Source organism: Ktedonobacter robiniae (assembly GCF_016587375.1).
Classification (GTDB): domain Bacteria; phylum Chloroflexota; class Ktedonobacteria; order Ktedonobacterales; family Ktedonobacteraceae; genus Ktedonobacter; species Ktedonobacter robiniae.
Genome location: NZ_BNJG01000002.1, coordinates 2070574 through 2128024, shown reverse-complemented (window position 1 = coordinate 2128024; position 57451 = coordinate 2070574). Strand labels below are relative to the sequence as shown.

Below are 57451 nucleotides of genomic sequence, written 5' to 3'. Positions count from 1 at the left end.
CCGCTAAAAGGTATTCTCGATGACCTGCACGAGGGATGGCGCTTCGTCGTTCACTCCCCCTGGTTTTTCATTGGGCTTCCTCTCGCGACGTTAGGCAACATCTTTTTCTCAGGTCCTCTTGAGGTGGCGCTTCCTAAGCTCGTTCAGACGGCATACCATGCCGATATCTGGCTCTTTGGAGTCTTGGGCATGGCCTTGGCGCTCGGTTCCATTCTGGCTTCGCTTCTTCTGGGGCAGCTACGGCACATCCCCAAACGGGGGACAATGATGTATGGTGCAGTCGCACTGGCGAGTTGTGCTGAACTTCTCCTGGGTCTCTCCATTCCCCAAGCCTATGCGCCATGGCTTGCTATCTTTGCAAATACGACGGTCGGCTTTGGACTGGGAACGTTCGGTATCATTTGGGTCACACTCATGCAAGAGCTTGTGCCGAAGGAATTGCTTGGACGTGTTTCAAGCATTGATCAGCTTGGGGCCTGGAGCCTTCTCCCTTTGGGGTATGCCCTCACTGGCGTAGCAACTGATCGCTTTGGCCCCAGCATCGTCTTCCTTGTCGCTGGTTCAGGAAACATCTTGCTTGCGCTCATTGCCTTGATCATACCCGCCAACCGTCGTATGGAGTAGGGGAGAGTGAAAGATCCCTTTGAGTGAGATCGTTTGCTTCGCCAGGTGCAGCAACTCCTCACGGAAGCGCCAGGTACCGTTGAGCCTTGCTTGTACGCTTGATGTCTGCTACAACGTTCTCGGTATTCTGTGAATGTCGAGGACGTCTCTCTTGGAATGATTGCTCCACAAGCCTCACGTTATTTACAACAATTTTTGCTGATACCTCAGATGAGAAGCGGCTTCGCTAGATGCTCCTTGGTAAATTCCTACAATTCGCGCCGATTATTTCACGTTTACCTCAAAATTGTTGCGGATTTCGCCTTATTTACCCACGAGACGCTCATGTAGGGTTACACCACCCAGGAGAAAAAAGAGTAGAATAGAGATGGAGGCTTCGATCTAGAAATCGCGCGCAAATTGTGCCTATGAGCCAGACCACGAGACTGATCCGGGTGAGTGCAGGAACCACCCATTGTTGCGCTGGCGAGAAGACTGTTTTTGGCCAGCAGCACGCAGATACCGTCTTGTTTGTCAAGGGAGAGTGCCTCTAAAATGGGCAGCCAATCCGGAGACTGAAAGGTTGGGAAGAATTTCTCTCAAGCATTGGTACCCTCTCTTGCCCAAAAAAGGCACACCACGGCCTTGGTCAAAGAACACCTATTTTTTGGCTCATGAAGAGAAAATCGTTGAGCGTAGCGTATAAGGGCGTATTCGTCCCCGCAACCAACTTTTGCTAGACCGCTGCCGGAAACGCGAGGTGGGCATCATACTCGCTTGCATGTTTCCACACGCCGTAGATAATGTGGGCGAGTTTGCGCATGACTGCCACGAGTACAACCTTGTTTGGCTTGCCACGGGCTTTGAGTTGCTGCGCCCAGGTACGCATGTGGGGGTCCCACCGCATAGAGACCAAGGCACACATATATAGCAGTTGACGCAGGCCGCCTCGCCCATGGCGATCCATTTGTGCCCGTCCTCGTAAGGCCGCCACTTCTCCCATCCAGGAAGGAGTCGAGGGCGAGGGTTCTGGAGTAATCTGGATGGTTACCGAAGAACGCGTCATAATACGAGAGTATTCTCCTTGTGTCAATATGGGCAATCTGTAAGATATATGTATGGTTGGTTTGCTCCCAAGGCGCGCCAGAAGACTCGCGCGTACCGTGAACATCTTTCCTTATGAGAAAAAGAGATCCCTGCGAAGGAAACCTGGCAGGGATCTCTCGGCTTCCCATGCTCTCTTGCCGAATCTGCGTGTTCCCTTGAGGAACTCCAATCGCCACAGGTTCGAGAGGCAGTGCAAGAAGAAGCATGAGATCGCCTCCTCTCGGTACGGAGACCGACAGAAGTCGGCCACTGCGCGCTCGTTTGCTATTGTACCTGCAACAGCAATTTGCCAACATGGGAGCGTGCTTCGATGCGTCGATGTGCCTCTGCTGCTTGCTCCAGGGGGAGTGTCTCGGAAATGGCAAGTTTGAGAGCACCCTCTGCCATGAGTTGAAGGGTTTGCCCGGCCATTGTGGCGAGCAGATGCGGTGTGGTCTGACTCAGCGTGGTGATGCTGTAGCCAACCACCGCCTTGTTCGAGCGCCACAGTTCGTTGGGGGAAATCGGCTTTTCGGGATTTCCGCTGGCATCCCCAAAGACCACGAGACGACCAAGGGGAGCAAGCACGCTCAGACTCTGACTGCGTGTCGGCTCTCCGCGTGCATCGAGCACGATGTCGATTCCCTTGCCATCCGTCGCTTCCATCACGGCCTGCTCGAACCCATTGACCTGGAAGATCTGGTCGTATCCAAATGAGCGCGCGGAGGCGGCATGCTTTTCGTTACCGACAGTGCCCAGCACGAGCTGCGCTCCCAAGGCACGCGCAATTTGCCCTGCTGCCATGCCCACCCCACCTGAAGCCGAATGAATCAGTACGCTCTCTCCCTTACGCATCCTGGCCACTTGAGTAAGCATCCCATAGGCCGTGAGGGCTACGGTCGGGAAGACAGCGGCCTGTTGCAAATCGATCTTGCTTGCGAACGTATCCAAAGGGAAGGTGAGGGCGGCTTGTGCTAGCACAAACTCCGCGTAGCCACCGCCGACGGTGAGAGCTGAAACGTCCTGCCCCACATGAAATCCTTCCACCCCTTCTCCCAATGCTCGAATCGTCCCGGCAACCTCATAGCCAGGAATAAAGGGCAAGACTGGGCGATGACGTCCCTGGCGAGACCACAGATCGGTATTGTTCACCCCTGCATAGGCCACCTGGATCAAGATCTGTCCCGATCCTGGCTCTTGAATGGGCATATCGCGAGTTTCAAGCACCTCTGGCCCGCCGAAGCGAGGTACCACTACTGCTTTCATAAATGTCTCTCTCCTTTTCTTCCTCTTTCTTTGCCAGGCTCTTCAGCGAATTGCTGTTCAGAGCTAACGGGTCAGCACCTTCAAGGCAACTTGATCGCGTCCCTTGCCCTGGAGAAGTGCAAGAGTCACCCAGAGCCGTAAGACATCGTCTACCACTTCGACCTGATCCACATCACCCAGTCGCACCGGGCCCAGACCGACCTCGGTAATGAGCTGCTCAACTACAGTCTGTGTCTCACCTTCAGGACCGCAGTAGAACAAATCAGCCTGCACACCCTGATAGAATGGATCGGCAAACGGCTCCCACCCGTAGGAGTTGAAGGCCCGGTAGACCTGAGCATGAGGAGCATGAGCTTGAAGGGTGCTCAGACTGGTCAGCGGCTCATGATCAGCCCATTTTTTGGTGGACAACGTTTTTTGAATGTGTGGGAGTTTATTAGCTGCTTCAATGACAATTTTATGATCCAACAGGTGAGCATGGGTGATAATAAGTTCCTCGACCACCTCCCCTGGCACTGCAAGCACGGCAATATCACTCATTGCCAGAGCATCTGCTGGGGAGCCGATCAGCACATGCTCTCCTAAATGCGCTCGCAAGCTTTGTGCTCGCTCCGATGACGGATCTTTGACGCCAAAGGCAACGGTGTGTCCAGCTCTGGCCCATTTGTGGCCCAGAGTACTCCCCACAGGTCCTGCACCCAGGATAGCAATACGTCGTTCCGGCATAGTTCTCTTTTCTTTCTTCTCGCTCTTCTCCATCGCCTCAGACGCAGAAGAGTACCACTCTTTTCTCAAAGCTCTCCCCATTGGAGAGAGCTGTTACCCTCCAATGGTACAAAAAAGACTTTCTTCTTGTAAGGAGGAACAAAAAAGTGCTATAGTTACCCTATGGTAACCAAAACACAGAGAGTGGAACCCATTCCAACGGATTGCCGAACACGGCGTGGGCTTGAGTTAATCGCCGACCAATGGACATTGCTGGTCGTTGTGGCGCTGCAACAGGGCACAAAACGGTTTAGTCAGATACATGCTCAAATTGAGGGTATCTCGAAGAAGATGTTGACACAGACGTTACGTGCATTGGAACGCGATGGCCTGGTCAAACGCGTGGTTTACCCTGTCGTGCCCCCTATGGTAGAGTATTCTCTCACCACACTTGGCCAGACGCTCATCGAACCAATCTGGGCGCTACGGGATTGGTCGGAGAAATATATCGAAGAGGTTGAGCGGATACGTGCTGAGTATGATCAGACAGGGAAGAATTCACTCCAGGAGGAAATTCTAGCACTGGTTCAAAAACGAGCAAATGGAGCAGATTCCTCGGCAAAACCAGAGAAAGAATAGCAGCGGAGAACTCATTTTTCGACGGCTTTTTTCTTAGCTTGTAGGTAAGCGATCTCTTCCTTTTGCATACCGTTTGGCTTGGTCGCGTCTTTCGACGTACACATCAAGCTCTTGCCAAACTCTGCCATTACAGACGCCGAAATGCTATCGCAAGCCATCTACAATTGTAGGACTAGCCAGAAGCCCACTCACCGAATTATTCGAAATTTCGCTCGACATCATGCCCAAATTTACACTTCCTTGTCTCGAAATAGATCTCTTGACATATTCTCTCGGAAGCGAGACACGGTTTCCGCTCATGTGCCCGCCTCTTATTGTTCAGTTATGGTTCTCGTTGCACAACCCGTGGGATTTACAGAAAACGAGCTAGAAAGCCCCGTGATTTATCCGGGGGATAAATGGCTCTTCCTTAGTTTGGGGTGGATTGGGTGGAGTTGGACAGTAGGACGGATCATACCACAACAGGAATGCATCCACGGCACGTCGTACTAATTCTGCGGCAGGGACCCCCTCTTTCTCCGCTTGCTCATGTAATTTTTGGTGTTGCTTTTCATTCAGGTAAATGTTTGTACGTCTCACTCTTTCACCTCTTGTATACATCAGAATATTGATGTATAGTCATAGCATAACACAGAGGGAAGGAGCAAGGGGCGCAATGCTGATCTACGAATATAAGATTGATGGCACCAAGGCACAATACGCCGCCATTGATGAAGCTATTCGCATTGTGCAGTTCATTCGCAATACGTGCCTCCGCTTGTGGATGGATGACCACGCGACCAGGAATGACTTGCAAATGTATTGCGCCGTCCTTGCCAAAGAACACCCCTTCGTCTTTTCGCTCAATTCTCAGGCTCGACAAGCCAGTGCGGATCGGGCGTGATCTGCCATTGTACGCTTCTACGACAACTGCAAACAGAAGAAGCCAGGCAAGAAAGGCTATCCCCGTTTTCAGCACGATAACCGTTCTGTGGAGTATAAACAGACGGGCTGGAAACTGGACCCTGATGGCAGGCACATCACCTTCACCGATGGGTGTGGTATTGGCAGAGTGCGTTTGATCGGGAGTCGTGATCTTGCGACCCGCCCCATACCCGCTATCACTCGTATTCGTCTCATCCGACGTGTCGATGGGTATTATGCTCAGTTTTGTATCCAGGCACAGCGAAGGGTGGAACATGTTCCCACTGGCAAACAGGTCGGAATTGACGTTGGCTTAAAAGCCTTCTCTACCGATTCTGAAGGGAACACCGTCGAGAATCCCTGCCACTATCGTAAGGCAGAAAAGCGTCTCAAACGCTTGCAACGTCGCCTCTCACACAAACAAAAGAAGAGTAAAAACCGCAAAAAAGCCCGCCAAGCCGTGGCGTATGCGCATTTGAAAGTCCAAAGGCAGCGCGAAGATTTTGCCAGAAAGCAGGCAAACGCGCTCGTCACATCTCACGATTTGATTGCCTTTGAAGAGTTGCAGATTCGCAACATGGTACGCAACAGGCACCTTGCCAAGAGCATCCATGATGCTGGATGGGGGCAATTTCTGCTTTGGGTTAAGTATTATGCAGCAATGCATACAATCCCTGTCATAGTAGTATCCCCACACTATACGAGTCAAGAGTGTAGTACGTGTGGAACGCTTGTGAAGAAAACACTGAGTGTGCGCACGCATGTGTGTACGGCGTGTGGTGTGGTCTTAGACAGGGATCATAACGCAGCGCTCAACATTTTGCAGAAGGCTCTCAGTACCGTAGGGCATACGGGGTGCGCCGCTTCGGCGCTTGTGGAATCGCTACTCAGTAGCCGGGGTTAAGAGCAGATACCTCCGAATACATTGCCTTACTTGGAGGGGAAACCCGAAGAGGACAAGAGCATGGCAGAAGAAAGTGGGAAAGCCAGAAGGAAGGTATGGCAGTTTGACCCGCGAGTCTTGGATGCATGGTGAAGCTAAGTTTGCTGAACCCAAGTCCGTGTGGAGAAGCCCTCTCCCATCGTAGCCTTCATGACACGATGACTCTGAAATAGCGTCCAGTTCCCATAGGGACGCAAAAGCTCTTTTCAGGGGGCGACCCGAAATGATCGGGGTAAAGGACGAACGGGCACCTACCCATCCTCAACGTTTCACAAGCGTAAATGCGGGATCGCCTACAGGCGCGAGCCTACGGCGACGGAACCCCCATAGTACCCAAATGATCGGGGTAAGTGGTAATGCGTATGAGAGGTGGGAAGCAAATACCCGAAAAATGCTCTAACGTTCCCAATGTCTACGTAGCAGAGATAATCATCTTCACGAGGAGTGCTGAACAATCCGATTCTGTGGACCCTCCCTGCGGAGTGGGGAATAGTGCCCTGTCCGGTGACGTTGATGCAGTTCAGGGTCATACATGGTTGGAGGAGGAGGTTCAGTGCCAGGCGAAAGCTTGTTGAGGAGTTCGTAATCCTTCTTGAGGAGCGCAAAGATCAGTGTAATTAAGCGGCCAATGATATGGCCCAAAGCCTTCCCTTTTCCTTTGTAGGCTTGCATTCTCTCATCATAGAAACAGAGTCGAGGGACCAAACGTTTGTAGAGCTTTGCCCATTCGGTGTCCATCTGGATCGCTTTCCAGGCCACAAGGAACATCACTTTCTTCATTTCACGTGAGCCCGCCTTTGTGAGGCGCGTGCGATCAAAAGACACACCTGTTTGCGTTCTGATTGGTGCCCAGCCAAAATAGGATTTGAGATGAGCTGCGTCCTCAAAATTGCCAATAGAGCCGATAGTCGCGATGATCGACGCCGCAAAGAGCGGGCCAATGGGAGGGATGGAGGTCAGAATCTGGCCCTCACGACTTTTCTCAACGATTTGGCCAATTTTCTCTTCAAGTTGCTCCAGATGGTTTTGAAGGAGTCGAAGTTCCTGAATCAACAAGGTTTGTTCGACAATCAGGCTGTCTTGCCGGGCCGGGTTTTTCGTCCCAATACTTTGCCCGGCGAGCTGCTGGATCTGCATGAACTGGGCTTCGGAGGGATGATTTCTCCTTCGCACTGTTCGAAGTTCTATCGAAGTCGCGGCAGCAATAGCAGCAGGTGTAGGGAAATGCTCACGCAGATCTAAGGCAAGAGCAGCATTCGGGTCTTTGAAGACTTGGGTAAATTCGGGAAAGAGTTCATCGCAAATGGCTGTCAGCTTGTTTTTCCGCTGAGTGGCTTCGTTCACCAGTTCATAGCGGTGGCGCATCAATCCTTTGAGTTGGGCTGCGGCCTCAGAGGGAGGAAGCGCCCGACGAATTGCCTGAAGCGTGTTGGCAACCTGTGCACCGAGTTCAAGTTGGGTGTAGAGCTGATTTGCTAACCCTAACGCATCGCGTTTATCGGTTTTGACCATGCCCTCCTGGCGGCGTTGAATATGGATGACAAAAACCGGAAGATCCAGCTCTAACAAATACTGGAGGAGCGATCGATGATAATGGCCCGTTTGTTCCATGAGAATGAAACACTGCTCAAGAGGACAATAGGCTTGGATACGCTCTACAAAAGCCCGGAAACCTTCTCGTGATTGCTCAAAGATGAATGCAGGACAATGATCAAAATGTTTATGACGTTCTAAAAGTGTTTTCGAGAGGAAGCCAGCAACATGTTTGAATTTGCCGATATCAACACCAATGTAAAGAGCCTCATTCGGGAGAGTGGGCAAACCCTGGAATTCTGTGCGCCTCTGCTTGCTGCTGGTCATTGTCACACCTCCTGGTGGATGGAGAGGCTAGGGCTCGTGGGCGTGGCCTGCCCAGTTACATACGAAAAGTTGTACTGGCCTTCAAATGCGTATGAAGGATTTCGCGCACGCCCCCCAATTACCAGTGAAAGGTCATGCCTCAAAATGCCCTGAAGGTTCTCCGAGTCCTCTTCTGAGGGGAGCTACTCCTCAGTGCCTCTCCACTCACAAGAGTACCTGGAATCTGTGAAACAATCAACAAACGGGTAGTGATACCTCACCATCAGATGTCGTATGTAAATGCCCTACCAAGTGAGCAGATCTGGCCCTCAAACGTGGAACATTGCCCTCAATCTTGAGCACTGGGACAAACGAATCTGGGCAAACCGCTCCACATCTAGAATCGCATCAGAAAAAGTTGTAAATAACCCACACGCTCCGGGCAGTTACCGCGTCCTTGTCGCCTGGATATGATCCGATCATCGACCAGACATCTGGGTTGGCTGATACGCGAGGACGGGCGAGGACTACACCTCTTTGATACGTCAGAACTGCCATTCGACGGTCTGTCCTCTGTCACGGCCATCCGGCACCGGGTACCGATACCTGGCTGACCAACACCTGACCGGTCCGAGCTGCGACCGCCTCGTTCACCTGCTCGATGCCGCGCCACTGGGCCGCCAGCAGGAACAGCGTCGTGCGGTCCGGTCCACCGAGCATGGCGGCGAAGATCGCGCGGTCGTACTCGATCCGCTGTAGCACCTCGCCGCCCTCGCGGACCCGCACAACAGCGCCTTCTGGTGCATCGTCACGACCGGTGTGTGTACGGGTGTCCGCTGTCTGGACCCAGATGGCACCTTCGGCGTCCATGCAGATGCCGTCTGGGCCAAGGCCCTCGGCCCACACCCGCCGGTTGGACAGGCTGCCATCGGCTTCGATATCGAACGCGATGAGCCGCCCGGTGAAGGACTCGGAGATGATCAGCGCCTTGTTGTCCGGCGTCACCACCATGCCGTTGGGGAACGCCAGGTCGCCCACGACTTTGCGGGCCGAGCCGTCCGGGGTGACCAGCGCGATGATGCCGGATGTGGGCTGCTCGCCGGCGAGAAAACCGAAGTTGATGCTGTTGAGGTAGATGTTACCTCTACCGTCCACGACGATCTCGTTCCAACCGAAGCTAGAGATACTGCTGAGGTCGGTGTGCCGAACCATCGACCCGTTCGGCTCCCTGCGCAGCAGCTCCTTGCCCGTGACCAGCAGGCGGCCATCGGGCAGCCAGTCGATGGCCCAGCCCAGGCCAGCAGGTCCGTGGCCGGTGACTTCACTGTTGCCGAAAGGATCTACTGCGACGATCTCGCCCGTCCCCCAGTGGGCGAACCACAGTCGGCCCTCGTGCCAGCGAGGCGATTCGACATAGGCGAGTCCGTCCAGCAGGACGTTGGGTTCAGGCATGGATGGTGCGTTTTTTCCCCGATCTGCGTTGCTGTTCTCAAAGGTTGACATACGTTCCCTTCCTTTCATGCGCTTTCCGTGTCTAAGAACGTTCTTGGCCTGTTCGCGGCCTGTCATCATTCCCTGCCGACCACATCCCAGTTCTTTTCCCCTGTGGCCAACCAACGCAGGCCGAGGTGAAGGGCAAGCGTTGGTCTCCAACAGGAAAAACGGACTGGGACGTGGTTGGAAGATAAAGGATGAATGGCAAGAACCGATTCTGCCGTTTTCGTCTCGCTGCCACAGCTTTAAGCCGGTTCCAGCGGAGCGCCGCCGAATGCGATCTCGTTTCCGTCAGGATCGCGGTACGTGATCTTGCGCGTGCCGTTGGAGTAGGTTTCCCGCTCCGCAGGGTCGAGTCCCCGATCGGCTATCTGCGCCACGAGCGCATCGAGGTCATCGACGAAGCTCAAGTGCACGGCGTAGCCAGCGTGCTCCGGCCGCAGCACAATGTACATGTACCGATGCGGAGCGAGCTCCCACACGGCCTCTCTGTCGTTTGGATAGAATGCGGGCGCCTCACCCAGCAGCCGTTGGTACCACGAGAGCGCCACCGCGTAGTCGGTGACTGGAATTCCCGCGAACAGGTCGAGATTCGTCGTAGGAATCATGCTTCTTGCTCCTTTCTCTTCACAAACGGGTCATATCAGGCATCATGGTATGGCACCCTCCATCCCGAGACAACATCCTCCCCTTGGACACCTCGCCATATGATGCTTGAAAGAGGTGCGCACTCGAGTTGGGGAATGCGAAGGCGAACCAACTGGTAGACCACTCGCGCCTCCGCGCGCCTCAGAGGTCCACTTCACCCTTCGCTCGCGCGACCCAGTCGAGCGCCTCGTCCGGGATGCCGTGCTGTCCGAGAAAAAGGCTCAGTTGGGCCGCATGTTCCTGCACGTGACGCATGGTGTACAAGAGCAGCTCTAAATAGCTCACCTGCTTTCCCCTGGCCCAGGGGAAAGCGACCTGTTGGTGCGCTTTCTCGTCTGACAACTCAGCAATCGTTGTCTGGCACTTCTTGCGCAGATGCACCAGATAGGCGTGTAGCTCCTCCTTGGTGTAGGGCTGTTCGGGAAGGGCACCTGCCGGATCAAGCTCATCCAGGGTGAAGGGCGCAGGAGGAGCGAATCCTTCAAGTGAGCCTGTGAGATACAAGTCGAGCCAGAAGAGGGTGTGATGGGTGATCGACCAGAATGTCGGGTATTCTGGGGCTCTCGGGTCACTCCAGAGGAGTCCATTCCAATGCATGCTGGGACAGGCAAGCAAAGCGTTTTCGAGCGTGTCGATCGTCGCGCCGAACTGCTGCCACAGAGCGGTGCGCAACGTTGTCTCCATCAGTTGTTCCGCCATAACGTGTGTTCCTTTCTGCTTTTTTTCTCACAATGTAGCACAGAAAGCGGTGAAAAAATATCCTAATATCGAACGTTCTGCACTCGGTCGTGTCGTGCGTCAGTTTTCTCAAAAGAAGTGTACACCTTCCTAGCGCCGGAAGATCAAGTCGGTGATCAGGCGTGAAGTTTTTTGCCCAATTCGAGTGCGGACCCCTTTCAAGCATCTTATGGCGAGGTGTCCCCCTTGTTCTGGCAAAAGGCGTCATCTGCCTGTTTAAACAAACACCCTCTCTCTTTGAAATGGGTACTGTCTCACATCCGGGGTCCACTCCATGGACACTCCATTGAAAACAGTCTAACAGAGAAGAAAGGACAAAACTTCTCGGATCTTGCGCACCGGAGACGCGTGACGCGCGAGATGGACACCTTCCTTGACCTGATCAGACACTTGCCTTTCTTTCGAGCGAATGCGAACCTCTCTTCCTCTCCCTCTCATTTACAAGACATCGATGGAAGAAGCCTGATGCGGAGCGGTTTTCCAGAAAACGTATGTACCAGTGCTCAAGATTGAGGGCAATGTTCCACGTTCGAGGGCCAGATCTGCTCACTTGGTAGAGCATTTACCAACAGCGGAACGACTGGAAACTCATTGCGATCCAGGGAACACAGCAGAGTCAGCGCGGCGGCGTGTTAATGGCGATCGAGGGCAACCGCTGGATGGTGGTTCTTGCGGGAACGAAGAAAGATTATCCCTCAACTAGGGAGGACGAATTCCTCGCATTCGCGCGTAGTCTTCCTGACGCAACGCTTTACGAGACAATAAAGGAGGCCACTCCCATCTCGCCAATTTACGGGTATCGACGCACCGCCAATCGCATTCGACATTTTGAGCAATTAAAGCGGTACCCGGAACAATTTCTCGTTCTCGGCGATGCGGCCTGTTGCTTTAATCCAATCTACGGACAAGGCAGGACCGTTGCGGCCTTAGAAGCGCTCATGCTCGATGTCTGCTTAGGCAAATATAGGAGACAGCAAGGGTTCGCTCATCGTTTTCAGAGAAAAGTGGCCCATGCCATTGCCACGCCATGGCAATTAGCGACAGCCGCAGCCCTCCCGGAGACCAAAGAGAACCTGACTGGAAGGGTATCGCGCTGGTATCTAGAGCGCTTGATCTCACTTCTGCCGACAGACCAGGCCATATGGTTGATCTTCCTGGAGGTGATCCATATGCTTCGCTCTCCGCTCGCCCTCATGCATCCAAGGATAGTGGCAAGCGTCTTGACCGCTCAAAAGCATATTTCGTCACCGGAGAATGCGACGTAATGGTGCCGGAGCGTGTGATGCGTGTCCAAGGGTCACGTTCCCAGCTTCAGTACTTTTTTGCACCTATCTTCGAGTCACCCCTTGAGGAGCAAGGAATGCATGATGGAGACGTGACGCAGCCGTCGCTCAAGCCAGGGGGTCACACCAGCCCAAAGAGGCGGTAGATGAGGATCATCACGCTAATGGCCAGGATGGTTCCAGCCAGAGCCTGGAACCATGTATGCGCGTGCAGCCGCCAGCGTGCCCAGCCAACAAGCACTACCAGCGATGACAGGAATAAGCAGAGCGGTCCCCAGAGCAGGCAGCAGACCGTCACCGCGCCTGCTATCCCGACCAGATGCAGGCTAATTTTCCAGTACTGGGTGATGACCGCAGCAACGGCGACGGCGGCCAGTGTAGCCGTCACCGTTGCGAGAAGGGGTGACGATGCATGCACGAACAGCGGCAAGACGAAAGCAAGCATCATACACGCCAGGCCAAAGAGGAGTGGAGCCCGGCGTTGCTCGCGTTTGTTGACATGGTGATCGCTATAGCATCCTCGACGTACTCCCTGCCAGATAAAGAGGAGCGGAACGAGAGAAATACCGAGCACAGCAATACTCCACCAGAGCAGCGCGTGGAGGACATCCGGTGCCGTTGCGAGAGCGACAAGAAGAAAGGTGGGCAAGGCAACAATCTGAACGTCCTTGAACAACCATTCTCGCTCAATGCACATCACCAAGCAGGGTACTATAACATGTAAATGCTCATATACAGACTATATGCGTCAAAAAAATCGTCCTATAAAACGTACTGACTAAGTATCTTATTAAAATGAACGATGTTAAAATTTCCTTTGATTTCAAATTTCACTTTGCCAAGGGCACTAAAATACAATTCTATTTCGCAATCTCGATCCAGGACACCAGCAGTTTCAATTGAAAATGCCTGCACCTTACTATAAGGTAAAGAGGTATAAGCTGTCTTTTTTCCCGTTATCCCCTGCACATTAATAGCAATGATTCGTTTATCAGTAAAAACAACTGAATCACGAACTGTCCTGAACGCAGCAACAATACTCTCATTATCCACTATCATGGGTGAAAGAAGGGGCATAATTTGCTCTGGATTAATCGGAGCCAACTTTACAAATCCCTGCTGAAAATCGATCATGTCTCCTCCAAAATTTTTAGTTTCCCGTCTTCACATATTCTATCTCAAAAAAACGTCATGTTCTAGAGGACCGGTCGAGAAATGGAGGAGGCTCAGGATACCCATTAAAATAATCGCTTCTGAGCTCTAAGCAGAGATTAGTAGACGCAGCACATGCAAGGCTCTTTAGGGATCAGCGCATCCAAACCGGAAAACGGTATGCTCCTAGTTGGATGCGCTGGGTTCAATTCCATCTCTTTCAAACGACGAAAGTGAAGTAATCCATCTCCTATTCCTGTTCTGTTTCTTTCCCATTCTCCTGTCTGTTTTTAATGTCTCGGAGGATGCTCAGAAACAAGACAGGTTGGTCAACCATGGTCATATGTCCAGCATTCGGGATGATGTAGATCTTTTTTTCTGGAGCCTCGATTCTCTGAACATAGTCTTGGGTAAGAGCAACGGGCGTCTGCCAATCATGTTCGCCGACAATGTAATAGAGAGGAACTTTGTATTCTGCCGGATCTGCATTTACATCAAATCTTCCTAAAAAGTTCATCAGTTCTTTATTTGCTTTATTCCCTTTTATCAATGCAGAGAGGTCGGAGAATTGAAAAAGAGGACTGGTCAACAGTGTTTTCAACGGGGAGACATTCGACTTCATAGTCAGATGATATTTCCCTTGCAGTTTGCGGAGTTGGAGCGATTTCTTCAGCCATTGCGTATCGAATTGCTCTCCGGGATAGTCACCGAGAGCCTCAAGCTTTTTCAGAGCGCTCTGATCGTTTGCCTGGACAATGACCTCCTTCACTTTTGCATAGCTGAGGCGCTCGCTTGCCAGTTTATTCACCACTTGTCCTACACCAATATAATACGCGACCTCTTCTGGATGGCCTTTGATAAAAAGGCTCCCTAAAACACTTCCCCAGGAATGACCAAGGAGAACAATCTTCTGTTTGTGATATCTGCTCTTGAGATAGTGAATAATTTCCAAGACATCCTGGAAGAGCATATCAAGAGTCGGATAGTTCTCCGGATTCTTCGTCAGCGTTTTTCCCGTCCCCCGTTGGTCCCAATGGATCACGGTAAACAACTCTTCCCATTTGTCTTGAAAAGCGTGTGCAAACAGGGACGCTGCACTTCCAGGTCCACCGTGCAAAAACAGCAGGACTGGATTTTCATCGGTTGTCCCAGAATGAAACAGATACTGATGAATTCCGTTGATCAGGACGTATTCCTCAACACCCATAGCTTTTTTCGACTTCTTTTTCAGCATGATCATCCCCTATTGAACACCATCTTTGCTCGTTTCACAGCTCGCGATTACGTCGGAGCGCATCACGCCGTTTATCCCACTCTTGATGGAGGGCGGGTATTTGCTCGGCCAAGAATTCGGCCAATGCAGCGGCTTCTTCTAACAGAGAGATGCGCGGATCTGGCCCTTCGTCCTTCAAAGCATTCAGACCTTCTCGGAACAAAGCGGCCTGCTCTTGGTAAACGGTCACGTCAAATCCTTTCCCCTCAATACCAGTTGGATTGAGACTGATTGAATCGCTTCGTTGGCCAGCAGCGCGAGTTCGGTTGACAAGGTGGTAATTCTCCAGCGTTTGGACCGCACCCGCAATGGCACTGCGGCTCGCCATGAGCGCATCAGCAAGCTCGTTCATTGACTGCTTCTCGGGAACACAGACGAAGAGATAGCCGAGCAGCCGACCGACCATGGGAGGAAAACCGTACCGCAGGGTGTAAAAATGTCTGATGTGGTCTGCATACTGCAACTGCTCATCCTTATTCATACGAACGAAATACCTTTCCTCAATTTTTCTCTTTTCTTGGAGATACTTTTCTTCACCTCAAGCAGGTAGAGCCCACTTCTAGACGGAGCGTTCCAGTTCTCTGATCTGGAATAATCTCCCTCCTGCATATGATAACATAAATAACATAAATATTTGTTATTTATGGTCGTTATCAAGGAAACGGTAAGGAGCAAGGAAATGCAGCCAACAATATGGAAGCCTCCAATCGAATTGAGCAAGCAAGAGGAACAGGTCGTGGGCCGCATACGGCAAGCGAAGATGGTTATCAACAGATTTCGTGCTCATCTCTTCCTCCTCATACAAACAGGGTACGAGCAGTGCGCTAACAAATCAAAGAGACAGATCGGGTAGCGGATTGATGGCGGATAAGTGGCGGAATTAATGGCGGTTATGGCGGATAAGTGGCGGATAAACTATCTCCCAATAGTTCCCTCTATTGGTTCACGCGTATGATCGTACTCACTGGTAACCACCTGGATGCCTCATCGGAAACTCAGGGAAAACATACCTCACCTCAGCAATTTTGACGGCAAATTGACGGCAAAGCCGCCGGACGCCAGCGGATTACGATGTCCGCCGATGAACGACGATTCCTCTCACGCCGCACGGGAAGCGCTCTGACGGACAGCGGCGAAAAAGGACGGGGAGGCGCCGGCGGATCTCTCCATCAGCAGCTCTTTTATGAGGATGATGCTCTCATGCTGCTTCTAGACGCTCCTAAGGGCGTTTTATTTTTTTGGAAGCGCATCGGTGACAGCAAAAGTGACAGCAAACGCAGAGGTATCGATTCGCTCCTGTGCTGGCGCAACGCGCCGTGGAAAGCCGTGAGAATGAGATCAGTGTTGCAGTTGCCCTGCTGCATCCAGCCCTGGTCACAAACCGCATTCTCAGTGCTGATGCGATGTCCACCCCATATGCGTCTATGTCCCCCCAACGTCACACCCAAAAAAGGCCAAAAAGGCGTGTTGCCCAGGGAACTTGACGCATGAAAGGTTGATTGGCCCCCGAGTGATGAATCGGCGCGCCGTCAACGTGGCGCCTCTGTTTGGCGGTACCTCGTGAAACGGCGCCGTCAACGTGGTGCCTATGGAACGAGAGGCACCACCGCGCCCCCTTTGGGGGTTGCAAAAACGTGACGCATACCCGATTGGCTCCCAAAGCAGGGAAGCGAGTGCTGAATATGGTATACTTGCTCGTAACTGATCCATTACTATGCCTCACGCATGTCGCGCGCAAAGCGGGCAGTAGGATGCTTTGTGAAAATAAGAACGATAGTCTTTCTTACTCTGTTCACCTGCGGCTCACTCGCGCTGCTGGTGGGCTCATGGTTGCAGGTTATTCCTTTCACGCTGACGGAAGACCTCGGCTTTATTACTGGCGCTCTCTCAGTCTGGTTAACGGTAGTGGAAAATATCTGGAATTTCCCTATCGGGATTGCCAATGATATCTTTTTCTTCGTCCTCTTCTGGCAAGCTGGACTCTTTGCCGATATGGGCTTGCAGGTACTCTACGTCCTGCTAGGCCTGCAAGGCTGGTATCTCTGGCTACATGGGGGCAAGAATAAGACCTCTTTGCGCGTTTCTAATATCTCCCCGCTCGAACTTCTGGTGTTTGTGCTCATCACGGGGATTGCTACCACCAGCCTGACCTTTTATCTGCAAACACTGCAGGATTCAGCCCCATTCTGGGATGCGCTGACTACTGTGCTCAGTCTTGTGGCACAATATATGTTAAACAAAAAATTTCTGGAGAATTGGTACGGCTGGATTCTGGCTGATCTCATCTATATCCCGCTTTATATCTACGAGCGACTCTATCTGACAGGCGTGGTCTACGTGACTTTTCTGGTCATGTGCCTTTTTGGGATACACGCGTGGCTGCAATCAAGGAGAGCATACGCATGACTACGGGTCTTGTGCTTGGCCGCTTTATTCCACCACACCTCGGCCATCAATATCTGATCGATTTCGCGCAAAACTATGTCGATGACTTATTACTAGTAGTGGGAACACGACCCACTGACGAGATCGACGGGGAACTGCGCGTGGCCTGGATCAAAGAAATGGCCCCCCGGGCGCATGTGATTCGCGTCAATGACGAGAATCCAGAGGAAACAGATCCACGGTACTGGCAGATCTGGGAACAGACACTGCGCGCGGCCCTCCCCTACATTCCTGACTTTATTTTCGCATCCGAAGACTATGGCTGGAAGTTAGCTAAACTCCTGGGTATGGAGTATATTCCAGTCAACCACCCACGCACACTTGTCCCTATCTCAGCAACGCGTCTCCGCTCCAATCCGCTGCAATACTGGCAATACATTCCGCCAGTTGTGCGCCCGCATTATGTCAAACGCGTCTGTATATACGGTCCCGAATCAACCGGCAAATCCACCCTGACCATCGACCTGGCACGCCATTTCCAGACGGTTTTCGTCGAGGAATACGCTCGCGGCCTGCTGGATTTCAAAAACGGCAGGTGTGACGACCTCGAAGACATTGCAAGAATCGCGCATGGGCACCGTGCTTCTACACAAGCACTGGCGCGACAGGCCAATCGCGTGCTCTTCTGTGATACAGATCTGCTCACGACAACTGTCTGGAGTAACGCACTCTTTGGCACCTGCCCCTCCTGGCTCTACGAGGCCGCGGACGCTATGAACTATGATCTCTACCTAGTCACAGATATTGATGTCCCCTGGGTAGACGACAACCAACGTTTTTTCTCGGACCAGAGGCAAGAGTTTCTCGATCGGTGTCTACAGGCACTGGAGCAGCGCAATCGCCCATATATCATGATCAGCGGAAGCTGGGATGCACGGTTCGCGAAAGCTATTCGAGCTGTAGAAGGCCTCCTTCAGGCGTAAGACCATGTAATGGGTGCGGTTCATCTTTTTGTGCCTGCAAAACGATGAACCGCACCCTCACGACAGAAGTGTGCGTCATTGCGAAAGAATTGATCATGTTGGCGCTACTCATATGTGTTCTTCTTCTCATCCTTCTTCTGATAATGGGTCTCTGTGTCGGTTTGTGTTGGTATGTTGCGCACCGGCTGCTCCATCGCACAACCAATGCATCGACCGCTTTCACTATCCCACTCGTGGATGTCAATACGGAGGCAATTACGTTGCAAAGCACAAAGAATATCAGACGGTCAGGGGTGTTTGGTATTCGGGCAAATACGTTATACTATACCCATCATTCACAGAAAGGAGTATGCCTCATGCATACAAAGATTACCCCATTTAGCGAGGCTGATATTGAAGAGGCTTCTGAATTGCTTGCGCGCCGCCACCAGGGCGACCGTGTTCACGAGCCTGCTTTCCCTGAGCGTTTTAGCCGTCCCTCAGAGGCTCGTCTTGAACTTGAACAAACCTGGAAAGCGTCAACTGTCAACGGTATTAGCGCAGGCGGTGTAGTAGCTCGGCAGGACGGAAAAATGGCCGGCTACCTGATTGGTGTGCCGAAGATTAATGAGATGTGGGGCCGCAGCGTCTGGGTTGAATATGCCGGCCATGCTCTTGATCGCTCCTATAGCGCAGAACTCTACCGCGATCTCTACGCAGCTCTCTCCCCGACCTGGGTTGCCCTGGGATGCCTCTACCACGTTACCAATATCCCTGCCTCAGATCAGGCTGCTATCGATGCCTGGTTTAATCTCAGCTTTGGCAAAGAGCATGTCTATGGCCTACGTGAAACGGCGCCAGCCTCCTCGTTTGATGTTCCCACTGATCCTACGCTGGAGATTCGCCGTGCCAGTCCTGCCGACCTGGACATCTCTACGCAGCTGGATGATGTGATCTCATTCCATCAATCTCGCTCACCCGTCTACTCAATAGTCATGTCCTATGATAGAGAAGAGACCCGGCAGGAGGCGCTGGAACAGCTTGAAAATCCAGAATGGAAGATATGGCTCGCCCTGTGCAATGGGCAACTCGTCAGCATTCAGGTCTACTTGCCTGCTCAACCGCCGCGTGGCATCGGCAACATGGTGCTCCCAGAAAAATGCAGCTTCCTGGGCTTTGCCGCGACGCGAGAAGAGGAACAGGGACAGGGTATAGGTCGCATCCTGACAGCCCACGGCCTGGCTGATGACTATGCCACTGGCTACGCTTTCTGCTTCACCGACTGGCGTGCCACCAATCTGCTCTCCTCCCGCATGTGGATGCGCCAGGGATGGCGACCGGTTGCATACCGTCTGACGCGTCGCCTTGATGAACGCGTACTCTGGAGCCACGCCAAAGCCTCTCCAGATCTCTGGCTCGATAAAAGATTTGCCAATTAGTAGAGCATTGCTGATTAGCGTTCTGAAACCACTGGTCGGCAAAGAATCGCGGAACACATCGAGCAACGGCTAAGCAACGTTCGCTAAAGTAGACTGTAAATCAGATCTTTGTGTGAACGAAAATCGGATAATGACGTGGTTGAGCAAAGAATGTAAATATTCGCCGCTCACTGAGCAACGGCCTGCTCTATGGATTCATAGGCCTGCTCGTCATAGGAGTGCTTCACCTCGCTCTCGCATGGATTCAGATGCAGGGGAATCATACCATTTCCTTCCTGGGCTAGTTGAGAGCCGCAGGCAGAACTAAAAGAAGTGTAGAGCTCACGCGGAGAAAACGCGAGTTGTTAGACACCAGATCAACGGTACTCGTGTGAAAGAGATGCAATAGTATTGCAACACCCGAGACCTTCTAGGCTGTACTCAGGTGATTGGTTGAAGTGTCGTTACTCAAGTATCAAGAGAATCGCTTTGCTTCCCTGAGCAATTGCACAGGAAGTAGGGCTACACCGGATACGACGCCATACCGATTGTTGTGTAAAGCCCAACCTGTTCAAAGATGGGCATTTGAGATGATACTACAGGCATAGGATGTCCTTAGCAGACACAGAACTCATTTCCAGAAAAGGAGAAAACTATGCCTGTATCCAAGAAAAATCCTATCATATCAACTTCGGAAGGTTCAACTCGGCAATCCTCATCACCGACGCTGCCAGAGCAGGAAGAGTTTCGTCAACATCTGCGCCACCTGGCCGTAAGCGCGGTCCAAGTCTTGATTGAACAGGCAATGCGTGAAGAGTTAGAGCAGTGTATTGGAGCCTCGTGGGGAGAAGTCACTCCAGAGCGTCGTGGTTATCGCAATGGCTCCTACACCCGCGATTTGGTTACCTCGACTGAACGTATTGAAGACCTGAAGGTCCCCAGAGATCGAGAAGGAGTGTTTCACAGCCAGGTGTTCGAGCATTACAGCCGTTATGAACCAGAGATGGCCGAAGCACTCACCCAGCTGTTTGTCAGTGGCACCAGCACCCATAAAGTCGGAGAGGTTGCTGCTACCTTGATGGGAGTGGGCCCAAGTGCAAGCAGTGTGAGCCGGTTGAACCAGACCTTGACTGAGCAATATGAAACGTGGCGAAAGTGCCCTTTGTTGGCCCATTACCGCATCCTGTACCTCGATGGCATCCATTTCAGCGTGCGGCATGGAACTCAAACCGACTCGACCATCATCTTAACTGCGCTTGGTGTGGCCCTGGAAGGAAACAAAGATGTGCTCGCATTGCGAGCTTGTGCAGAGGAAGACAAAGATGGATGGAGTTGTCTTTTGCAAGATATCCGCACCCGTGGAGCCACGCAGATAGACCTGATTGTGACTGATGGGCATGAGGGTCTTCTCGCTGCTGTCTCTGCTCTCTTTACTGCGACTCCACGACAACGCTGTGTCGTGCATAAACAACGCAATATACTCAATGCCATTCCTCATCGGGAGCACAAGGAGGTTAGTATAGAACTCGCGGGGATCTTCAAACAGGAGAAGAAAGAGGATGCGCTGCTCAATTTGGCCGCCTTCAAAGCCAAATATCGGAAGCGCTATCCCGAAGCCATCCGCAGCCTCTACGAGGAGAAGAACATCTCCTGACGTTTTATACGTTTCCACCAGTGATGCACCGCTATATTCGGCGTACCAACGCCATTGAAAGCTTCTTTAGCAATGTTCGCCAGCGAACCGATCAAATTGATGCCTTCACCACAGAAACCAGTTGTCTGACCATTGTTTGGGCGTTCATGCAGGATATACACTTGCCCAGGATACCTGTCTCGTAAGCGAGGCTTTGGATCGAGGTCCGTGCCAAACAACCAGCCTCCATTGCTGGGCCAGGGAGAGCTTGTTTGGACGCATGATCCTGTGTAACACGAGCACACGTTCAAGAGATTTTTCTGCTCATCCCCAGCCCTTGAGTACGAATAGACCTTATTGCTTGATTTCCCCGTATCCCAACGCTGCCTCATTATATGCCCAGATATCCAGCTCCGGCGACTGAATGCCGAGCTGGGTGAGGGCTGTGCAGATCTGGGTGCGGTGGTCGATGCCGTGATCAACGAACTGGATGACCGTGACCAGGAGCGGCGCCCTGTAGGTGCCCTCGTCCAGGAGCTGGATCACCTGGAGTTGTTCCGGCGTGACCTGCTCGGTGAAGGCGATCATGGCCTCGCTGGAGCGACGGGCGCGCTCGCGCAGTTCGGTGAAGGAGCGCGGGGCTTCCTCATCCTCGCGCAGAGGCGGCGTCGTTGGGAAGCCACCCACCGATCTGGCCGCATAGCCTTCCTCAGCGCCCAGCATATGCTTGAGGGTGACGCGGATGCTGCCATAGGTGCCAGGGAAAACGGCATCGAGCTGGGCATCAGTAAGCTGTTCGCAGGTGTCGAGCAGACGCAGGTTGGCCCAGAGGTTGTATTTGAAGAAGTCAGAAAGTCCGGTTGCCATGAGTATACTTTACCTTCCAGTGTTGAATTACTACTTTCATCTCACAACGACACAATCGCGCATCAGTAGCATGTGAGTGATGGCGATCTACGCGATTTTACATCTGTATTTCCAGCATGAGTAGGATGAAGTTAGTACACCACTGGCGTCATGGTCGGATAATCCCCCTTTGCGATGATGTTATCGGCACTTATTATAGCTTGACAAGAGGCGATTGTCAAAGCTTCAGTGCTGTCCGATCTTTTTGACTATCTTCAAAATCGATGCCCGTTAAGAGGACATCTAACCAGCAAATACCTCCCACACATCTTTCCTCGCTTGTTCCCCACTGATCTTTACACAACAATCGGCATGGCGTCGTAGAATAGATGGAGTCATATTTTGATGGGAGTGTGTCACATGTTTTGTCACAGTTCCTGCCCACCTTTGCAGTATGCGGAAAATAGCCTCTCTCGTCGTATTTGAGCAACGTCGAGAGGCACAATCACGCCTACGCCGGGAAGCACCAGGCTGGGAGCAACTCGTGCTGCTGAGTATCGTGGTAGGGCTCCTACTCGTCTGGAATTATGGGTTGGCACATCATCTCTTCCCCTTGTGGCTCCAGGAGAACATACTCAGTCTTCTGCATGGCTCGCGCCCTCACCTCTCCTCTTCCCAGCAGACCATCCTTGGGATCGGGCTGGTGGGAGGAATCGTCCTCATTGCAGGAATAATGAGAGGCATACGCACATTGGGAGAGCACCTGTTTGGAGGAACACGCTATTACGATATGAAACGCGTGGCCGAGAAAATTGGCAAGAGCGCCTACCAGGCGCACCTGCGTGTCTACCTGATCGAAGAGGCTCCCAGGGCGAATGCCTATCAGACTCAACCACTCATGCATGATCACACCACCAGAGGGAGACTCACATCTTCCTGGCACGTGTGGCAGCGCAAGCGAGCACAGCAACGACGCCATCAACAGATCCATGTCACCCTCTTTGCCGCCTACAGGCACTGCCACACCTCGACAGCCTACTTCACCTCCCACAGGCTCTCGACACGTTCCGCGCAGCGCCTGACCCAGGAAGGTACCTGGTGGCGAGGTCTCCAACAGGGTTCGCTCTTTCTTACCGGAGAGGAAGTGGCGACCCTCTGGCATCTGCCTCCTGGAGACCACTTGAGTGAGGGGGCCAATGTGGAACAACGGCAAGAGCGCTCGCTCCTCGCTCCCTATGTGCTCACTACTGGGAGCGGGTGGCAGCTTGGCACCTCCACCCATGCTGGTAGAAGGGTGCCAGTGCGCTTCCCCCCTCGGAACTCCTCAAGCACAAATTCGTGATCGGGCGAACTGGCAAGGGCAAGAGCACGCTTTTTCATCACCTGGCACTGGCACATCTTGGCGCCTGTCCACAACCGCGTCCTGGCCTCTGCGTCATTGAACCACATGGCGACCTCATCGAGGATCTTCTGGGGGTGCTGCCACCTGAACGAGAAGAGGAAGTCGTCCTCATTGACCTGCACCAACAAGGAAATCCCCCTGGAATTAATCCCCTGGATGCCACCCAGATCACCTCCCTGGAAGAGGCGGACCTCGTTGTCAGGTCATATGCTCACCACCTTCAAAGGCATCTGGAGCACCGCCTGGGGACCACGCGTCGAGAATGTCATACGCTTTTCGCTAAAGACGCTCCTCGAGGCCAACCGGACACTTGTCCAGATGGACCCCCACCGGGGTCCAGAGCAACAATATACCCTCCTCGACCTCACCGTCCTGCTCAACAAGCAGAGTTTTCGTGCACGTGTGCTCGACCTGGTGGAGCCTTGCGGCCGGCGGTGTTTGCGAACGCCGATCATCTCTTTGTCTTTACGTTCGCCGGAGAAGATGCCTACTTGCTGCGACATGAACTATGGCATCTCTTGAGTCCCGAGGACGTGACCAACCTCCCTGATTACACCTGCTACGCTCGCTGGTCACTCAATGGGCAACGGCTCCCGTTCTTCTCCCTCACCCTCGATCTACCCCCGTCTGGGAGTCGTGAGGGGGCAGAGCACCTGCGCGAGCAATGCGCGCTGCACTACGGTCGCCTGGTTAGTGAAGTCGATACTCTACTTGATCAGCTCAATGCGCGTCATGGAGCGCGTCCACGCAAGAAAGAGAGTATGCATGAACACACACAAACATCAGCGCCATCTGAGCCAGCCACACTCATCCAGGAAGCATTTCAACCAGATGCAGCGCCATCATCTTCCTCGTCCCCAGCCACACCTCCGCACTCCTCATCTCAGATGGAAGGAAAAGGGGAAATCTCAACCACGCCAGAGGTATTGACGACCACAGGCCAGGCAGAGCAGACACCGCCCCTGGGTGAGAAACGCGTCCGTATCCGCCGCCCTAAGGCGCAAAGGACTTTGACATTAGCATCTAGTGATGTCAGGCGCTAAATGAAACCACCGTTTGCACGCAGGACCTGTCCAGTGATCCATTCGGCTTCCTCGCTTGCCAGAAACATCACCACTTTGGCGATATCTTCCGGTTCACCAAGACGACCAAAGGCAATCATCCGCTTGAATGTCTCAATCTGAGCTTCTGATTTATCAGCGGAAAACAAGGACGTGTTCACCGGTCCAGGAGCGACCGCATTGATTGTAATCTTTTTGGAGCCAAACTCTTTGGCAAGCTGCCGCGTGATTTGTTCAACGGCGCCTTTGGTGCCTGCGTAGAGACTGTAGGTGGGAATCATTTGCCCAACGATAGAGGTGGAGAAGTTGATAATTCGTCCACCTGTTTGGAGGTACCTGGCCGCCAATTGGCAGGCAAAATAGGTCCCTTTCACATTGATGGCAAACTCCCGATCGAAATCCTGCTCCGTGACCTGTTCAAGAGGCTTGGTCGTCATAATCCCGGCATTATTGACGAGAATATCGAGATGCCCAAAGTGATCAATGGCGGTCTGGAACAACGCTTCCAGGTCAGCAATTTTACTGACATCTGCCTGGACAGCCAGAGCTTGACCGCCGTTTTGCTGAATACGGTGCACGATCTCCTCTGCAAAACGGTTGTTGCGAGCATAATTGATAACAACGTTTGCACCATTGGCCGCTAGTGCTTCCGCAATCGCTTGACCGATTCCGCGCGATGCTCCAGTGACCAGAGCGACTTTATTAACCAGAGAGGTACTCATTTCACTTTCTCCTTCAATATATTTTCATGCTGGCGAAGCGAGGATACCGATCTCAGAAGGCTTTCGATCGGTGCTCTCGGCTTTCTCCATTGCTTAGTGGATCTCTAAACGCTCGATCATGTTCCCACGCAGGGTAAAGTGAAACGAGCCTGGGCCAGAATATCCTCCGTGAGATGTGGCCTCGATCGCCAGAGAAGTGCCATCGGCATTGGTTTCTCGCTGGACGTCAATCCTCATCTGGACCCCAAATGTTTCTCGTTGTGCCCACGCTCGAATCGCTTCTCGGCCATGATAGGTGGCGCCATCGATGAGGGTGGCGTTTCTCGCGAATAACGCCAGGAAATCTTCGAGCCGGCCCTCGTTGATGGCTTCGATGGCTCGACGCACTAGTGGTGAACGCAGATATGCGCTTTGGATCATGGAAACCCTCCTGTTTTGTAGGGACGAGTGGACAAGGTACAATCAGGTATGCGGACCCAGAAGAGTGGTCCCGTGGCGTGGGGTGATACAAGCAACGCAACGGCTCCCTGGCAAGAACCACCGTCTCCGCACAGCACTGGGATCACCTCTTGTTAACCAAACATGCAGCCTACCTTGCGTATTGCTTGTTTGCGGCAAGTAGGATCTTCGATGCGGTCTCCGCCTAGGCAAATCGGAGAGGCGCACACCGTCCCATGCGCGTGAAACTTCTGGTCACCTTCGTCCCTGGATGATGCTCTTCAAGTGGCCAGGCGGGCCGCTTCACTCACGCTTTCTATGTCTCAGATGCGTGCCGGGTTACGCTGGTACGACGTACGGGAAGGTGCTGCTCCGCAGATTCTTGGATACAGACGGCTTCAGCCCTGAGGACACAGCCGTGTTCACCACGAGGGACAGCATCGCTTCGGGTGCGTTGTCGGCCGATGTGCGGCCGTTGCGGGCGGCGAAGCTGTATGTCGCAGGCGTTCCGACCACATAGGACAGAACATCGGGGAACAGTTCCCGGGCCACCGTCTGGCCGTAGCCCTGAGGGTCGTCGGAGGTACCGCTGGCGGCAACGGCGGCGGCGATGAGGTCTCCGATGTACTTGCCGTCGGCGTCGAAGTCCTCAGACGGATGCCGGGTGTTGGCGGGATTGGTGAACTTGGTGTCGTCGGGCCAGAAGATCGGCCACATCATGGGGTGTCCCGCGCGGTTGATCTGCCGCCAGCCGCCAGCGTCCGTGGCAAGTTTCGTAGCGCCCCAGACGCCGATGTGGGCACCGGGCCGCAGTTGCAGGTGCTGATGGGAGACTTCCAGCACGATCGATTCGACGGTGGTGCCAACGAAGTTGTTCTGCGCGTTCTCCGGGTGCCATCCTGACAGGTCGAGTGCGGTCCCGTTTCTCACTGCCGAGTTGACCATACCGAGCAGCGACAGATCGATATAGAACGAGTCGCTGATGCGTCCTGCCCAGAGTCGGATGTCGGACCCGCTGGCCGTCTCGCCGGTCCGGCCCTCAAGTACCAGTTCACCAACTGCGGAGTCCTCGCGCGCCTCGCGACTGGTGAGGGCATGCAGTTGCAGGGTCTGTCGCCCGTCTGCGTCTACTTCGCTGAAGGACACCCGGTATGTCAGGTCTTCGAAGTCGGCTCCGTCGAAGTGCACCTTGAACTCGTAGCGCGCCTCCGGATGGAAGCCCCGCTGGACATTGGGCTCAGTAATGTTGGAGTTGACATCCATGATGAACACTGTGCTGCGGTCGCCGAAAAAAACATACAGGTCGTCGATGTAGAGTTGGCCACTCTGACGTGCGAGTGGAGCATCCAGATGATGAGACATGTTAAGTTCCTCCTTTAAGGATGAGAGTGATGAAACGTTCTCTAAATCACAAGAATATTCTGGAACATGTTCCCTCTCTTTGAGAGAACAACACACCATTGCCAGGAGGCAAACAGATCGATGCAGTTCTACACTCCTGCCTAGGAGCGCAAGAAGGCAAGCAGATCTTCGTTGAACTGGTCCTTGTGGGTGAAGGTCAGACCATGATCGGCGCCCGGATAGATCTTCAAGGTTGCGTTCTTGACCAGCTTTGCAGCCAGGAGAGCCGAGGCGGCAATTGGTACAATTTGATCGTCATCACCGTGAATGATGAGGGTAGGGATCTCAAACTGTTTGATATCCTCAGTCAGGTCGGTCTCAGAAAACGCTTTGATGCAATCGTAGGCGCCTTTGAGGCCAACTTGCATCGACCAGAGCCAGAACGCATCTCTCAGGCCTTGCGAAACCGTGGAATCGGGCCTATTCGCTCCGAAGAAGGGGCTACTGAGATCCTTGTAGAATTGGGAACGGTCGCCCACGACACCAGCGCGAATCCCATCGAAGACCTCAATTGGGGTGCCATTGGGGTTGGACTCGGTCTTGAGCATCAGCGGGGTGATCGCTCCAACCAGGACAGCCCTGGCAACGCAAGAGGTGCCATGTCGACCAATGTAACGAGCCACTTCGCCACCACCTGTTGAGTGGCCGACCAGTGTGACATCTTTCAGATTGAGCGCCTCGATGAGGGAGGCCAGGTCGTCGGCATAGGTGTCCAGGTTGTGGCCATCCCAGGGCTGGCTGGAACGCCCATGGGCGCGTCGATCGTGGGCAATCACACGATAGCCATGGGAGGCCAGAAACAGTAACTGATTGTCCCAGGCATCAGCATTCAGCGGCCAGCCATGACTAAACACCACGACTGGTCCGGTGCCCCAATCCTTGTAAAAAATCTTTGTTCCATCTTTGGTGATAATAATGTTGGAATTCATGGTACGCTTTTCCTTTCTTTGCACTTGAAGATGAGCCCTCTTCTTCGCAGGCAAAATATGAGCGTTATTCGTTGCTCTTCCATAAGTGATGAAGGCGAGAGTCGTCTCGGGTCACTTCCTGACAGCCATTCTCTGATTGCGAATTCGCTTCCGATGGTTCTGCGGCCAAAAACAATCACGCTCATCAGAAAGTTCCTGGATGCAACCTCCTACAATTGGTTTCCCTGCTCTCCAGATACGCCAGCCTCTCGCCTTCTGCCTGGTTATCTGCTATGATAAAGAGCAGAAGAATATCAAGGAGAGGGCCTGGAAGCCCGTGAGAAGTCTCCAGGCCCTCCTAATATCACAGTGGACTCGCATGGAGTACATCTGATAGAACAGAGTATACTGGAAGAGGTCGAGGGAAGCAGTACCCAACAGGTTCCATTTCACGTCCCATGTCTGTTCCCTCCTGCAGTCCGTCGAAAGGAGTCTCCTCATGAGTCGATCCTTCCACGGAGGGCCGGATTATGTCTTCGGCCAGAGGATGCTGGCTATGTGCACCGGCATCGGGCTAACCCAGGAGGGTCTGGCGACGTTATTAGGCATCACGCGCAAAGCCATTGGTCGATGGGAGACCGGTGAAACGTACCCGAAAGCCTCACACCTGCAAGCCCTGCTGGCGTTGGCCCTGCAGCACGGCGTGTTTCCTGCCGGACAGGAGGAAGAGGAGATCCGCGCTTTCTGGCGCGCAGCCCACCAGAAGGTACTCCTCGATGAGAGGTGGCTGCAGGAACTGCTCAGTCGACCGTCCCCCACCCCGACCCAGACCGCGAGCGAACCGTCCTCTGCTGCCGGGCAAGATAGCGCGGTTGCTACTGAGAAGATCGCGCTCTGGACTGTGCCATTTGCCCGCAATCCTCATTTTACCGGACGCGACGAATTGCTCGAGCAGCTCATGCAGCAGCTCACCCCTCCCGCGTCAGATCAGCCGACGACCCTCCATCGCGCGGCCCTGACCCAGGCGCAGGTTATCAAAGGGCTGGGAGGCATCGGTAAGACGCAGACTGCCGTCGAATATGCCTACCGTGCCCGCGAACTGGGACGCTATACCCATACACTCTGGATCGCTGCCGCCAGCGAGGAGACCATCTTGACGAGTTTTGTCACGCTGGCAGCGCAACTGCCCGCCTTTGCCTCAGCCGCCGAAACTGATCAGCGCAAGCTCGTCGCTGCTGTCATTCGTTGGTTGGAGGAGTGCCAGGAACCCTGGCTACTGATTATGGATAATGCTGAGGTAGTGTTGCAAAAAATTAAAGCTCAGCAAATCGAGGCACACATGAACAAATTTCACGAGGGTAAGATGCAAAACATTCACCTTTTCTCTGCGGCAATAATTCTTGTACCGTAATTACTTGCTCCATTTTCTCAGCTCAAAATTTTTTGCAACACTACCAAAAAAGGAACGAGTGCGCTAGATGAAGGAAGCACCTCCTCATAGATTGATCCGCTGAATATTCCGTGCAGCCAGGCCGGCTCTCCCCTCGACAATTTCGAATTGCACTGGAACGCCGGCTCTGATCGTGCGGTAGCCTTGTCCAGGAAGCGCCGTGAAGTGGAAGAAGATCTCCTCGCCTGCTTCTTCTCTCACGATGATACCGATCCCCGCGTTGGGGTCAAACCAGCGGACGACTCCTTGGGCTATCGGCAAGCCGTTCTCCCCCAATGCAGGACTTCCCTTGAGCCACTCCTGCTGGGGAATGCGAATCCGCCGCACCTCTGGCGTGTCATACGCCTCATAGCGATAATCGGAACGGGTTTCCATGATCGCACGCAGATCCCGTCGCAGCTCTTCAGTCGTGGGGCGGCCCACGAAGTACCAGCCATTATAGATGGCGTGGATGCGCAAGTCTGGCCGCAGCACAAACGTGTACGGCTGCGCACGATAGGCATACTCGCCTTCCGTCTCGTCGAGAATGTTGATCTGTTTGATGACGACCCGCTGTTCATCCGACAAGAACGTCCACTGCGCCCCCAGGCCCGCTCGGAACGCGGCCTGCACGAGCGGAGGATCCGCGCTTACCGCCACGAGCTTGCCATAATTCACCGCCAGTTCGCGTTGGAACTCCACGAGTTGCCGCATCTGCTGCTGGTCACGCGGGCAGAAGAACCCACGAAAGAAGACAAGGATCAGCGGATACCCGTCCTGGAACCCCAGGTGGGTGTCGAGGAGACTGGGCTTGGTGAAGTGGGAGAGTCGCATGGGCTCGTTCTGGTGATTCGGCAGTTCAAAATCGGGGAACTGGTTATCGAGCCGAAGATTGGTGGTCATAGCAGTCTACTCCTTTCCCCTCAATACCTGAGCGGTTGGGATGATTTCGTCATCCTCTCGTAAAGCTTCTCTATCATCCTATCTGGTCTTGCGGACGTATGCAAGGTGACAGGGCGCTTGAACCTGTAGCGATCTGAAAAGACTGCGTGTTTTTCTGACACACGCATTGCGTCAAAATGATTCTGCTCAGGATCTACTCAGAAAGGGAAAAACCTGAGCAAATCCTCTCTGAGCCTCGGCTTCTCCGATCGCCTCAGGTGTCTTCGCTTTTCTAGACCATTGGGATACCATAGAGACTCACATGCAAAAACCTTTAGCGCATTACTTAACGAGAGATTTTACTCTTCAGTAAAATCTCTCGTTAAGTAATGCATATCAGACAGATCCTCACTCTGGTGAACATCCTGTGCATCTAGAAGTAGATGGCTCAAACAGGATGCCTACTTCTAGATGCGCAGGAGTAAGTTGTGGCGCGGAACCCTGTTATAGAGGATAAAAAGAGCGCTTTGCTGAAGTAGAGTTTCGCCAGGTACCAGATGTTCTTTTTTTGCGCGGCAGCCTGTTCGTCAGTGGTGGCATCATCCGATGGCTTGCTGAAGTAGTAATAGGGCCGCTCTAAGAGTCCGATCACCGTAAAATCACGCCGATCCTCGTCCGTGCTCTCTGGCGTGGGAAGGTACTGCAGATTGATGCCATTGCCTGCTGAGAGATACTGGGTGACCAGAATCACTGACCGCCCTTCCCAAGAACAGGCGGTCAAAGGCGGATTGGGCCGCCTCGCTATGGCGGACCGCTTTGGCAAGTTCCGCATTGTAAAAGACGATGATCGAGTGTTCGTTCTGCATCTCCAGGTCATACACCTCAAACCAGCGGTGATCATCGCGTTTTTTGACTGTAAAGAGCTGATGGTCCGGCCCGGGATAGCGATCAAAAATGAATTTCATCTGGCGAAACGTGTTGAAGAAGAGCAACGCGTGGGCGGGTGCCGTGGGTTGTTGTTGTTGTTTACGTTGTGCTTGTATCGTGAGCAGGGCAGAGAAAAACAGACGTACACGTTCCTTGATCGGTTCGCTTGCCGTCACCTCCGCAAAGTCTTCGTCGGTTGAGACTGCCTGCAGCAGCTGATCCAGTTGTGCCTGGTAGGGGTCGGACAGGTCCAGGCTCTGCACCACGTTGAGGTGTACCTGGTTCGCACGTATTTTTGCCTTCTCCTGGTTGAGGGCGTGGACAATGGCCTTCTCCTCCTCGTCCACCTCCAATAAAATGCGCTTCTCCCGTAACCAGTCCAGGTCAAAGTTATGCACCTGGCGCACAATGTCGACGGTTGCCGAGAGACCAAAGACCAGATGCTGTTTTGCCAGCATGTACAGGATAGCTTCAGGCGTCAGGTACATCCCGTAATGGCGTACCTCGACCTCTTCGCGATCGGTCACCTGCTGGAGGTCCTTGATATCATAGAGGCTATAGCCACCTTCGAGGAACGAGGCACGCGTCGTCAGCGGCGTTTCGTTCAATCGCGCATAGTTTGACAGTCGCGCCATTTGCTCCGGGAAGTCTGTTCCCCGAAAACACTGACGCACAATTTCCGGTGAATGATGGGATCCTCTCGTTCCAGTTCTTTGAACAAATTGAGGGCCAACTGGCAGGCACGGCTGACTGTGCCAAAGAAGCGCAGGGCAGAATACGGCGTTCCCCGCTCAGGGTCTGGCGAGGCGACCAGGTGCAACATCGAACCAACAAATACCTCAATAATCGCCTGGAGCAAGACCATCGGAGAGTCAAGCAACGGTATTATCCCATGCATGGTTTTGGAAGTTTCAACTCAGCCGCCCGTTTCTGTTCTGCTTTCGATGAATTACGAAATTATCTTCGTCCGCGCTCCGCTGTAGGAGAGTCAGCCACACTCTCAGAGCAGCGGCGAGCTTTCCTTCAACGACTTGCTGCCTTGAAAGCTTTGATACAAGCAGCTTAGTAGCGAGAGACGAGCTGTAGTAAGTTCTCAGGGACCCTGATGAGTTTCTACGCTCTCAGTTCTGACAGAACCCCTTGATGGGCGGACGGGAAGACAACGCGAAGCGCTTCGCGTTGTCTTCCCGTCCGCCCATACTCAAGAGCCGTTGTCATGAGGAGCGGCCCTCAGCCTTACATCAGTCGTTGAAGTAGTGCCTTTCGATGTCCGGGATCAGTGCGGGATGCCCAGGCCGCCATCCCAGGAGTTCCTGGGTTTGTGCACTCGACCTCGGTCTGTCGAGCGCCGCCACGGCGCCGAGAAAAGGGCCGAAGTGGGCGTCTGCCTCTTCACGGGAAATGCTGACCACTGGCAGGTTCAGGTGGCGACCGATAACGTCGGCGATGTCACGGAATGGCACACCTTCATCGCCGACCCCGTCAAGCCGTGACCCCGCCGGGGCGACTTCCAGTGCCAGGCGGAACAGGCGCGCTGCATCAAGGCGATGGACGGCCGGCCAGCGGTTGGACCCATCGCCGATATAGGCAGAGATACCTTTCGTGCGAGCGATGGTGATCAGTCTCGGTACGAAGCCATGCTTGTCGCCCTCGCCGTGCACGGATGGGGAGAGATTGACGACCGACGATCGCACTCCAGCCAGTGCAAGCGCCGCGTTCTCCGATGCCTCCCCGTTTAAGTGACCGGTGATCACGAACGGCTTGCCGGAGCCCTCGAGCGCCGCCCCCATCGTCTCGACAGCACGCAGATCCGTTTGCACGGCGGCCGCATGGTCCGAGATGTCGTGCTGAAATGCCAGGTGAATGACACCTTCGGCAGCGGCGGCACCGCTTTGAAGGCTGTCGAGGTCGTCAAGGGCACCGCGGTGCACCTCGGCCCCGGCTTCCTTGAGTACCGCGGCCCCCGTGTCTGAGCGGGTAAGGGCAACGACCGTATGACCGGCACCAATGAGTTCGCGGACGACGGCGGAACCGATGTAGCCTGGTGCTCCTGTAACGAAAACACGCATAAGAAAGTCCTCCTTTTACTGGTAAGATCAAGCGTGAGTGTGATAAAATGAGGCCATCTCCATCTATTAACGGAGGGATCCTCATATTACTTCTCTATAGTAACGGAGGGACCCTCATTTTGTCAAGGACCAATAGCTCTAGGAGAAAGGAGGAGCATGAAATGCACGAGCCAACACCAGCCAACCGCCCAATGCGAGCTGATGCCCAGCGCAACTACACCAGCCTGTTGAACACGGCGCGAGTTGCGGTCTCCGAGCGCGGCGCTGACATCGTCCTGGAGGACATTGCCAGGTCAGCCGGGGTCGCAATCGGAACGCTGTACCGCCACTTCCCCACGCGTCAGGATCTCCTTGAAGCCGTGTTCCTGGATGAGACCAATGAATTGAGGGCGCACGCTGAAGAACTCGCAAGCGCTCCGGTTCCTTTCGACGCCTTGATTAGCTGGCTTCGTCTCCAGATGGACTTCGCGACTCGAGGGCGGAGCATGGGAGCAGCCATTATGTCTGCCAAGCACATTCCGGGAACGAGAATCTATGATGCGAACAAAGCTATGCACGAGGCGGGAGAAGTCCTCTTGCTCCGCGCCCAGGCCGCAGAACAAATCCGAACGGATGTCCATATTCTCGACGTGATACGACTCGTCTACGGAATCGCCCTGGTGAATGAACATGCGTCCGATTCTGATGGGGCCAACCGCATGCTCGATCTCGTCATCGCCGGAATCAGAACAAAGCCGAGTCGGGACTGAAAGATGGTGTGTCACCTCTCGGCTAGGAGTCGATCCTCTTGACGACGGCGTGCACCAGTTGAGCATGCATACCGGCTTCGCTGGGAAGTCGAAAGGCAATCTTGGGGAGAGCCAACATGGTAACATTCTCTCAACAGGCATGGAGGCCCAGTACCAGCGAAGCTGACACAGACCGCAAAGGAGATGGGAATAGTTGGGAAACGTCCAACACCTGTTGTAACCACAAGATGTACCCTGCGCTGCCTCACCCATTTCCCAAAATGGTGCGAAACAATTCGTCTCTGGGCTACTTCTCTCGATTCTCCAGAGTCAATTTCCATGTTTCGCGCTGATTTTGTCCGTTTCGCCTCAAAAGTGGGTCTTGCTCACTTTTGAGGCTCTTACACACTCTCGTGAAGGCTCGTCGATAAGATTTACCTGAGTTTAGTCAGCCATGCATGACCAGGATGGACGAGAGCAAGGCACTGAGCCAACCATTGGCGACTCTTCCCATCAAGGGCGGGGAGTATCCTGGCGAAGTCCGCCTCGTCTTTCGGGCGGAGCGCTTTAGCCTTGTATAAGAGTTGTATTTCTGGTGCGAGATACGGGATACCATCGTTCGTTCGGTGCCCCACAATAGCCAGCGGGCGACGAATACGTGGATCGCGCCGGAAGAGCCATTGGTCATCACTGGTATCGACAACCATGAGTTGGAGCGCCCAGGGATCGGTCTTGCTCGGACGACACCAGACATCATGAACGCTCAGGCTCAGGAGCGAGCCTGCTTCCCATTCACGGAAAGGCCACTCTGCTGAAAGCGCTCCAGGGTGCGCTCCTTGGACATCCCACGCACGAAAAACGGTACAAACTTCCTGTTGATCACTCCGGAGGATCTGTACGTCAATATCCTCATGCTCTCGTGTTTGAACTCCGAGGAAGAGATCGAGTGCCCATCCGCCAGCGATCCACCAGGGAACCGTGAGCGTGGAAAAGAACCTGGCAACCAGAGAGGTTGCCAGGGCTGCCATGGTCCAAATTGGTTCGTCTCGTTTGTCATATCGTGCCTTTCAAGCAGTGCTTACATCTTTCTCTCTCATACAGAGAGTAGCATCATTTCACGTTTCTTGTCGAACAAGCGCTCCATTTTTCTTCCGAATTCACCTTTCATTTGCACCCGGTCATAGGGCGTGAAGAACTCTCTGGCGTAGCAGCGCAAATCCAGCTCGTCCATATCCCATCCTTTTCATCGGCTTGAGCTTGTTTATATAACCCTCAACCAATCCGTTTAAACAAACTGCCAACTACACCACGAATGGTGAGCACTATGTGGTTTGCCAGTAGTGTTGTCCTTTTTTTTCTTTGGAGAGAACAACGTTGAATCAGCCGCTCAAGGGAGGCGATGGTTGTTTCTGTTGAGAAAGAACGAACAGACGTTGACAGGAGGTAGGCCAAGGAGCTGGGAAAACTCTTGCAAAGGATGAGAGAATGACATATACTCAAGCCATTCCCCTGCATTCTCCTCAAAAGCCTCCTCACTCCTCCTAGCAACGCCCAGCTGTCTAATAACATCGAGAGGAAAAACGTCGTCCATTCCAGCCCTGTTCAAGCAATAGGAGGTCCGCAGGCGTCTCTCGTCAGTACCTCGATCAGACAACCATCTATCCCAAGACATTTCACTCCCAAGGCCAAGACGTGCCAAGGCATCCGTTCGGTAACCATGAATCAGAATATCAGCCTCACCCAGCAGTTTTTTCAACGTAGCCATTCCATCAGCACTCTTTAAATCAAGCCGCGCGCAACGCTTTCCTAAGACAGCCTCCGGGACAGTTCCTGGCTCCTCCCATTCGAGAGGATCAAGACGCAACACTTGCGCTCCATACCCAGCCAGAAAACGTGTTGCCACTGGACCAGCGAGAATTCTGGTTAAATCAAGCACCTTACGCCGTCTAAAGGCCGTTTAGCCGAAATAAGCCAATTCGGCACCTGGCCGAAATTCGTAGGAGAAACGTGCAGAAGAGGCTCAGTGGCTACCGCTCGCCCCTGTTCATGGATGTTCCAATCTTCCACTGATCTCATCACAGCCGCACACCCTTTTGCAGAAACGATAGCCTCCTCAAGTTCGGTTGCCTGCCAAGTGGCAACAGCCTTTGTGACGGCTTCCCTCTCTTCCGAACAACCAAGCACGTGAAAGGCAGCACGACGATGGTGTGGTGCGTTGGTATGTAACCGTATCCAGTTGTCACTCGCCTTATAATTCCCTGCCATCGCATCCCATTCCGGTGGCAACTGCCAGCCTATTGGACGCAAGGAGTGAGAAAACCACATGGATGTAAGGCGTCGATCCACCTGGACGAGCGGTTTTGTGCCACGACGCAAAGCAACAAATTCAGCAACCGCCATGCCTGCCGATGCAATGGATGCCATTGCCAAGTCGGTCACAGCATAGACAGATGGCAGAGTACCAACGCCAGATACCTCTGGCCTATCCATGGCGGTAAACGATCCACCCAGTGCTTGCTGGATTTCTGTTAGGATGGCCTTATACAGTGGATCGGTTTCCTGTTGAAATTTATTCATCCCTTTACCTTTGTCCACTATCCACATGTTGCGTACGATTTTAAGCCAAGTGCACTCCATAGCACAATGAAAAATAGGGGTTTGTGTTTTGGCACTGGGCGTATGTGAGCAAGGCAACGTATTGCAGCAACAACGCATCAGAGACGTTATGCCAGCGATGTTCCAGGGAAATGTCCTTGGAAAGCCTTGCCAGGCATCTCAGACGCTTTTGTCCGTGTATCCTCCTGATTCCCCTTTAAAGGCGGAGGAAAAATATGATGGATAATCGAAATTTTAATCAAAAAAGCAAAACCTTGATTGTTATCTGCACGGGTGCCCGTGCAGATAACAATCAAGGTTTTTGTGCTGTTAGTGGTTCCTCCCCGAGACAAGAGATACTCGCCCTTCTCCCCTTCACTTCAGATACTCTTCCAAATCGGGTCAATCCCAGCCTGCCCGCCAGGATAATGTTGGGATTAACACTCCACCTCAACCCAGGATTTTCCTTCGATCAGTGGGCACAATTCCCGTGCTTCCAAAGTCCGCGTCGAGCACAATACGGTAATGCGCTTTGCCTGATTCCAGGCGGGCAAAAGCCTCATTCACATCACTCATCTTAAAATGCTCAACTAGTGGTACGATGTGGTGACGCGCAGCAAAGTTCAACATATCCGCAATAGCGACCGGTGAGCCAGTGGGAGATCCTGAAACGCTCCGCTGACCATTTATCAGGTCGAAGGCTGCAACTGGAATTGCTTCCAGCACGGCACCAACAATGTGTAACTGTCCCTGAGGCGCAAGCGTGGCGATCAAAGCCGACCAATCGAGCGGGACATTCACTGCGACGATCACGTGGTCGAGAGCACCAGCCAGGGCACGAATCTCTTCCGAGTTCCGGCTAGAGAGGACCCGGTGAGCACCAAAGGATCTTGCTTCTTCATATTTAGACTCACTAGAGGTCAAAGCGGTCACTTCACAGCCCCAGGCAGTTGCAAACTTCAGGGCCAGATGACCGAGTCCGCCAATGCCGACGACCCCAACGCGCTGAGTGGGTTTGATATCATGGGTGAGGAAAGGTGAGAGGACCGTGATACCACCGCACAGGAGAGGACCTGCTGCGCTTGTATCTAATGCATCAGGTAATGGAATGGCCCAGGTCCACTGAGCGTGTACCCGTTCAGCAAAGCCGCCGTAGTGGCCAACGATCGTAGGGACAACCTGGCTGCAGAGATGGTGATTGCCTGAAAGACACTCGTGACAGTGCAAACAACTCTGGGCAGACCACCCAAGTCCAACATGCTGGCCAATGGTCAGCCCTTTGGCATGCTCCCCTAAGGCGACCACGCGACCGATGACTTCGTGACCAGGAATGCAGGGATAGGTTGATATGCCCCAATCATTGTTGCGGATGGAAAGATCAGAATGGCAGAGTCCACAGGATTCTACCGCAATTTCAACTTCCTCTGGACCAAGCGTTCCGGCCTCGTATTCATAGGGGACAAGGGGTTGTCCGGGACCATGAGCAGCCCACGCATGGATTTTGGACATCGTGTTCTCCTTGGGATATGTCCTTTTTGTATTCAGATGCGTTTGTTCTTGTTCTTGTTCTGATTGGCTGAGTTTCATGGCGTCTTCCTACAATTTGTATACGCACATAAACAAACACGAGCGGTTATCTCTTGCCGGTATTGTCAACTTGCTTGTAGGAATGCAGTGTATTGTTGAGCTATAAAGAAGAAAAATACAGCAAGGCAGTGAAATTGGGGGAGATAGATCGTTATGCAGCCTGCTTGACTCCAGCCACCTCATTCCATTGCTGGAAGCGGTCCTGGAAAATGGTACGATATTCTCCAGCACGCAAATGGTGCCGTCGCGGTTGAAAATGCCCAGCAATGGGGCCAAAGGTGGAGAGAAAGCGTTGGGCCTGTGCGGGTTGATTTGAAGCGCCGCATTTTCCTTTCACGCAGTCGGGTGGGTTGGTGTGAGTTTTCTGCTCGATTGTTCAAGCGTTTGTGCTGACGATGCTCCACACCAGGCAGGATCTCGCGTTTCGCCGCACCATAACTTCTGAGCGTATCAGTGATGATGACACGAGGGACGTATTGGAGTCCTTTCAGCAGTTTACGAAGAAGCGTTTCGCCGCTTTTTTGTTGCGTCGGCTTTGCACAAGGATATCGAGCACATTGCCGTCCTGATCCACTGCTCGCCAGAGGGAGTGCTTCTTGCCACGAATGGTGAGAACCATTTCATCCATATGCCACTTGTCGCCACAACGAGGACGACGACGACGCAACTCGTTGGCATACATTTGCCCAAATGTGAGGCGCCATTGTCACACGGTTTCGTAGGTGACGACGATCCCACATTGCGCGTCGTCCGCTCTTCCACATCACGAAAGCTGAGCGAAAAGCGAAAAGAGAGCCAGATGCCGTGACTGATAATTTCAGGTGAAAAGCGAAAACCTTTGTAAAGGGGAGCAGATGGAGCAGGTGTTGATGTATTATGAAATTCAGAAGGCTTCTTCCCATGTGATTGGGGGTCGTAACACACGCATTTCCACGTTACTTGGAGCCATTGCAACTAATTCGGCTCCCCATCGCTCATTCCAGTATTTCATCATCGCAACATGGACCTCATTTGGTGGGTCCCATTCGTTGCTTTGAACAAGGAGATAGGCCGGTGCTTTCCAGAAATGAACTGTTGGAACGAGAGCAATGGGAACCAATGAAGGTAATGTATTGGCAAACCAACGATGGTGGAGATAAAAATCGAAAGGAGCTGGTGGAGCGTCAGGATGCCTTCTCATGCTCTCTTCATCTATTCTGAAAATCCCCTCCTGCTCCAGCCATTGCTGGATATCAATGCGCAGTCCTTTCTCAAGGATATCTTCAACGGAATCCTCTTTCCAAGGAGGTTGTTTAAAACAGTCCCAGCCAATGACTGGCCAATATCCAGTTTCGGAAACGAGACTGCGTAATATTTCCCACTGCACGAGGGCCTGAGCAGCTGGGACCTTCAGAAGATAGGTGGGATGCTCTTTCCCTCCACGCTGATACTCAGGGAGGCTTAATGAGGATACATCAACATGGTGACATAGCCAATTATCGCAATTCTGTTTTGGCTAATATAAAAGGGAGCCAAGATCTCCCTCTTTGACAATCAGATTTGGGGGCCGGTCCCAAAGTGTTGCCAATCAAATTTGGGGGCCATTGGTACATTTGACAAGCAAAAAGGGAGCCACTTCCCGTTGTTTTCTGCTATCGTTAGGGCAAGCACCACAAGCACCTTAGCGATAGGAGAATTGGAGATGATCACCGTGCAAGAACGAGAAGCCATTCGCCGAGCCTACTACCTCGACCGCAAAAGCAAGAGGCAGATTGCTCGCGAACAGGGGCACTCCCGCAAAACCATTGACAAGGCGGTCGCCAATGTCCCGCCCCGGCCCTACCAGCTCACCCAACCGAAAGCAGCGCCCGTCTTCGGTCCTTCCAGGCGCGAGCCGACGCGTTGCTTGCTGAAAACGACCGTCTGCCCCGCAAGCAGCAGTACACAGCGCACAAGATCTTTGAAATCCTCCAGATAGAGGGCTACCAGGGCAGTGAGTCACGGGTGCGATTACACTTCACCCAATGGAACAAGAACCACCGAGCCCCCGCACTCTTTCTGCCTCTGGAGTTTGAACCCGGTAAAGATGCTCAGGCCGATTGGGGGGAGGCCATCGCCATCATCGCTGGGGTCAGGCAAACGATGCAGATCTTTGTGATGTGGCTCTCTCACAGCAGGCGGCGCTTTGTCATGGCATTTCCCAGTCAGAAGCAAGAGAGCTTCTTTTACGGACATGTCTGTGCCTTCGAGCAATTTGGAGGCGTACCCTGGCGCATCAGCTACGATAATCTCTCGACAGCCGTGGGTCTGATGGCAGAAGGAAAAGGGCGCAGGGAGAACCAGACGTTCGTCTCCTTTCGCTCTTACTACTTGTTCGAGAGCCATTTCTGCCAGCCTGCTGCAGGATGGGAGAAAGGAGGGGTCGAGGCATCAGTTGAGTTTAGTCGTCGCAACTTCATGGTCCCCATTCCAGATGTCGCCTCGTTTGAGGACCTCAACTTACATTTGCTCAAAGCTTGTCTCAAGGATGATCAACGTTGGGTCAGTCGTCAGGGCGAGACCATTGGGCAGATGTGGGAGCACGAACGACCGCATCAGCGCAGCCTTCCACCCTTTGCTTACGATTGTTGCGCAACGGCGTGTGCTCGACTCAACGGCTACAGTATGCGTCATGGTCTTCACTCCGGGTAATACGATTTGGATTGGATTCGGCGACAATGCTGTCAGTATAGACGATTCTTGATGCCCCGACAAGGGAACGCACCAGAGGAGCGGTTTAAGTTCATTCAGCACGAGAAATGCGGATGAGCCTCAAATTTAGACAGCCATTTTGTCCCAAAGATCTCCTAAGAGATAAGCTTAGCATTCACTCAGGTCGGGCATGAGCCTAATGTAAATTTTGAAGCTCCGTGGGTTTCCCGCCGATTTGGTGAATCGGCGGGAAACCCACGGAGCTTCAAAATTTACACCATCTGCGCTCGATCATCGATATCTTGTAAAATTGGGGTAGCGCAACGTAAGGTGTCACCAGCCACGAAGTAGCATCAGAAAAGAGCAGAGTGCCAACATGTCAGATGGCGTAAGGGGAATGAAACAAATCTGCATACAAAGAAAACCCAAAGAATGTATGCGGTGAGAGGATGATCCGCATACATTTTCAAGAAACGTTAGAGAATAACCAATCTATATACAAAAAAAATCTAAAGGTGTATGCGGTAAGAGGATGATCCGCATACATTTTCAAGAAACGTTAGAGAATGACCAATCCTCTTACACCACGTGCCATTTTTCGCTGGCGATGGTCGTCGACAACTCTTTTATTGACACTAATCTCTAAGCCGTGAACTGCAAGAGATTGCGAGACGCCTTTCGCCTTCTTTGGTATGTATCCGTGTGCCTCGCACCAATGTGCATAGGAGATCATGACGTCGCTGTTGGCTACCCATGCCCCTTCCACTCTTTGACAGCATGCTGCTAGCCACCATCCAACCGTGTCTTGTCCTGGTCGCTGTGTCTGTGGAAGATGGTGGACCGCTTGAGGAGGATGAGGCCCCTGCCCAACGCGCAGATACCACTGCTCCAGAAGCTGCTCCACTTTACGAGGCGTGTTGGCTTCCTCCAACGGGGTATACACGGTGACTTTGAGATCTGGCGTATCAAAGACCTGAAAGGTGAGACGTTCAAACACGAGATACCCCACCTGCGGATGGTTGAGCGTTTTCCATCCTTCTTGCCCACCACGCACTTCATGATCGGGCCACCAGGCCCGAAATTCAGGACTAGCGAGCATGAGATCATGGATCAATTCGGCCAGTTGGGCATCTCCAGGATAACGACCACACATGCTGCGGAATTGTGCTAAGAGCTGTCGCGCATCTTCTTCCCAATCAACGACGAATTGCCGAGACGAGGGATCGGTGAAGATGCGCCAGATCGTATTGCGTTCGCGGGTGGTCATCCGGCGGTAATCGCCAAAGACCGCGCATCCGGCATCGTTCCAGGCCAGGATATCCCATCGTCTTCCTGACACAAAGGCTGGACGAGTGCCAAATTGATCAAGGAAATGTTGTAACGCTGGACTCACGATCTCGGTTTCCCGCAAAAGCGCCGGCGGTGGTTGTTGCTGGGCTAAGAGGAAGAGATGGGTTCTTTCATTCGCATCCAGGCGCAACGTTTGCACCAGATGCTCTAAGACCTGCTTTGAAGGCGTAATAGAACGTCCCTGCTCTAACCAGGTGTACCAATCCACACTCACACCCACCAGCTGTGCCACTTCCGCTCGTCTGAGCCCGGGCGTTTTGCGCCTGCTTCCTCGCGGCAGTCCCACCTCTTCAGGCGTCAGCCTTGCCCTGCGCGTCCGCAGAAAATCTCCAAGCTCCTGTAAACGATAGTCTTGCTGGCGCCGCTGACTGACCATGTTGACCTCATTCATCCCGGTAGTCTCCAAAGAGCAACGTTTGAACCAGAGGAGTGGAATTCCTATGATCATTGCTCATCTTGTTCTAGGATCTCCTTCAGTATACCATAGAGACGCGGGCGAAGTGCCTACAACAAGTCAAGTAATATGCACTGGCCCAAAACAATCTCATCCGGAGTACAAAAAATGCTAACAGAAAACCAAGTTACGTCAAACGCTAAGATCGCGATCGTCACCGGCGGTAGCCGCGGCATTGGCCGCAGTACCGTTGAGAGCCTTGCAAGACGCGGCGTCAATATAATCTTCACCTATCACAGCCATGTCGCGGACGCGGAGGCAGTCGTTGCTGCGGTGAAGGATGCAGGGGCGGAAGCCCTTGCGTTGCCACTGGATGCTGGCAACATCGCTTCGTTCGATACCTTTGTCGAGAGCGTGAAAGATGCTCTCGCTCAGCTTAGAGCCGAGCGTTTCGACTTTCTGGTCAACAACGCTGGAAACAATCACCGCAACATGCCGTTGGAGACGACTACCGAGGAAGAACTGGACAGCATCTACAGTGTCCATTTCAAAGGCGTCTTCTTCCTGACACAGAAGCTTCTTCCTCTCATCAACGACTGGGGACGTATCGTCAACGTATCCACGGCCCGGACTCGCGTAAGCGGGCCCAGAGGCGCCGCCTATGCGTCGATGAAGGGAGCTCTTGAGGTGCTGTCCAGGCATATGGCGTCAGAGCTGGCACCTCGCAGGATTGCCGTCAATGTTGTTGCGCCGGGTGCCGTTGCTACCGATTTCAGCGGAGGCATCGTCCGCGACAATCCTGCCGTGAACAAAATGGTGGCCGAAGCGACGGCACTGGGCCGGGCAGGTGTTCCCGACGACATCGGTCCAATGATTGCCTCGCTGCTCTCCGAAGAAAACCGTTGGGTCAATGCGCAGCGCATTGAGGTTGCGGGAGGCGTGGTAATTTAGCCATCCGTATGAAACCTCGCCACGACTTATTGGACAGAGACCTGTTGGATCTGTTAGATTAAAACAGCTTTTTCAAATTGCCCAACCCGCTCTCCAGGCCGATAGGCTGATGCCCAAACCCGATTTTTGATCTAATGATCAGGACAGGTCTCTGTCCATAGGGTCATGGCGAGGTTTCTCTGCATAGACATCGGGGATCGCTTGATCCTCAGCCAACTGGTGCTTGATTGCACCAGTTACTCCTTTTTCTGGACGAGTGTACCCACTCCGATCCCTGTTCTGCCCAGCGCGTAACATTGCGTACTGGCCGCGACTTGCGCGGGGGATGTGGCACAATGACCACTGATTGCTCTTTCAGTTTGGCTTTACTCACCGAACCGCACGTTGAGCATTGCACTTCTTGGACTGTCGATTCCAGCCAACAAGCTGCCTCCAGTTTGATTGGTCCTGAGAAGGAACAATGGGTAGCTTCTCCCTCCTGTTGCGCCATTCCCACTTGATCCCGACGAGGAAATGGTTCGCCAACACGCCCCTTCGGCTTGCGTGTCTTCTGATTAGAGCAGACCTAACTTTGGGACATATCTTCGCCCAAATCTCAGATCGACTCATAACCTCGCCAATTTTAGGCGAGCAGAGAAAACCTATTGATCCTGCTGAAAAACGAGGGCAAATCGCCAATTTTAGGCAATGATTTGCGTCAAACTGGCGAAGAAATGACTCTTACGCAACCTCGCTGATCATAAATGTGATAAAATAGAAGGGTACAATCTTCCCTGCCTTCATTACCCATTTCGCTTCTTCGAGTGTCTCCCATGGTGATTTTCCCAGATCTTTCTGACGGAATGGTAGAGCAGGTTCAGGTCGCCGATGAGATCACGGTGACGCTGCGATCTGCTTCCCAAACAGCCGCTTGTCCGTGTTGCGGTATGGTGGCCAAACGGGTGCAAAGTCGTTACATCCGTCATTTACATGACCTTCCCAGCAGCGAACGAGCTGTTCATTTGCTGGTAGAAGTCCGTCGCTTCTTTTGCCCAAAAAAGACGTGTCAGCGCAAAATCTTTGCGGAGAGGTTTCCTTTCTTGGCACTTCCCCATGCCCAGCGGACGATCCGGCTGCAGCAAACACTGCAGATGCTCGGATTTGCTCTGGGAGGGCAGGCTGGCGCACGCGTCAGTAAACAGCTTCATCTCAAAGCCAGCCGCGATACAATCTTGCGTCTGGTGCGCCAAACGTGATTTGCCAGCCCCAGAGCCTCCACGAGTCGTTGGAGTGGACGAGTGGGCGTGGAAGCGCAGACTGCGTTACGGAACCCTCCTATGCGATCTCGAACGGCGGATACCTCTGGACATCCTTCCCGATCGCAGAGTAGAAACCGTTGCAGCATGGTTCAAGAGGCACCCCAGCATTGAAGTGATCAGCCGCGACCGCTCCGCTGAGTTTGCCGCAGCTGCGTCTCAAGGGGCACCTCAGGCCATACAAGTCGCCGACCGCTGGCATCTTGGCAAGAATCTGTCAGAGACGCTCACAGCGGTCCTGGCCCAGTGCCAAGCGGAGCAGAGACGAGCAAACCGAGCAAATGGGCACCAGGAGGAGCCGCTGCGAGAATCTTCCCAAGAGCGCTCGGCCTATCGATCCAGAAGAGAGGAACAAGCGCGGCTGGCTCGAAAAGCAGAGCGGGAGCAACGGTATGAACTGGTTCGCACGCTTCATCTGCAGGGTCTGAAGACGAGTGACATTGCCAAGCACGTCGGAATGGGGGAACGAACTGTTCGAGATTGGCTGGCTCACGGCAGCTATCCTGAGCCGAAACGTCGGCGACGACGACCCAGCCTGGTCGATCGCTATGAACGCGAGGTTCTCAAACGATGGGAGCAAGGAAACCACAACGGCGCGTCTTTGTATCGGGAACTGCGTGCCCAAGGCTATCGTGGCTCGCAAAAAGCTCTCTATCGCTATCTCGCGCGCTTACGCGCGCCTCGTCAAAGATCACTCATGCTGGAGAAAGAGCAGGTGCCTGCTGGACCGCTGGAGCGTTTATCAGCTGGGCGTATCACCCGGCTTTTTCTGCGGAAATCGGTGGATCTCAGTCAGGAGGAGCAGGAGGAATTATTCCAGATCAGACAAGCTAGCCCGGAGATTGAGGCTGCTTATCAGTTGGTTCAGACGTTTCTCCAGATGCTGCGGGAGCGCACCGGTCAGCACCTGGAGACATGGCTAAAAGCGGCAGAAACGAGCCACATCCCAGAATTCGAGTCATTTGCTGCCGGGGTGCGACAGGACCAGAACGCAATCCTTGCTGGTCTCACATTACCGTGGAGTAGCGGTCAGACTGAGGGGCAAATCACACGACTCAAGTTGCTCAAACGAAGCATGTATGGTCGGGCAAAGTTTGACCTGCTCCGACTTCGCGTCCTCCATCGTGCCGAAGATAACCCGAAGGTGGACAAAACCACGAGAAAAGTGCATCATCGACAACAAGATCCCGCAACCGTGCCGAGAAGCGGAGAAAAAACCGTAAACTCTCAGCATACCACCGCTGTGATCAGCGAGGTTGCGTAAGAGTCAACTTATTGTACCTCGAAGTAATACCTGGCCATATCACTGACCAATATAGTGACCGCACACACTCTTAAAGTGGCTTCTTGCCTTGATTGTTTCCTTTTATTTCCATGAGAGCCAAGACACCTATCCTGACCGCAAGTGCTGTTGCCCTTGGCAATCCGCTTGCCGACGTGTGCTTCTCGCCTCAAGCGGACTGAGAGGTCAGGATAGGTGTCATTTTGTCCATGGAAGATGTCGCAAACAGGACAAGACGGCTGGAAGAGTCGCAGTTTTCCTTAAGGGTTATATGGCGGTGCCCCTGTTGGCCGATACTCTAGAAGCAGGACGCGCCCATCAAGAACCCTGGACGAGAGTAAGTCGAAGCCGGTGTCTGGCAGCCCTTCAAAGGTCGGTTCCATGCCCGTTTGCGGCAGAACCAGGGGGCAGACGACGAGTTTGAGGCGATCCACCAGGCCAGACGCGAGCAGTTGCCGGACCAGCGACATGCTACCCAGGGTCCGCAACTCGGGGCCGTCTGTGCGTTTCAGTTCGCGCACAAAGCCCACCAAGTCATCGCGGACGATTTTCAGCCCCGGCCAGTCTGTCGCCTCCAGGGAGCGCGAGAACAGCCAGCCTGGCGTTGTTGCCATCCTTTGCCATCCTTCGTCCCGCACTTCGGCGGGTATTCCCTCCATAGCCTCGTAGGTCCGACGTCCGATGAGCATCCGATGCGGAAGCGCCGTGTTGGTCTTGATCCAGTCGGCAAAATCGGGACCCAAATAGCCATAATAAGCAGGTGAACGCTGACCTCGGGCAAAGCCGTCGAGACTGATGATGAGTTCACACACAAGATCGGACATGTATTCCCTCCATAGCAGTGCAATCATGCACGAGACGAACAGTGACCCTGGCATTCGACAGTGCAGGGCGGAGCCATTCATCCGCCACCTGATCGCGTTTCGATTGAGTGCGATCTGCCAGAAAAACTCTGGCTCCTTCGCGAGTATATCCGCGTGTGATGACGCAGACCTTGGATTCCAACGACACAGACATTTCCCTCTTTCATTTGCTGAAATCGAGTGTTGTCAGCAACATCTGCATCTTACGCCAGGGTGGGTACTCACGTCTTGAAAAAAACGGCAAATTATCCTGGCAGGACGTGAGAAGCCACTATCTCACCAGGGGTATAGCCCAGGAAGCGCTTCAGTGAGTGGGTCAGGTGAGATTGATCGGCGTAACCCAGTTCATGGGCAGTGTCTCGAATGGGATTCCCCTGGCGGAGGAGTTCCACCGCACGTTGAGCGCGTTGTATCTGGCGGATGTGATGTTGTCCTAGCCCAGTGCTGTGTTGGAATCGGTATCGTAGGGTACGAGCCGAAGTGGGAGCCAGTTCGTCACGGAGCGCCGCTTCTATGAGTGGATCGCAGGTCACCGCGCCTGTTCGCACCAGATGTTTCACGAAGGTCTCTGCGTTTTCAAAGGTTGGGATTTCCCAAACTTTACTCTCCAACCAGAAATTGTCCCCGCTGCCTTCTGGCAGGGTTATCTCCCGATTGAGGGTGTCTATTGCAGGCAGATGGGGCAGAAACGTCCCGACCTTGAATCGTATCCACAAGGTCTCTGCCCCTGCCACATAGCTGAGCGGCCTTGCCGCCTCCAATGCGCCCACGACTAAGGTTCGCAGGACACCTTCGTGTCGCGTAAAGATGAGATGCCAGTTATATCCTGCCGGACGCATTGTGAGACCATCCGCAACCGTATATCCATGGGCGACCCACTCGATATAGGGCGACTCCACAAAGCGTTCTTCAGGGATAATGATCATACCAATCCCTCCATCTACTTGAAACAGTTATTCTAGTTCACGATTGGCTTCACCACAAGGTGATATCAAGTGAGCTTTGAGTTTGTTCAGCCACACTTCATCTTCGCGAGCGTAACAGAAAAATATATTGATAGGCATAGGGCGAGGCTCGTTGTGCTGCATTGGATATGGTCTCCTTCCTGGTTAGTCAGAGATGTGACTTTTTTCATTTTGCGCGAACTGAACGATTCATTCATACTTATTACCTCTTGTGCTGTGTATACCAGTCTTTCGTATGAGACAATCATGCCATCACCCATCGTTTGGGCAACACGTTGTGTCCGTGAGATTACGTCTGTTGTGGGTTGGCTGGTGCCGCTTCTCCAAGGCTATCGCGCTTCGGTTTCGCGTTCCTGGTCGTGTGCTTGTCCGTTTTGGACGAGCAGGTTTCGCTTCTTCGGTCCTAGCCTGACCACTCTCCAAACTGTCCAAATCGGGGTCATAACATTTTTTCGTACACTTTTCCCCACTAAGCTTTCCCGAGACTCCAATTGTTTACGCTAATGACCTGGCTACCTGGTAATTTGGGCGAAGAGCGGATCTGGCACACTTCTGGTGATGGCTGAGCTAACTGGTACAAAGCGAGAAAGAAACGGATGGGAAGCTGGCCAGTTACTAGGGCAAAGCGCTTGGCGGGTAATCTGGATCAAACGTATAGTCGTATGCCTCCATATCACCTACGGCCTTCGCAATAAACTCCTGGAAACTGGGGGCAATGAGATCGGGTGTTTGAAGTGCGTGAGGGGCAAAAACAATCTGCCCAACCTGACCTCCTGGGCCAGGCACCATATCCAGACAGAAAAATTCACTTCCATATCCACCCCAGAGAAACGGAATTCGCTGAGGGCGCCACAAAAAAGGTTGAACTGGCCAGGTACCATCATTGCCGTCGTAGTGCTTTGTTCCCGGCCTGGCTAGTGCCACTACCTCGCGCAGAATGCCTATTATCTGGTCGAGGGAGAGTGTTATATGCTCGCTACATCCGAGAGGAGCAAGTAAACACCCCCCGTTATGCAAGCGGTAGAACGTTTTGAAGTCCTCCGGAAGGGGAACGCCGAGTGCTTCTTCTGCCTGGAGCAGTTCCTCTTCAGAAGCCCCTGGACGAAGCAGGTCCAAGAGGTGATGTGAGTGGATGGCGAACCCCTGCTCAATCCGCTGCCACAGGATGCTCATCGATTCCATCATCTTTCTGCCTTTCTTTTGCCGCGTCAAAGGACCGCGTGCCTTTCCTCCACTGTTCTTTTTCAGAATGCGCAATGTGGTCATGTTCTCATCAAAACAGATTTCTTACAACGCATGGAGAACCCGTTGGCGCAGCAAAGGAAATGCTGCTCGGCCATAGCCCATTCGTTTGATCAGCTTGAGCTTGTTCACTTTTCCTTCAACGAGACCGTTGCTGTGAGAAAGAGTCAGCCCTGCGACAACTGCCGCTTTATCACGTTCGATGCTGGCCACAAAACGCTGCAACTCGCTGATCTGGCTGGCTCTGACTTTCTCAAGCCAGGCGTCGAGATGTTCTCCTGTGCGAGTGCGTAACAGAGAAGCAAACTGCTGAACCAACTCATACGCCTGTTTCATCTCAGCATGTAGAGACCGAAGCTGGGCAAGTGTTTCTTGTTCATCCGACTCCAGTTTACCAGGACAGTGAAGAAAAAGGAAAACTGCCTGCCGTGCCATCACTGGAGGGCGTGGAAGCTGATCAGGAGCCTCTTGGTTCTTCCTTCCCTCTGGAAGGAAGCGAACCAGCTGCTCATAGACTGACCAATAGGAGTGAGTGTAGCCGCGGGCGACGAGTTCCCGATACAACTGAGCAATATTGTGACAGCCAGCCTCCCATCGAGCGCTCAGATAGGACCAGTGTGCATCAAGCTCCATCTTGCGTGGACGCGGTTGTTGTTCTGGGAACGCGCCACAACTCAACCATCGCGAGACCGTAGAATGAGCGACTCCCACCCGCTTGGCGATAGCCGTCTGCGAGAAGCCCTGTTTGCGTAAGATTACAATTTGCTCGTATTTCGCCAGGCGCTCTTCTCGCTTCGCCCGGCTCAGTTCGGCTTGCTTTGGCTTCAGCTTCGGCGGATGGATGGGGTGCGAAGTTTCGGGAGGAGTGGCTCTTGACTCCTGGGTTACGCGGTTGCGATGAGCGGCGAGATGACGCGCCAGAACTCCCTCCAGAGCCTCACCCAGGTTTTTCAAGAGATGAAACCTGTCCGCACACTGTCTGGCCTGGGGAGCGCCGTTCGCTACCGCAGAAGCATAGTCTCCACCACGGTCCCGACTCACCAGTTCAATTTCTGGATGTGCGGCCATCCAGGCTGCAGTGGTTTCTACTTTTCTATCAGGCAACACATCAAGCACTTGATGGCTGCGCATATCTACCAGGATCGTCCCGAATGTGCGTCCACGCTTGAACGGTCGGGTAAGGGAACGATGTTGCCATCGTCCCCTTACCCTAAGAACCGTGCGGGCTGCTTTCGCAGCACACAGCTCAAGCCTCTCATTTCGCCCGTTTCACCGGACGCGGTTTCTCCACATGTAAACCCTGGCTATGAACTTGCTGATGACAGGTGGGATGAAGCAAAACTCGATTTTCTGCCCGATCTGATCCTCCTTTGGATCGCCAAAGGACATGATGGCTGTGCCATCCCGTGATTTTGGTGATCTTTTGCTGACAGATTGGGCAGAGGCCCCCTTGTTCTTTCCAAAGGTGCAGCAGCCATCATTTTCCCTTGAGCGTGCCGACCATCTGCACATCAAGCCGTTTCTCGAAGTAGGGTTCCCAGGCAGGATCGTAAGGATTGGCCTCAGCACGAATTTTCGTGTGTCGCTCGATACGAATCGAGTCGGCAGAATGTAGGCGAACCACTCTGATCTGCCCTTCCTCGCCTTTGAGGATTCCTGTAAACACCCAGCGATTCGGACCAGTGGACGGCCAGTATTTCTCTTTGATCCACCAGCGCGTTTTGTGTGGGTGCCTTCGTTGCGCCCAAACCCACAAGGCTTTGAAGATTTCATGATCGACCGCATGAAACACGTCCTTGCTCACCGCATGGCGATGATACAAGGCCCATCCGCGAATCTGCGGGTTCAGTTCGGCGATCAATTCTCCTGCCGTCAGGTTTCGACTTTTCTTGATGTGTTTTCTGATCTTGGCAAGGAATGCCTTCACATTCTTCTTTGAAGGAGTAATGAAGAACTTGGCCTCCTTTCCTTTTTGGTACTTGCGTACCGTTTGCCCAAGAAAGTCAAACCCTTGCTCGATATGCGTGATGACGGTTTTCTCAGAGGAGAGTTGTAACCCCCGTTCTGAGAGGAACTGCTCTACAAGAGACATCACTTCTTGTTCGAGAAGCTCTTTTGAAGCTCCTGTAATGCAAAAATCATCCGCATAAAGGATCAGGTTCACTTTGGTTCGCTTGGCCTCCCTTCCCTTCTTTGGGAAGTGAGCAGCCAGCAGTCGTTCCAGCCCATCGAGGGCCATGTTCGCAATCACGGGTGAGCAAATTCCTCCCTGGGGCGTGCCTTCTTCCGTTGGGAAGAGGCGGCGATTTTCCAGGTATCCAGCTTTTAACCATTTCGCAAGCATAGCTTTGTCCATTGGAATATGGGCTAGGAGCCATTCATGCGAGATTCGGTCGAAGCAAGATCGGATATCCCCTTCGAGAACCCACTGCGCCCGGTCCTTTTGACAGAGGGCAATGAAGCAGGCTTCAATCGCATCTGCTGTCGAGCGGCCTCGCCGAAATCCGTACGAGTTCGGATCGGCTGTGGTTTCCGAGACGGGATCAAGGGCCAGCAAGTACAAGGCTTGCATGGCTCGATCCCGCATGGTAGGAATCGAGAGGGAACGCCGTCCGCCGTTGCTCTTGGGGATGTACATGCGCCGTAATGGGAGCGGGTGGTATCCTCGTTGGGTGAGTGACTGGATAGCTTCTGCTTTCTGTTCCGGCGTTTTCCAGAGGGCTCCGTCTACGCCGGGTGTTCGTTTGCCAGTGTTTTCCGTCACTCGTTCAGCGGCAAGCGCCTTGCCGCTGAACGAGTGGGTCAGTAAATGTTGCAAGGCTTTCACCTTGCCCCATTTTCCGGCCTGAGTTGCCTTGTATGGTAAGCACCGTGCGCCTTAATGTATTGCTACATCAGGTCTCACTGAACTCCCCTCCGAACCGCCCATACCCCTTTCAGGGTAGACGGCTCTCCCGTTTTCCCTTCGCTTTTTCTTCTCGCTCAACGTTCCTGCGTGTAGCTCGTCATGACACTCAGCGCAGAGTATCATGGTTTTTCGGTGACGCTGAATCATCTGGCGTTCCCACGAGACCTTTCCTTTGAGGTTCCCCAATTTCCTGACATGGTGAACTTCTATCTGTCCGAGCCTTGTTCCACACCATTCGCATTGATGAGCGAGGAGGCGCTTGCCTAGCTCCGTTCGATTTCTGTACATCCATGTGTTGGGCTGGAGGTCAATCTGTCGCGACCTGCTTCCTTCTCGTTTGAGTTGGCGAGTTGAGGAGACCAACTCATATTCTTTCGTTGGCTTCCCTTCCCTTTGCAGCGTCATGACATATCGTCCTGCTCCTCTCTTCAGGCTTTTTGCTACTTTCTTGACACTACTCTGCCGTTTTCCTGCTAGAGTACGGAAGAAGCTGCTCGTAGTGAGCCAGAGCACTTTGTCGGCTACCTCAACAAGATTGTCGGCGAGGGCATAGTATCCCAGAAACCCTCTGATTTCTGCGTTGTACATCATGAGGATTTCCAGTTCACTGAGTCTGAGTAAGCTGTTTCGATGCTTGCCATGCCAGTTCCTTGTGTCTCCATATTGTTTTGCAAACGCCATTGTTTTGTTCCGAGGCATGAGGAACCGGAGTTGATAGGTTCCAGTGCGTTTCGTAATCACCTGGCCCTTTTTTGTTCGGAAGCGATAGATGCGTTCTCCAGCCCAACGTTTGATGTCATATCCCAAGAACCGAACTCGTCGCTTCGAGTTGGTAATCAGCGTCTTTTCCGCTGATAACTCTAGCTGAAGTTCTTCCTTGAGATATGTCTCTAACCATTTCTTGAGGTCCACAGCGTCGGCTTTACTGCCGATGACTCCTGCGAGCCAATCGTCGGCGTACCGCACGAAATGAAGTCGTCGATAGTCTGGGTCTTGAGGATCTTTGGCCTGCGTTTTGAGCATGTCCTTACGGAGTGCTTTGTAGCGCGTCCAATCTCCTGTCTTCCTCGCCTTCTTCTTGGCCCTGGCGACCTTTGCACTGATTTGTTGGTACTCTTTCGTTCTCTTCCTGTCTGCGCCCTGGTTGAACTCGGCGATCTTCTTCGCCATTGTCTGATCCAGCTCATTCAGGTAGATATTGCTGAGTAGAGGTGAGAGATTGCCTCCTTGGGGTACCCCTGAGTACGTCTGGTGATACCTCCAGTCTTCGACGTAACCCGCTTTGAGGAATTGCCCTATGAGGTGAAGGAAACGCTTATCGGTGATACGCTTACTCAGAATGGTAATTAAGGTATCGTGGGAGACGTTGTCGAAGAAACCCTTTATGTCTCCCTCTACCCACCATCTCACACCATACATCTCATTCTTGATTTGCTCCAGAGCTGTATGACAACTTCGTTGTGGTCTAAAACCATGTGACATCTCTGAGAATGTGGGTTCGTAGATGGCTTCCAGGATGAGCTTCACGACTGTTTGAAGCAGTTTTTCCTGAAAACTGGGTATTCCGAGCGGCCTGGGCGTGCCATTCGCTTTTGGGATATATGTCCTACGGACAGGGCGTGGTGTGTACCGCGATGCCTTTAGATCAGCAATCAGATCGGTAATCAACTTGAAACCAGCACCGTCAATGGTCTTCCCATCTATTCCGGCAGTCATGTTCCCAGGCTTGGGAGCGATACTTTCATATGCCAGGAGCCACAATTCAATGTTGTAGAGCTTTTGAAACAGCTTGTCGAATGTGACTGCTGGCTTTTTTGCCATTACGCGAAGTATCGCAAGCAACGTATTCGGTTCTTGCACTGTGTGCTCCTCTCTCGTTCCTTGCCATTGGAAAACCTGCGCCCCTTCGCCCTGCACGCCGCTTTCCGGCGTTCCGTGGATGGGTCGTTCCTCTCCCATCGACTACTACGGACGCTCCGTGATCTGGTCTGATCTTCAGGTCCCTCGACCATAGCGAGGTGTCACCTATGACAGCTCGCTTTCAGACTCGGATCATCCCCGTTTAGCCGTCAATCCAGATGCTTCTGATGTAGGTGTCCTGTTTGAACCTTTCACCCTTTATTGGGGGTGCGTCTCCTGGGTGGGTATCGCAATGTATCGCGCAAATCATCGCGATCCAGGAGAGAATGGGCGTCACCAGCTTCCCATCCGGTACCCGTTGTCCCGCTCGGTTCTGGGTTTAAAGCAGTCTAGCTTTTCACCATGTCAAAATTGCTCTGAGAGACTCGCCCGCTTGCTGGAGCCTGCGTTCTCCCTTCTCATGCCATGCTTTAGTCCTCTTCAGCCTTTCGGCTTCGGAGTAAGGCACTGAGCAACCCCCATTCCCACAGGGGGTAGGGTCTGAGACCCCGCTGAATTGATGGCCTGTTACGGGCGCACCGCGATACGGGTTTGGAGCCGACGAACATTGCGTTCAGCTTCTCGCCAGTTGATCTGGTGCCAAGCGACGGGTATGTCGGTGGTCGCACCAACAGAGGGGGCCGAAGATTGCCCTTCGGTCGTTTCCGTTGTCATCTGCTTTACCTCCTTGATCGGTTCATCAAACGCTCTCGTGCTGAAAGACCAGAGGGAAGTCTGCTCGCTTTCGCGTGAGGGGATATTGCACCCTCTATCCATCCCATTACAGGTTGGCTTTTGCTTTTTCCCTCATCCTCTGCCGACCATACCATCGGTCTTTCTTGCGAAAGGCTTTCCTGGTATCCAGGGGCACGATCGGTTTACCACGTTCCGCATGGGTACCATGCATGGGTTAGGCCCCGCCTCTCCGCCGGTGATCGTTGTGTCTGCGTCAGGAGAACTTCTAACCCCTGAACCGACCACGTACCTTTTGGTCAAGCTTGCCAGCACCTTTAGCTTGTTATCGATGACGGCGTTTATCAGCGATTCACTTTCGATTAGCCATACCATGCCTCGCCCTAGCTCCTAACCGCATGATGCTAGCAGTCGCCTCCCTTCCTCACGGAAGCGAGGCCACCCTTACGGGTGCGGCTACATTGTCCCAGGCGCTCTTGATTCAGCCTGGTAGGGCACTGGAGGCAGAACTCCAGGTAAGATTCTCCTTTCGAGAGTCCTTACGGCTACACATGCAGCTTCGTGTCGCACAGAAATCATCAATGCCAAGCTCGATAACCTGTCCTACTGGATCGGTTGGCAAAGCCATAATACGCCGGAGAATGGTCTGGCGAGAGGTTTGCATGACCAAACGATCTGTCACACGCACCCCGAGCCTGCCGCCGGTAGCAAGACCAATGATCTGCACAATCTGAAACAGACGTTTGGTCATGCGTGCAAAGGGGTCAGCGAAGAACGACAGACGCTCCGCAAAGATTTTTCGAGCGCAGGTCGTCTCATCGCAAAAGAACTTGCGCACGTGAACGAAGAGACGCACTTGTTGTCCGCTACAGGGTAAGTCTGCTATCTGGCGCCTGTAGTGACTATGGACCCGTGTGGCGGGTGTGCCACAGAGCGGGCAACGTGGGTTGAAATCGCTGTGATGGTGAGCACTTCATCAATTATCTCGATTCCGGTGACTGCGAAGCCTTCTGGGAGAGCAGCAACTCGCTTCACGTCCATCTTCACTAGATCCTTCTACAAAAAGTTCCTTCTTTTCACGTAGAACGATCTATCAATGCGTGAGTAGCAAGTAGCCTAAATCACCAAGAGTGTGCCAGATCCCACGGGATGCGCAACGAGATGGCAGCAAGCGAACAATGAAATAATGGAAGAGTTTGTTGGGAGCAGACAGGGATTCCTGCCCCTCAAGATCAGCTCAGAGGGAAGATGGCATCTTGCTCAAATTACCTGTTTGTAAGCTCATTCCTCCTGCATTACTTGATGGCGAGAAAGGCGGGGACGCCTGCGACGGTCACACGCAGTTGCGGTGGCCCCCACCAGGCATTACAGGCGAGCCGGTCGGGCCACCTCCAGCGGTAATGCGAACGCACTTCACGAGGGGGACGTGGTGGTGGAAAAACCTTCTCAGGACACTCGACAAGCGCGATGATCTCAGCGTGTTGACGACGCCAATGGATGGTCCAGGTGCGGCGAAGCGCTCGACCTGCGACATCCACCCATCGTATTGGTCCGAGAAGGACAGGCTTTTGCTCACACACAACCGAGGTAGGTGGGGGCAAGAGGCGACGGACAGCGCTAACCCGTCGAGCACGATTGCCTTTGGCTCCTTTTGCCAGGCATTGTTCTCGTAGAGAACAGCACTGACAGTCGGTCTGATAAGCGAGGTAGACGGCGCGCTGAGTGAAAGCATTTTCCTGCCGCACTTCGCTCAACCACAAATTCGCTCCCACTGGACAGCGAAGTTTCCCATCCTCTTGTAGAGTAAAGGCATCGGCCCCGAAGCGTCCAGTGGCTTGTCCAAATGCTGCAGCCCACTCCCACGGCCCATACTCCTCAACTGGCTCTTCAAGGGTGAGAAGCACGGGGGGTGTCTTTTTTCGGGGACGCCCACTCGATCTCGCGCAACTTAGCTTTTTGCATAGCCTGTCCAAGTGAGAGCCGGAGGTTCCACACCCATTGACACGCAATCTGCCAGAGCTCTTGTCCGCACTCAGTGTAGGAACACCAACGGTCGGGATCTTCTTCGACATCTTCATCCGCAAGCACCGCCTCAAAGGCCCCCCGCCCATGATAGAGGTCGAGGACATCTTCGACAAGGAAGCCATCGATGGGCAGGGTTGTGATGAAAACCTCATACACCCACTCACCGATGCACTTGCCCACTGACACCCTCTTGCCTGGTTCAGGGGCGCGGTGTCGAGCCACAATGACGCGCGTTTGAGGCACGTCTCCATCCAATTGGAGCCAGCCGCCGTCAAACAACTCGACGACCTCATCACTGTTCACTCTGCTCACACTCGCGGTTGGTGGGTGAGCCAGCACATATTGGATCTGTGGGTGCTCCAGGACGCGATACCCTCTCGCTCGTGTCACCAGATGCACGCCTGCTGCAATCAGTTGAGCAATGGCGACGGTATCACCATATTGCCCGTCGAGGCGAACGAGAGCAACCTCTGGAGTGAGGGCAAAAAGTCCTAAGTAGGTTGTGATAGCTTGAAGCGCCAAAGCAAGTTCTCCTTGATAGTCGCCATTGCCTCGGCCTGCATAGGTGCCGATCCATTGACGGGTATGCATCTGAAGCGCGACGGTACGTGTGCGTACCACCTCCCCTCGTTTCCGCCCCGTGTAGCCTGGTGCACAGACCGCATCGAGTCGACGTCGAGGGGGAGGCAGGCTTGGATCACAGGGCAATCCTCGTTGCCGTGCGGCCTGACGTGTAGCATCGACATCAAAGACGAGGTAGCGGCGTCCCTGCCGATCCCAGATCCCACCGATGGAATCGTTCGTCCATCCTTCCGCAAAGCTGTGCTGCTCGAAGAGGGTACGAAACGCTTCCAGGCAGGGACGGTCGACGCTCGCCAGGAAACGACTCAAGGTGGCACGATGGGGAAGCTCAGCACGTCCAAAGAGGGCCATGAAGGCTGGCCCAAAG

The 57451-nt window shown here is 53.3% G+C and carries 51 protein-coding genes and 8 pseudogenes (2 of these 59 running past the window's edge); 18 read left to right on the top strand and 41 right to left on the bottom strand.

Annotated features, from left to right (window positions below):
- Positions 1 to 624, top strand: the end of a protein-coding gene (locus JMJ04_RS30195; RefSeq protein ID WP_201374074.1) for an MFS transporter. 657 nt of this gene lie to the left of the window's left edge; 624 of the gene's 1281 nt are visible here — the last part of the coding sequence; its start codon lies beyond the left edge, outside the window; the stop codon is at positions 622 to 624.
- A 715-nt stretch (positions 625 to 1339) separates the two neighbouring features.
- Here the strand turns inward: JMJ04_RS30195 and JMJ04_RS30190 are convergent.
- From JMJ04_RS30190 to JMJ04_RS30180, 3 genes are all read right to left on the bottom strand, one after another.
- Entirely contained in the window at positions 1340 to 1669 is a 330-nt protein-coding gene (locus tag JMJ04_RS30190) for a transposase (RefSeq protein ID WP_201374073.1), read from the bottom strand.
- Positions 1670 to 1974: 305 nt separating this feature from the next.
- Positions 1975 to 2955: a quinone oxidoreductase family protein gene (locus tag JMJ04_RS30185; RefSeq protein WP_201374072.1), complete on the bottom strand. Its 981-nt coding sequence runs from the start codon at positions 2953 to 2955 to the stop codon at positions 1975 to 1977.
- A gap of 63 nt (positions 2956 to 3018) precedes the next feature.
- On the bottom strand, positions 3019 to 3681 hold the full coding sequence (locus tag JMJ04_RS30180; protein ID WP_201374071.1) for an NADPH-dependent F420 reductase: 663 nt from the start codon (positions 3679 to 3681) through the stop codon (positions 3019 to 3021).
- Between the two features lie 162 nt (positions 3682 to 3843).
- On the opposite strand from JMJ04_RS30180, the gene JMJ04_RS30175 reads away from it, so the two are divergent.
- Complete coding sequence (locus JMJ04_RS30175; RefSeq protein ID WP_201374070.1) at positions 3844 to 4299, top strand: winged helix-turn-helix transcriptional regulator; 456 nt, start codon at positions 3844 to 3846, stop codon at positions 4297 to 4299.
- A 366-nt stretch (positions 4300 to 4665) separates the two neighbouring features.
- On the opposite strand, the gene JMJ04_RS30170 is transcribed toward JMJ04_RS30175, so the two are convergent.
- On the bottom strand, positions 4666 to 4899 hold the full coding sequence (locus JMJ04_RS30170; RefSeq protein WP_201374069.1) for a ribbon-helix-helix domain-containing protein: 234 nt from the start codon (positions 4897 to 4899) through the stop codon (positions 4666 to 4668).
- A 55-nt stretch (positions 4900 to 4954) separates the two neighbouring features.
- On the opposite strand from JMJ04_RS30170, the pseudogene JMJ04_RS30165 reads away from it, so the two are divergent.
- A pseudogene (locus JMJ04_RS30165) lies at positions 4955 to 6106 on the top strand (RNA-guided endonuclease InsQ/TnpB family protein).
- Positions 6107 to 6580: 474 nt separating this feature from the next.
- On the opposite strand, the gene JMJ04_RS30160 reads toward JMJ04_RS30165, so the two are convergent.
- The 4 genes from JMJ04_RS30160 to JMJ04_RS30145 all read right to left on the bottom strand — a co-directional run bounded on the left by JMJ04_RS30160 (position 6581) and on the right by JMJ04_RS30145 (position 10825).
- Positions 6581 to 8005 (bottom strand): IS110 family RNA-guided transposase, encoded by a 1425-nt coding sequence (locus JMJ04_RS30160; RefSeq protein WP_201371734.1) that lies wholly within the window; start codon positions 8003 to 8005, stop codon positions 6581 to 6583.
- Between the two features lie 555 nt (positions 8006 to 8560).
- Entirely contained in the window at positions 8561 to 9436 is an 876-nt protein-coding gene (locus JMJ04_RS30155) for an SMP-30/gluconolactonase/LRE family protein (protein WP_201374517.1), read from the bottom strand.
- 287 nt (positions 9437 to 9723) lie between these two features.
- Positions 9724 to 10086, bottom strand: a complete 363-nt coding sequence (locus JMJ04_RS30150) for a VOC family protein (RefSeq protein WP_201374068.1) — start codon at positions 10084 to 10086, stop codon at positions 9724 to 9726.
- Between the two features lie 181 nt (positions 10087 to 10267).
- Positions 10268 to 10825, bottom strand: a complete 558-nt coding sequence (locus JMJ04_RS30145; protein WP_201374067.1) for a DinB family protein — start codon at positions 10823 to 10825, stop codon at positions 10268 to 10270.
- Positions 10826 to 11499: 674 nt separating this feature from the next.
- On the opposite strand from JMJ04_RS30145, the gene JMJ04_RS30140 reads away from it, so the two are divergent.
- Positions 11500 to 12129, top strand: a complete 630-nt coding sequence (locus JMJ04_RS30140) for a hypothetical protein (protein ID WP_201374066.1) — start codon at positions 11500 to 11502, stop codon at positions 12127 to 12129.
- A gap of 139 nt (positions 12130 to 12268) precedes the next feature.
- Here JMJ04_RS30140 and JMJ04_RS30135 read toward each other — a convergent pair whose 3' ends face one another.
- The 5 genes from JMJ04_RS30135 to JMJ04_RS30115 all read right to left on the bottom strand — a co-directional run bounded on the left by JMJ04_RS30135 (position 12269) and on the right by JMJ04_RS30115 (position 15359).
- Entirely contained in the window at positions 12269 to 12823 is a 555-nt protein-coding gene (locus tag JMJ04_RS30135; protein ID WP_201374065.1) for a hypothetical protein, read from the bottom strand.
- Positions 12824 to 12909: 86 nt separating this feature from the next.
- Positions 12910 to 13281: a PH domain-containing protein gene (locus JMJ04_RS30130; RefSeq protein ID WP_201374064.1), complete on the bottom strand. Its 372-nt coding sequence runs from the start codon at positions 13279 to 13281 to the stop codon at positions 12910 to 12912.
- 268 nt (positions 13282 to 13549) lie between these two features.
- Entirely contained in the window at positions 13550 to 14533 is a 984-nt protein-coding gene (locus tag JMJ04_RS30125; RefSeq protein ID WP_201374063.1) for an alpha/beta fold hydrolase, read from the bottom strand.
- A 34-nt stretch (positions 14534 to 14567) separates the two neighbouring features.
- Positions 14568 to 15053: a hypothetical protein gene (locus JMJ04_RS30120; RefSeq protein ID WP_201374062.1), complete on the bottom strand. Its 486-nt coding sequence runs from the start codon at positions 15051 to 15053 to the stop codon at positions 14568 to 14570.
- A gap of 156 nt (positions 15054 to 15209) precedes the next feature.
- The gene (locus tag JMJ04_RS30115) at positions 15210 to 15359 is read right to left on the bottom strand and encodes a hypothetical protein (RefSeq protein ID WP_201374061.1); all 150 of its coding nucleotides are present in this window, start codon (positions 15357 to 15359) and stop codon (positions 15210 to 15212) included.
- A 971-nt stretch (positions 15360 to 16330) separates the two neighbouring features.
- Here JMJ04_RS30115 and pnuC point away from each other — a divergent pair.
- From pnuC to JMJ04_RS30095, 4 genes and pseudogenes are all read left to right on the top strand, one after another.
- Entirely contained in the window at positions 16331 to 16978 is a 648-nt protein-coding gene (pnuC, locus tag JMJ04_RS30110) for a nicotinamide riboside transporter PnuC (RefSeq protein ID WP_201374060.1), read from the top strand.
- Positions 16975 to 17940, top strand: coding sequence for an AAA family ATPase (locus JMJ04_RS30105; RefSeq protein WP_201374059.1), 966 nt, complete (start codon positions 16975 to 16977; stop codon positions 17938 to 17940). The genes pnuC and JMJ04_RS30105 overlap by 4 nt, the downstream gene beginning before the upstream one ends.
- Before the next feature lie 356 nt (positions 17941 to 18296).
- Complete coding sequence (locus JMJ04_RS30100; protein WP_201374058.1) at positions 18297 to 19358, top strand: GNAT family protein; 1062 nt, start codon at positions 18297 to 18299, stop codon at positions 19356 to 19358.
- 634 nt (positions 19359 to 19992) lie between these two features.
- Positions 19993 to 21176: pseudogene (locus tag JMJ04_RS30095) on the top strand (IS256 family transposase).
- Between the two features lie 148 nt (positions 21177 to 21324).
- Here the strand turns inward: JMJ04_RS30095 and JMJ04_RS30090 are convergent.
- Positions 21325 to 21837 carry a DinB family protein gene (locus JMJ04_RS30090; RefSeq protein WP_201374057.1) on the bottom strand — a complete coding sequence of 171 codons (513 nt, stop codon included), beginning with the start codon at positions 21835 to 21837 and terminating at the stop codon, positions 21325 to 21327.
- A gap of 433 nt (positions 21838 to 22270) precedes the next feature.
- Between JMJ04_RS30090 and JMJ04_RS47095 the strand changes: the two genes are divergently transcribed.
- The gene (locus JMJ04_RS47095) at positions 22271 to 23158 is read left to right on the top strand and encodes a hypothetical protein (RefSeq protein ID WP_236038515.1); all 888 of its coding nucleotides are present in this window, start codon (positions 22271 to 22273) and stop codon (positions 23156 to 23158) included.
- Entirely contained in the window at positions 23155 to 24261 is a 1107-nt protein-coding gene (locus tag JMJ04_RS47090; protein WP_236038514.1) for a type IV secretory system conjugative DNA transfer family protein, read from the top strand. The genes JMJ04_RS47095 and JMJ04_RS47090 overlap by 4 nt, the downstream gene beginning before the upstream one ends.
- Here the strand turns inward: JMJ04_RS47090 and JMJ04_RS30080 are convergent.
- The 4 genes from JMJ04_RS30080 to JMJ04_RS30065 all read right to left on the bottom strand — a co-directional run bounded on the left by JMJ04_RS30080 (position 24258) and on the right by JMJ04_RS30065 (position 27769).
- A complete protein-coding gene (locus JMJ04_RS30080) occupies positions 24258 to 25001 on the bottom strand; it encodes an SDR family oxidoreductase (RefSeq protein ID WP_201374056.1) in 744 nt (247 codons plus the stop codon). The genes JMJ04_RS47090 and JMJ04_RS30080 overlap by 4 nt on opposite strands.
- A gap of 93 nt (positions 25002 to 25094) precedes the next feature.
- Positions 25095 to 25421 carry a nuclear transport factor 2 family protein gene (locus JMJ04_RS30075; RefSeq protein ID WP_201374055.1) on the bottom strand — a complete coding sequence of 109 codons (327 nt, stop codon included), beginning with the start codon at positions 25419 to 25421 and terminating at the stop codon, positions 25095 to 25097.
- A 357-nt stretch (positions 25422 to 25778) separates the two neighbouring features.
- Positions 25779 to 26801: a DUF4331 family protein gene (locus JMJ04_RS30070; protein ID WP_201374054.1), complete on the bottom strand. Its 1023-nt coding sequence runs from the start codon at positions 26799 to 26801 to the stop codon at positions 25779 to 25781.
- Between the two features lie 140 nt (positions 26802 to 26941).
- Positions 26942 to 27769: an alpha/beta fold hydrolase gene (locus JMJ04_RS30065; protein WP_201374053.1), complete on the bottom strand. Its 828-nt coding sequence runs from the start codon at positions 27767 to 27769 to the stop codon at positions 26942 to 26944.
- A 478-nt stretch (positions 27770 to 28247) separates the two neighbouring features.
- Between JMJ04_RS30065 and JMJ04_RS30060 the strand changes: the two genes are divergently transcribed.
- Positions 28248 to 29159, top strand: coding sequence for a helix-turn-helix transcriptional regulator (locus tag JMJ04_RS30060; RefSeq protein WP_201374052.1), 912 nt, complete (start codon positions 28248 to 28250; stop codon positions 29157 to 29159).
- Between the two features lie 84 nt (positions 29160 to 29243).
- On the opposite strand, the gene JMJ04_RS30055 is transcribed toward JMJ04_RS30060, so the two are convergent.
- The 3 genes from JMJ04_RS30055 to JMJ04_RS30045 all read right to left on the bottom strand — a co-directional run bounded on the left by JMJ04_RS30055 (position 29244) and on the right by JMJ04_RS30045 (position 31866).
- A complete protein-coding gene (locus JMJ04_RS30055; RefSeq protein WP_201374051.1) occupies positions 29244 to 30080 on the bottom strand; it encodes a cold shock domain-containing protein in 837 nt (278 codons plus the stop codon).
- 638 nt (positions 30081 to 30718) lie between these two features.
- Entirely contained in the window at positions 30719 to 31621 is a 903-nt protein-coding gene (locus tag JMJ04_RS30050) for a hypothetical protein (protein ID WP_201374050.1), read from the bottom strand.
- Positions 31591 to 31866 (bottom strand): hypothetical protein, encoded by a 276-nt coding sequence (locus JMJ04_RS30045; protein WP_201374544.1) that lies wholly within the window; start codon positions 31864 to 31866, stop codon positions 31591 to 31593. Before JMJ04_RS30045 ends, JMJ04_RS30050 begins: the two co-directional genes overlap by 31 nt.
- Here JMJ04_RS30045 and JMJ04_RS30040 point away from each other — a divergent pair.
- Positions 31792 to 32052, top strand: a pseudogene (locus JMJ04_RS30040) (DDE-type integrase/transposase/recombinase); the annotation flags it as partial. The gene JMJ04_RS30045 and the pseudogene JMJ04_RS30040 sit on opposite strands and share 75 nt — an antisense overlap.
- 175 nt (positions 32053 to 32227) lie before the next feature.
- Here JMJ04_RS30040 and JMJ04_RS30035 read toward each other — a convergent pair.
- A complete protein-coding gene (locus tag JMJ04_RS30035; RefSeq protein WP_201374049.1) occupies positions 32228 to 33055 on the bottom strand; it encodes an SDR family oxidoreductase in 828 nt (275 codons plus the stop codon).
- A gap of 161 nt (positions 33056 to 33216) precedes the next feature.
- Between JMJ04_RS30035 and JMJ04_RS30030 the strand changes: the two genes are divergently transcribed.
- Positions 33217 to 33804: a TetR/AcrR family transcriptional regulator gene (locus JMJ04_RS30030; RefSeq protein WP_201374048.1), complete on the top strand. Its 588-nt coding sequence runs from the start codon at positions 33217 to 33219 to the stop codon at positions 33802 to 33804.
- 413 nt (positions 33805 to 34217) lie between these two features.
- Here the strand turns inward: JMJ04_RS30030 and JMJ04_RS30025 are convergent, their stop codons facing one another.
- From JMJ04_RS30025 to JMJ04_RS29995, 7 genes and pseudogenes are all read right to left on the bottom strand, one after another.
- A complete protein-coding gene (locus JMJ04_RS30025; RefSeq protein ID WP_236038513.1) occupies positions 34218 to 34811 on the bottom strand; it encodes a nucleotidyltransferase domain-containing protein in 594 nt (197 codons plus the stop codon).
- A gap of 65 nt (positions 34812 to 34876) precedes the next feature.
- Positions 34877 to 35014, bottom strand: a complete 138-nt coding sequence (locus JMJ04_RS30020) for a hypothetical protein (RefSeq protein ID WP_201374047.1) — start codon at positions 35012 to 35014, stop codon at positions 34877 to 34879.
- 156 nt (positions 35015 to 35170) lie between these two features.
- Positions 35171 to 35686, bottom strand: a complete 516-nt coding sequence (locus tag JMJ04_RS49015; RefSeq protein WP_201374046.1) for a CoA transferase — start codon at positions 35684 to 35686, stop codon at positions 35171 to 35173.
- Positions 35687 to 35706: 20 nt separating this feature from the next.
- A complete protein-coding gene (locus tag JMJ04_RS30010; RefSeq protein ID WP_201374045.1) occupies positions 35707 to 36360 on the bottom strand; it encodes a hypothetical protein in 654 nt (217 codons plus the stop codon).
- 468 nt (positions 36361 to 36828) lie between these two features.
- The gene (gene ahr, locus JMJ04_RS30005; RefSeq protein ID WP_201374044.1) at positions 36829 to 37887 is read right to left on the bottom strand and encodes an NADPH-dependent aldehyde reductase Ahr; all 1059 of its coding nucleotides are present in this window, start codon (positions 37885 to 37887) and stop codon (positions 36829 to 36831) included.
- A 229-nt stretch (positions 37888 to 38116) separates the two neighbouring features.
- Positions 38117 to 38781: pseudogene (locus tag JMJ04_RS30000) on the bottom strand (IS6 family transposase).
- Positions 38782 to 38848: 67 nt separating this feature from the next.
- Positions 38849 to 39331 (bottom strand): DUF4253 domain-containing protein, encoded by a 483-nt coding sequence (locus JMJ04_RS29995; RefSeq protein ID WP_201374043.1) that lies wholly within the window; start codon positions 39329 to 39331, stop codon positions 38849 to 38851.
- 315 nt (positions 39332 to 39646) lie between these two features.
- On the opposite strand from JMJ04_RS29995, the gene JMJ04_RS47085 reads away from it, so the two are divergent.
- Entirely contained in the window at positions 39647 to 39922 is a 276-nt protein-coding gene (locus tag JMJ04_RS47085; RefSeq protein ID WP_236038512.1) for a hypothetical protein, read from the top strand.
- Positions 39838 to 40635 (top strand): annotated as a pseudogene (gene istA, locus JMJ04_RS29990) (IS21 family transposase); the annotation flags it as partial. The gene JMJ04_RS47085 and the pseudogene istA, both read left to right, overlap by 85 nt.
- Before the next feature lie 559 nt (positions 40636 to 41194).
- Here istA and JMJ04_RS29985 read toward each other — a convergent pair.
- Positions 41195 to 42376: a helix-turn-helix transcriptional regulator gene (locus JMJ04_RS29985; RefSeq protein ID WP_201374042.1), complete on the bottom strand. Its 1182-nt coding sequence runs from the start codon at positions 42374 to 42376 to the stop codon at positions 41195 to 41197.
- A 171-nt stretch (positions 42377 to 42547) separates the two neighbouring features.
- Between JMJ04_RS29985 and JMJ04_RS29980 the strand changes: the two genes are divergently transcribed.
- The 3 genes from JMJ04_RS29980 (at position 42548) to JMJ04_RS29970 (ending at position 45889) form a co-directional block, all read left to right on the top strand.
- Positions 42548 to 43330 carry an SDR family NAD(P)-dependent oxidoreductase gene (locus tag JMJ04_RS29980; RefSeq protein WP_201374041.1) on the top strand — a complete coding sequence of 261 codons (783 nt, stop codon included), beginning with the start codon at positions 42548 to 42550 and terminating at the stop codon, positions 43328 to 43330.
- An 812-nt stretch (positions 43331 to 44142) separates the two neighbouring features.
- Positions 44143 to 44565 (top strand): transposase family protein, encoded by a 423-nt coding sequence (locus tag JMJ04_RS29975; protein WP_201374040.1) that lies wholly within the window; start codon positions 44143 to 44145, stop codon positions 44563 to 44565.
- A complete protein-coding gene (locus JMJ04_RS29970; RefSeq protein ID WP_420799517.1) occupies positions 44471 to 45889 on the top strand; it encodes an ISL3 family transposase in 1419 nt (472 codons plus the stop codon). Before JMJ04_RS29975 ends, JMJ04_RS29970 begins: the two co-directional genes overlap by 95 nt.
- A gap of 278 nt (positions 45890 to 46167) precedes the next feature.
- Here JMJ04_RS29970 and JMJ04_RS29965 read toward each other — a convergent pair whose 3' ends face one another.
- The 11 genes and pseudogenes from JMJ04_RS29965 to JMJ04_RS29915 form a co-directional block, all read right to left on the bottom strand.
- Complete coding sequence (locus JMJ04_RS29965; protein ID WP_201374038.1) at positions 46168 to 46731, bottom strand: dihydrofolate reductase family protein; 564 nt, start codon at positions 46729 to 46731, stop codon at positions 46168 to 46170.
- A 284-nt stretch (positions 46732 to 47015) separates the two neighbouring features.
- Positions 47016 to 47696, bottom strand: coding sequence for a helix-turn-helix domain-containing protein (locus JMJ04_RS29960; RefSeq protein ID WP_201374037.1), 681 nt, complete (start codon positions 47694 to 47696; stop codon positions 47016 to 47018).
- Between the two features lie 654 nt (positions 47697 to 48350).
- On the bottom strand, positions 48351 to 48920 hold the full coding sequence (locus tag JMJ04_RS29955; RefSeq protein ID WP_201374036.1) for an SMI1/KNR4 family protein: 570 nt from the start codon (positions 48918 to 48920) through the stop codon (positions 48351 to 48353).
- A gap of 102 nt (positions 48921 to 49022) precedes the next feature.
- Positions 49023 to 50147, bottom strand: a pseudogene (locus JMJ04_RS29950) (ISL3 family transposase); the annotation flags it as partial.
- A gap of 85 nt (positions 50148 to 50232) precedes the next feature.
- Positions 50233 to 50388, bottom strand: coding sequence for an HNH endonuclease (locus JMJ04_RS29945; RefSeq protein WP_236038632.1), 156 nt, complete (start codon positions 50386 to 50388; stop codon positions 50233 to 50235).
- Between the two features lie 66 nt (positions 50389 to 50454).
- Positions 50455 to 51825, bottom strand: a pseudogene (ltrA, locus tag JMJ04_RS29940) (group II intron reverse transcriptase/maturase); the annotation flags it as partial.
- A 30-nt stretch (positions 51826 to 51855) separates the two neighbouring features.
- Positions 51856 to 53745, bottom strand: coding sequence for a reverse transcriptase/maturase family protein (locus JMJ04_RS29935; RefSeq protein WP_201374034.1), 1890 nt, complete (start codon positions 53743 to 53745; stop codon positions 51856 to 51858).
- A 567-nt stretch (positions 53746 to 54312) separates the two neighbouring features.
- Positions 54313 to 54459 carry a hypothetical protein gene (locus tag JMJ04_RS29930; protein WP_201374033.1) on the bottom strand — a complete coding sequence of 49 codons (147 nt, stop codon included), beginning with the start codon at positions 54457 to 54459 and terminating at the stop codon, positions 54313 to 54315.
- A 577-nt stretch (positions 54460 to 55036) separates the two neighbouring features.
- Positions 55037 to 55518, bottom strand: a pseudogene (locus tag JMJ04_RS49010) (transposase family protein); the annotation flags it as partial.
- Positions 55519 to 55772: 254 nt separating this feature from the next.
- Entirely contained in the window at positions 55773 to 56381 is a 609-nt protein-coding gene (locus JMJ04_RS29920) for a hypothetical protein (protein WP_201374032.1), read from the bottom strand.
- A protein-coding gene (locus JMJ04_RS29915; protein WP_236038504.1) for a hypothetical protein crosses the window boundary here: on the bottom strand, positions 56365 to 57451 show its 3' portion. Its footprint extends 254 nt past the window's final position; only the last 1087 of its 1341 coding nucleotides appear in the window; its start codon lies off the right edge, out of view; it ends in the stop codon at positions 56365 to 56367. The genes JMJ04_RS29920 and JMJ04_RS29915 overlap by 17 nt, the downstream gene beginning before the upstream one ends.

Bases quoted from the DNA above. Each gene is read 5' to 3' on its own strand.
- JMJ04_RS30190 (WP_201374073.1), bottom strand. From the start codon at position 1,669: ATGACGCGTTCTTCGGTAACCATCCAGATTACTCCAGAACCCTCGCCC.
- JMJ04_RS30185 (WP_201374072.1), bottom strand. From the start codon at position 2,955: ATGAAAGCAGTAGTGGTACCTCGCTTCGGCGGGCCAGAGGTGCTTGAA.
- JMJ04_RS30180 (WP_201374071.1), bottom strand. From the start codon at position 3,681: ATGCCGGAACGACGTATTGCTATCCTGGGTGCAGGACCTGTGGGGAGT.
- JMJ04_RS30175 (WP_201374070.1), top strand. From the start codon at position 3,844: ATGGTAACCAAAACACAGAGAGTGGAACCCATTCCAACGGATTGCCGA.
- JMJ04_RS30170 (WP_201374069.1), bottom strand. From the start codon at position 4,899: ATGTATACAAGAGGTGAAAGAGTGAGACGTACAAACATTTACCTGAAT.
- JMJ04_RS30160 (WP_201371734.1), bottom strand. From the start codon at position 8,005: ATGACCAGCAGCAAGCAGAGGCGCACAGAATTCCAGGGTTTGCCCACT.
- JMJ04_RS30155 (WP_201374517.1), bottom strand. From the start codon at position 9,436: ATGCCTGAACCCAACGTCCTGCTGGACGGACTCGCCTATGTCGAATCG.
- JMJ04_RS30150 (WP_201374068.1), bottom strand. From the start codon at position 10,086: ATGATTCCTACGACGAATCTCGACCTGTTCGCGGGAATTCCAGTCACC.
- JMJ04_RS30145 (WP_201374067.1), bottom strand. From the start codon at position 10,825: ATGGCGGAACAACTGATGGAGACAACGTTGCGCACCGCTCTGTGGCAG.
- JMJ04_RS30140 (WP_201374066.1), top strand. From the start codon at position 11,500: ATGGCGATCGAGGGCAACCGCTGGATGGTGGTTCTTGCGGGAACGAAG.
- JMJ04_RS30130 (WP_201374064.1), bottom strand. From the start codon at position 13,281: ATGATCGATTTTCAGCAGGGATTTGTAAAGTTGGCTCCGATTAATCCA.
- JMJ04_RS30125 (WP_201374063.1), bottom strand. From the start codon at position 14,533: ATGCTGAAAAAGAAGTCGAAAAAAGCTATGGGTGTTGAGGAATACGTC.
- JMJ04_RS30120 (WP_201374062.1), bottom strand. From the start codon at position 15,053: ATGAATAAGGATGAGCAGTTGCAGTATGCAGACCACATCAGACATTTT.
- JMJ04_RS30115 (WP_201374061.1), bottom strand. From the start codon at position 15,359: ATGAGCACGAAATCTGTTGATAACCATCTTCGCTTGCCGTATGCGGCC.
- JMJ04_RS30105 (WP_201374059.1), top strand. From the start codon at position 16,975: ATGACTACGGGTCTTGTGCTTGGCCGCTTTATTCCACCACACCTCGGC.
- JMJ04_RS30100 (WP_201374058.1), top strand. From the start codon at position 18,297: ATGCATACAAAGATTACCCCATTTAGCGAGGCTGATATTGAAGAGGCT.
- JMJ04_RS30090 (WP_201374057.1), bottom strand. From the start codon at position 21,837: ATGGCAACCGGACTTTCTGACTTCTTCAAATACAACCTCTGGGCCAAC.
- JMJ04_RS47095 (WP_236038515.1), top strand. From the start codon at position 22,271: ATGCGGAAAATAGCCTCTCTCGTCGTATTTGAGCAACGTCGAGAGGCA.
- JMJ04_RS30080 (WP_201374056.1), bottom strand. From the start codon at position 25,001: ATGAGTACCTCTCTGGTTAATAAAGTCGCTCTGGTCACTGGAGCATCG.
- JMJ04_RS30075 (WP_201374055.1), bottom strand. From the start codon at position 25,421: ATGATCCAAAGCGCATATCTGCGTTCACCACTAGTGCGTCGAGCCATC.
- JMJ04_RS30070 (WP_201374054.1), bottom strand. From the start codon at position 26,801: ATGTCTCATCATCTGGATGCTCCACTCGCACGTCAGAGTGGCCAACTC.
- JMJ04_RS30065 (WP_201374053.1), bottom strand. From the start codon at position 27,769: ATGAATTCCAACATTATTATCACCAAAGATGGAACAAAGATTTTTTAC.
- JMJ04_RS30060 (WP_201374052.1), top strand. From the start codon at position 28,248: ATGAGTCGATCCTTCCACGGAGGGCCGGATTATGTCTTCGGCCAGAGG.
- JMJ04_RS30055 (WP_201374051.1), bottom strand. From the start codon at position 30,080: ATGACCACCAATCTTCGGCTCGATAACCAGTTCCCCGATTTTGAACTG.
- JMJ04_RS30050 (WP_201374050.1), bottom strand. From the start codon at position 31,621: ATGGCGCGACTGTCAAACTATGCGCGATTGAACGAAACGCCGCTGACG.
- JMJ04_RS30035 (WP_201374049.1), bottom strand. From the start codon at position 33,055: ATGCGTGTTTTCGTTACAGGAGCACCAGGCTACATCGGTTCCGCCGTC.
- JMJ04_RS30030 (WP_201374048.1), top strand. From the start codon at position 33,217: ATGCACGAGCCAACACCAGCCAACCGCCCAATGCGAGCTGATGCCCAG.
- JMJ04_RS30025 (WP_236038513.1), bottom strand. From the start codon at position 34,811: ATGGCAGCCCTGGCAACCTCTCTGGTTGCCAGGTTCTTTTCCACGCTC.
- JMJ04_RS30020 (WP_201374047.1), bottom strand. From the start codon at position 35,014: ATGGACGAGCTGGATTTGCGCTGCTACGCCAGAGAGTTCTTCACGCCC.
- JMJ04_RS30010 (WP_201374045.1), bottom strand. From the start codon at position 36,360: ATGAATAAATTTCAACAGGAAACCGATCCACTGTATAAGGCCATCCTA.
- ahr (WP_201374044.1), bottom strand. From the start codon at position 37,887: ATGTCCAAAATCCATGCGTGGGCTGCTCATGGTCCCGGACAACCCCTT.
- JMJ04_RS47085 (WP_236038512.1), top strand. From the start codon at position 39,647: ATGATCACCGTGCAAGAACGAGAAGCCATTCGCCGAGCCTACTACCTC.
- JMJ04_RS29985 (WP_201374042.1), bottom strand. From the start codon at position 42,376: ATGAATGAGGTCAACATGGTCAGTCAGCGGCGCCAGCAAGACTATCGT.
- JMJ04_RS29980 (WP_201374041.1), top strand. From the start codon at position 42,548: ATGCTAACAGAAAACCAAGTTACGTCAAACGCTAAGATCGCGATCGTC.
- JMJ04_RS29975 (WP_201374040.1), top strand. From the start codon at position 44,143: ATGGTGATTTTCCCAGATCTTTCTGACGGAATGGTAGAGCAGGTTCAG.
- JMJ04_RS29965 (WP_201374038.1), bottom strand. From the start codon at position 46,731: ATGTCCGATCTTGTGTGTGAACTCATCATCAGTCTCGACGGCTTTGCC.
- JMJ04_RS29960 (WP_201374037.1), bottom strand. From the start codon at position 47,696: ATGATCATTATCCCTGAAGAACGCTTTGTGGAGTCGCCCTATATCGAG.
- JMJ04_RS29955 (WP_201374036.1), bottom strand. From the start codon at position 48,920: ATGATGGAATCGATGAGCATCCTGTGGCAGCGGATTGAGCAGGGGTTC.
- JMJ04_RS29930 (WP_201374033.1), bottom strand. From the start codon at position 54,459: ATGACAACGGAAACGACCGAAGGGCAATCTTCGGCCCCCTCTGTTGGT.